Origin of the sequence: Nodosilinea sp. LEGE 07088, assembly GCF_015207395.1 — a bacterium.
In the GTDB taxonomy this organism is placed as follows: Bacteria; Cyanobacteriota; Cyanobacteriia; order Phormidesmidales; family Phormidesmidaceae; genus Nodosilinea.
In genome coordinates this window covers 1-56,166 of the sequence record NZ_JADEWX010000005.1, presented here as the reverse complement: position 1 = coordinate 56,166, position 56,166 = coordinate 1, and the positions used below count along the sequence as shown (strand labels likewise).

The 56,166-nt window shown below is 57.0% G+C and carries 57 protein-coding genes, 2 tRNA genes and 1 pseudogene (1 of these 60 only partly in view); 34 read left to right on the top strand and 26 right to left on the bottom strand.

Features of this window, described 5'->3' with window-relative positions; genetic code table 11:
• Positions 1-263 carry the 5' portion of a sugar transferase gene (locus tag IQ254_RS02765; protein WP_193964104.1) on the bottom strand. 310 nt of this gene lie to the left of the window's left edge, so 263 of the gene's 573 nt are visible here — the first part of the coding sequence; its start codon is at positions 261-263; the stop codon falls past the left edge of the window.
• 1,064 nt (positions 264-1,327) lie between these two features.
• On the opposite strand from IQ254_RS02765, the pseudogene IQ254_RS33420 reads away from it, so the two are divergent.
• Both IQ254_RS33420 and IQ254_RS02755 read left to right on the top strand, forming a co-directional pair.
• Positions 1,328-1,572: pseudogene (locus tag IQ254_RS33420) on the top strand (phage integrase N-terminal SAM-like domain-containing protein); the annotation flags it as partial.
• A gap of 192 nt (positions 1,573-1,764) precedes the next feature.
• On the top strand, positions 1,765-1,929 hold the full coding sequence (locus tag IQ254_RS02755) for a hypothetical protein (RefSeq protein WP_193964102.1): 165 nt from the start codon (positions 1,765-1,767) through the stop codon (positions 1,927-1,929).
• Positions 1,930-2,291: 362 nt separating this feature from the next.
• Here IQ254_RS02755 and IQ254_RS02750 read toward each other — a convergent pair whose 3' ends face one another.
• From IQ254_RS02750 to murA, 3 genes are all read right to left on the bottom strand, one after another.
• A complete protein-coding gene (locus IQ254_RS02750) occupies positions 2,292-2,744 on the bottom strand; it encodes a hypothetical protein (RefSeq protein WP_193964100.1) in 453 nt (150 codons plus the stop codon).
• The gene (locus IQ254_RS02745) at positions 2,741-4,123 is read right to left on the bottom strand and encodes an FAD-binding oxidoreductase (RefSeq protein ID WP_193964098.1); all 1,383 of its coding nucleotides are present in this window, start codon (positions 4,121-4,123) and stop codon (positions 2,741-2,743) included. Before IQ254_RS02745 ends, IQ254_RS02750 begins: the two co-directional genes overlap by 4 nt.
• Before the next feature lie 153 nt (positions 4,124-4,276).
• On the bottom strand, positions 4,277-5,563 hold the full coding sequence (murA, locus tag IQ254_RS02740) for a UDP-N-acetylglucosamine 1-carboxyvinyltransferase (protein ID WP_228040022.1): 1,287 nt from the start codon (positions 5,561-5,563) through the stop codon (positions 4,277-4,279).
• A gap of 279 nt (positions 5,564-5,842) precedes the next feature.
• Between murA and IQ254_RS02735 the strand changes: the two genes are divergently transcribed.
• The 11 genes from IQ254_RS02735 (at position 5,843) to IQ254_RS02690 (ending at position 14,840) form a co-directional block, all read left to right on the top strand.
• Positions 5,843-5,926, top strand: a tRNA-Leu gene (locus IQ254_RS02735).
• Between the two features lie 33 nt (positions 5,927-5,959).
• Positions 5,960-6,772 (top strand): RNA methyltransferase, encoded by an 813-nt coding sequence (locus IQ254_RS02730; protein ID WP_193964094.1) that lies wholly within the window; start codon positions 5,960-5,962, stop codon positions 6,770-6,772.
• Positions 6,773-7,029: 257 nt separating this feature from the next.
• A complete protein-coding gene (gene lpdA / locus IQ254_RS02725) occupies positions 7,030-8,466 on the top strand; it encodes a dihydrolipoyl dehydrogenase (protein ID WP_193964092.1) in 1,437 nt (478 codons plus the stop codon).
• Positions 8,467-8,615: 149 nt separating this feature from the next.
• Complete coding sequence (gene trpC, locus IQ254_RS02720) at positions 8,616-9,509, top strand: indole-3-glycerol phosphate synthase TrpC (RefSeq protein WP_193964090.1); 894 nt, start codon at positions 8,616-8,618, stop codon at positions 9,507-9,509.
• A 58-nt stretch (positions 9,510-9,567) separates the two neighbouring features.
• Positions 9,568-9,837: a DUF5340 domain-containing protein gene (locus IQ254_RS02715; protein ID WP_193964088.1), complete on the top strand. Its 270-nt coding sequence runs from the start codon at positions 9,568-9,570 to the stop codon at positions 9,835-9,837.
• 182 nt (positions 9,838-10,019) lie between these two features.
• Positions 10,020-10,820, top strand: a complete 801-nt coding sequence (locus IQ254_RS33005) for a transporter substrate-binding domain-containing protein (RefSeq protein ID WP_228040020.1) — start codon at positions 10,020-10,022, stop codon at positions 10,818-10,820.
• Positions 10,821-10,829: 9 nt separating this feature from the next.
• Entirely contained in the window at positions 10,830-11,489 is a 660-nt protein-coding gene (locus IQ254_RS33000; protein WP_228040018.1) for an amino acid ABC transporter permease, read from the top strand.
• Positions 11,482-12,204, top strand: coding sequence for an amino acid ABC transporter ATP-binding protein (locus tag IQ254_RS02705; RefSeq protein ID WP_193964087.1), 723 nt, complete (start codon positions 11,482-11,484; stop codon positions 12,202-12,204). The genes IQ254_RS33000 and IQ254_RS02705 overlap by 8 nt, the downstream gene beginning before the upstream one ends.
• Before the next feature lie 69 nt (positions 12,205-12,273).
• The gene (gene folP / locus IQ254_RS02700; protein ID WP_193964085.1) at positions 12,274-13,155 is read left to right on the top strand and encodes a dihydropteroate synthase; all 882 of its coding nucleotides are present in this window, start codon (positions 12,274-12,276) and stop codon (positions 13,153-13,155) included.
• A 96-nt stretch (positions 13,156-13,251) separates the two neighbouring features.
• Positions 13,252-13,698, top strand: a complete 447-nt coding sequence (gene psbQ, locus IQ254_RS02695; RefSeq protein WP_228040015.1) for a photosystem II protein PsbQ — start codon at positions 13,252-13,254, stop codon at positions 13,696-13,698.
• A gap of 20 nt (positions 13,699-13,718) precedes the next feature.
• Positions 13,719-14,840, top strand: coding sequence for an FAD-binding oxidoreductase (locus IQ254_RS02690; protein WP_193964083.1), 1,122 nt, complete (start codon positions 13,719-13,721; stop codon positions 14,838-14,840).
• A 200-nt stretch (positions 14,841-15,040) separates the two neighbouring features.
• On the opposite strand, the gene IQ254_RS02685 is transcribed toward IQ254_RS02690, so the two are convergent.
• The 3 genes from IQ254_RS02685 to IQ254_RS02675 form a co-directional block, all read right to left on the bottom strand.
• Entirely contained in the window at positions 15,041-15,232 is a 192-nt protein-coding gene (locus IQ254_RS02685) for a DUF2949 domain-containing protein (RefSeq protein WP_193964081.1), read from the bottom strand.
• 474 nt (positions 15,233-15,706) lie between these two features.
• Entirely contained in the window at positions 15,707-16,552 is an 846-nt protein-coding gene (locus IQ254_RS02680; protein ID WP_193964079.1) for a glutamine amidotransferase, read from the bottom strand.
• 9 nt (positions 16,553-16,561) lie between these two features.
• The gene (locus IQ254_RS02675; RefSeq protein ID WP_193964077.1) at positions 16,562-17,335 is read right to left on the bottom strand and encodes an ABC transporter permease; all 774 of its coding nucleotides are present in this window, start codon (positions 17,333-17,335) and stop codon (positions 16,562-16,564) included.
• A 205-nt stretch (positions 17,336-17,540) separates the two neighbouring features.
• Between IQ254_RS02675 and IQ254_RS02670 the strand changes: the two genes are divergently transcribed.
• From IQ254_RS02670 to IQ254_RS02645, 6 genes are all read left to right on the top strand, one after another.
• Positions 17,541-19,496, top strand: coding sequence for an FAD-dependent oxidoreductase (locus IQ254_RS02670; RefSeq protein WP_193964075.1), 1,956 nt, complete (start codon positions 17,541-17,543; stop codon positions 19,494-19,496).
• Positions 19,497-19,622: 126 nt separating this feature from the next.
• Positions 19,623-20,693, top strand: coding sequence for an aromatic ring-hydroxylating dioxygenase subunit alpha (locus IQ254_RS02665; protein ID WP_228040010.1), 1,071 nt, complete (start codon positions 19,623-19,625; stop codon positions 20,691-20,693).
• A gap of 140 nt (positions 20,694-20,833) precedes the next feature.
• Complete coding sequence (locus tag IQ254_RS02660; RefSeq protein ID WP_193964073.1) at positions 20,834-21,619, top strand: HAD family hydrolase; 786 nt, start codon at positions 20,834-20,836, stop codon at positions 21,617-21,619.
• A gap of 235 nt (positions 21,620-21,854) precedes the next feature.
• The gene (locus IQ254_RS32335) at positions 21,855-22,790 is read left to right on the top strand and encodes a calcium-binding protein (RefSeq protein WP_193964071.1); all 936 of its coding nucleotides are present in this window, start codon (positions 21,855-21,857) and stop codon (positions 22,788-22,790) included.
• 198 nt (positions 22,791-22,988) lie between these two features.
• Positions 22,989-23,603 (top strand): chromophore lyase CpcT/CpeT, encoded by a 615-nt coding sequence (locus IQ254_RS02650; RefSeq protein ID WP_193964069.1) that lies wholly within the window; start codon positions 22,989-22,991, stop codon positions 23,601-23,603.
• A 157-nt stretch (positions 23,604-23,760) separates the two neighbouring features.
• Entirely contained in the window at positions 23,761-24,561 is an 801-nt protein-coding gene (locus IQ254_RS02645; protein WP_193964067.1) for a hypothetical protein, read from the top strand.
• A 10-nt stretch (positions 24,562-24,571) separates the two neighbouring features.
• Here IQ254_RS02645 and gyrB read toward each other — a convergent pair whose 3' ends face one another.
• On the bottom strand, positions 24,572-26,512 hold the full coding sequence (gene gyrB / locus IQ254_RS02640) for a DNA topoisomerase (ATP-hydrolyzing) subunit B (RefSeq protein WP_193964065.1): 1,941 nt from the start codon (positions 26,510-26,512) through the stop codon (positions 24,572-24,574).
• A 126-nt stretch (positions 26,513-26,638) separates the two neighbouring features.
• Here gyrB and miaA point away from each other — a divergent pair, with 126 nt between their 5' ends.
• On the top strand, positions 26,639-27,616 hold the full coding sequence (gene miaA, locus IQ254_RS02635; protein WP_193964063.1) for a tRNA (adenosine(37)-N6)-dimethylallyltransferase MiaA: 978 nt from the start codon (positions 26,639-26,641) through the stop codon (positions 27,614-27,616).
• Between the two features lie 276 nt (positions 27,617-27,892).
• On the opposite strand, the gene IQ254_RS02630 is transcribed toward miaA, so the two are convergent.
• Together IQ254_RS02630 and ureE are read right to left on the bottom strand one after the other, a co-directional pair.
• Positions 27,893-28,603 (bottom strand): urease accessory protein UreF, encoded by a 711-nt coding sequence (locus tag IQ254_RS02630; RefSeq protein ID WP_193964062.1) that lies wholly within the window; start codon positions 28,601-28,603, stop codon positions 27,893-27,895.
• Positions 28,590-29,063: an urease accessory protein UreE gene (gene ureE / locus IQ254_RS02625; protein WP_193964060.1), complete on the bottom strand. Its 474-nt coding sequence runs from the start codon at positions 29,061-29,063 to the stop codon at positions 28,590-28,592. Before ureE ends, IQ254_RS02630 begins: the two co-directional genes overlap by 14 nt.
• Before the next feature lie 150 nt (positions 29,064-29,213).
• Here ureE and IQ254_RS02620 point away from each other — a divergent pair, with 150 nt between their 5' ends.
• A complete protein-coding gene (locus tag IQ254_RS02620) occupies positions 29,214-30,548 on the top strand; it encodes a hemolysin family protein (RefSeq protein ID WP_193964058.1) in 1,335 nt (444 codons plus the stop codon).
• Positions 30,549-30,571: 23 nt separating this feature from the next.
• Here the strand turns inward: IQ254_RS02620 and IQ254_RS02615 are convergent, their stop codons facing one another.
• The 9 genes from IQ254_RS02615 to petB form a co-directional block, all read right to left on the bottom strand.
• Positions 30,572-31,363 (bottom strand): peroxiredoxin-like family protein, encoded by a 792-nt coding sequence (locus IQ254_RS02615; protein WP_193964187.1) that lies wholly within the window; start codon positions 31,361-31,363, stop codon positions 30,572-30,574.
• A 38-nt stretch (positions 31,364-31,401) separates the two neighbouring features.
• Positions 31,402-32,292: a M23 family metallopeptidase gene (locus tag IQ254_RS02610; protein WP_193964056.1), complete on the bottom strand. Its 891-nt coding sequence runs from the start codon at positions 32,290-32,292 to the stop codon at positions 31,402-31,404.
• A gap of 92 nt (positions 32,293-32,384) precedes the next feature.
• Positions 32,385-32,582 carry a hypothetical protein gene (locus IQ254_RS02605; protein WP_313887348.1) on the bottom strand — a complete coding sequence of 66 codons (198 nt, stop codon included), beginning with the start codon at positions 32,580-32,582 and terminating at the stop codon, positions 32,385-32,387.
• Positions 32,583-32,645: 63 nt separating this feature from the next.
• The gene (def, locus tag IQ254_RS02600) at positions 32,646-33,212 is read right to left on the bottom strand and encodes a peptide deformylase (protein ID WP_193964053.1); all 567 of its coding nucleotides are present in this window, start codon (positions 33,210-33,212) and stop codon (positions 32,646-32,648) included.
• An 88-nt stretch (positions 33,213-33,300) separates the two neighbouring features.
• Positions 33,301-33,696: a hypothetical protein gene (locus IQ254_RS02595; protein WP_193964052.1), complete on the bottom strand. Its 396-nt coding sequence runs from the start codon at positions 33,694-33,696 to the stop codon at positions 33,301-33,303.
• A gap of 143 nt (positions 33,697-33,839) precedes the next feature.
• A complete protein-coding gene (locus tag IQ254_RS02590; protein WP_193964185.1) occupies positions 33,840-34,976 on the bottom strand; it encodes a glycosyltransferase family 4 protein in 1,137 nt (378 codons plus the stop codon).
• Positions 34,977-35,157: 181 nt separating this feature from the next.
• Positions 35,158-35,592: an anti-sigma regulatory factor gene (locus tag IQ254_RS02585; protein WP_313887347.1), complete on the bottom strand. Its 435-nt coding sequence runs from the start codon at positions 35,590-35,592 to the stop codon at positions 35,158-35,160.
• Positions 35,593-35,749: 157 nt separating this feature from the next.
• Positions 35,750-36,232, bottom strand: a complete 483-nt coding sequence (gene petD, locus IQ254_RS02580; RefSeq protein ID WP_193964051.1) for a cytochrome b6-f complex subunit IV — start codon at positions 36,230-36,232, stop codon at positions 35,750-35,752.
• A gap of 125 nt (positions 36,233-36,357) precedes the next feature.
• Complete coding sequence (gene petB / locus IQ254_RS02575) at positions 36,358-37,026, bottom strand: cytochrome b6 (protein ID WP_193964050.1); 669 nt, start codon at positions 37,024-37,026, stop codon at positions 36,358-36,360.
• A gap of 533 nt (positions 37,027-37,559) precedes the next feature.
• On the opposite strand from petB, the gene ctpA reads away from it, so the two are divergent.
• The gene (gene ctpA / locus IQ254_RS02570; RefSeq protein ID WP_193964049.1) at positions 37,560-38,801 is read left to right on the top strand and encodes a carboxyl-terminal processing protease CtpA; all 1,242 of its coding nucleotides are present in this window, start codon (positions 37,560-37,562) and stop codon (positions 38,799-38,801) included.
• A 24-nt stretch (positions 38,802-38,825) separates the two neighbouring features.
• Entirely contained in the window at positions 38,826-40,112 is a 1,287-nt protein-coding gene (locus IQ254_RS02565; RefSeq protein ID WP_193964048.1) for an HD domain-containing protein, read from the top strand.
• 33 nt (positions 40,113-40,145) lie between these two features.
• Here IQ254_RS02565 and IQ254_RS02560 read toward each other — a convergent pair whose 3' ends face one another.
• The gene (locus tag IQ254_RS02560; RefSeq protein WP_193964047.1) at positions 40,146-40,859 is read right to left on the bottom strand and encodes an MBL fold metallo-hydrolase; all 714 of its coding nucleotides are present in this window, start codon (positions 40,857-40,859) and stop codon (positions 40,146-40,148) included.
• A gap of 141 nt (positions 40,860-41,000) precedes the next feature.
• Here IQ254_RS02560 and IQ254_RS02555 point away from each other — a divergent pair, with 141 nt between their 5' ends.
• Together IQ254_RS02555 and IQ254_RS02550 are read left to right on the top strand one after the other, a co-directional pair.
• Positions 41,001-42,467, top strand: a complete 1,467-nt coding sequence (locus tag IQ254_RS02555; RefSeq protein WP_193964045.1) for a site-2 protease family protein — start codon at positions 41,001-41,003, stop codon at positions 42,465-42,467.
• 37 nt (positions 42,468-42,504) lie between these two features.
• On the top strand, positions 42,505-42,897 hold the full coding sequence (locus IQ254_RS02550; RefSeq protein ID WP_193964043.1) for a hypothetical protein: 393 nt from the start codon (positions 42,505-42,507) through the stop codon (positions 42,895-42,897).
• 58 nt (positions 42,898-42,955) lie between these two features.
• Here IQ254_RS02550 and IQ254_RS02545 read toward each other — a convergent pair whose 3' ends face one another.
• Together IQ254_RS02545 and IQ254_RS02540 are read right to left on the bottom strand one after the other, a co-directional pair.
• The gene (locus IQ254_RS02545) at positions 42,956-44,341 is read right to left on the bottom strand and encodes an NCS2 family permease (protein ID WP_313887343.1); all 1,386 of its coding nucleotides are present in this window, start codon (positions 44,339-44,341) and stop codon (positions 42,956-42,958) included.
• Between the two features lie 358 nt (positions 44,342-44,699).
• Positions 44,700-44,782: transfer RNA gene (locus IQ254_RS02540), tRNA-Ser, on the bottom strand.
• 270 nt (positions 44,783-45,052) lie between these two features.
• Here IQ254_RS02540 and IQ254_RS02535 point away from each other — a divergent pair.
• Together IQ254_RS02535 and IQ254_RS02530 are read left to right on the top strand one after the other, a co-directional pair.
• Positions 45,053-45,706 carry a sigma-70 family RNA polymerase sigma factor gene (locus IQ254_RS02535; RefSeq protein WP_193964039.1) on the top strand — a complete coding sequence of 218 codons (654 nt, stop codon included), beginning with the start codon at positions 45,053-45,055 and terminating at the stop codon, positions 45,704-45,706.
• Positions 45,707-45,973: 267 nt separating this feature from the next.
• The gene (locus IQ254_RS02530) at positions 45,974-46,543 is read left to right on the top strand and encodes an anti-sigma factor (protein ID WP_193964037.1); all 570 of its coding nucleotides are present in this window, start codon (positions 45,974-45,976) and stop codon (positions 46,541-46,543) included.
• 126 nt (positions 46,544-46,669) lie between these two features.
• On the opposite strand, the gene IQ254_RS02525 is transcribed toward IQ254_RS02530, so the two are convergent.
• From IQ254_RS02525 to IQ254_RS02515, 3 genes are all read right to left on the bottom strand, one after another.
• Positions 46,670-46,888, bottom strand: a complete 219-nt coding sequence (locus IQ254_RS02525) for an NAD(P)H-quinone oxidoreductase subunit O (protein ID WP_193964035.1) — start codon at positions 46,886-46,888, stop codon at positions 46,670-46,672.
• A 63-nt stretch (positions 46,889-46,951) separates the two neighbouring features.
• Entirely contained in the window at positions 46,952-47,800 is an 849-nt protein-coding gene (locus tag IQ254_RS02520; protein ID WP_193964033.1) for a DNA-formamidopyrimidine glycosylase, read from the bottom strand.
• A gap of 207 nt (positions 47,801-48,007) precedes the next feature.
• A complete protein-coding gene (locus IQ254_RS02515; protein ID WP_193964031.1) occupies positions 48,008-48,223 on the bottom strand; it encodes a photosystem I reaction center subunit IV in 216 nt (71 codons plus the stop codon).
• Positions 48,224-48,564: 341 nt separating this feature from the next.
• Here IQ254_RS02515 and IQ254_RS02510 point away from each other — a divergent pair, with 341 nt between their 5' ends.
• From IQ254_RS02510 to IQ254_RS02480, 7 genes are all read left to right on the top strand, one after another.
• Positions 48,565-49,041 carry a phycobilisome protein gene (locus IQ254_RS02510; protein WP_193964029.1) on the top strand — a complete coding sequence of 159 codons (477 nt, stop codon included), beginning with the start codon at positions 48,565-48,567 and terminating at the stop codon, positions 49,039-49,041.
• A 313-nt stretch (positions 49,042-49,354) separates the two neighbouring features.
• Positions 49,355-50,038, top strand: coding sequence for a V4R domain-containing protein (locus IQ254_RS02505; RefSeq protein ID WP_193964027.1), 684 nt, complete (start codon positions 49,355-49,357; stop codon positions 50,036-50,038).
• Positions 50,035-50,343: a hypothetical protein gene (locus tag IQ254_RS02500; RefSeq protein WP_193964025.1), complete on the top strand. Its 309-nt coding sequence runs from the start codon at positions 50,035-50,037 to the stop codon at positions 50,341-50,343. Before IQ254_RS02505 ends, IQ254_RS02500 begins: the two co-directional genes overlap by 4 nt.
• A 59-nt stretch (positions 50,344-50,402) precedes the next feature.
• Positions 50,403-50,897 (top strand): hypothetical protein, encoded by a 495-nt coding sequence (locus tag IQ254_RS02495; RefSeq protein WP_193964023.1) that lies wholly within the window; start codon positions 50,403-50,405, stop codon positions 50,895-50,897.
• A gap of 90 nt (positions 50,898-50,987) precedes the next feature.
• Positions 50,988-51,650, top strand: coding sequence for a V4R domain-containing protein (locus IQ254_RS02490; protein ID WP_193964021.1), 663 nt, complete (start codon positions 50,988-50,990; stop codon positions 51,648-51,650).
• 7 nt (positions 51,651-51,657) lie between these two features.
• Entirely contained in the window at positions 51,658-53,457 is a 1,800-nt protein-coding gene (locus IQ254_RS02485; RefSeq protein WP_193964019.1) for a serine/threonine-protein kinase, read from the top strand.
• A 104-nt stretch (positions 53,458-53,561) separates the two neighbouring features.
• Entirely contained in the window at positions 53,562-53,951 is a 390-nt protein-coding gene (locus IQ254_RS02480) for a RidA family protein (protein WP_193964017.1), read from the top strand.
• A gap of 226 nt (positions 53,952-54,177) precedes the next feature.
• Here the strand turns inward: IQ254_RS02480 and IQ254_RS02475 are convergent, their stop codons facing one another.
• Positions 54,178-55,380, bottom strand: a complete 1,203-nt coding sequence (locus IQ254_RS02475) for an argininosuccinate synthase (protein WP_193964015.1) — start codon at positions 55,378-55,380, stop codon at positions 54,178-54,180.
• Positions 55,381-56,166 lie beyond the last annotated feature (786 nt).

Sequence of the window (56,166 nt, the reverse complement as noted above, 5' to 3'; positions counted from 1 at the left end):
ATATCATCGATCGAGTAATTTCGGATAATCGCGCCGATGCGAGTTAATTGACGTTCAGTCGTCTCTTGGGGATCGTAGTATCGATCCATTGTGCGAAAGCGAATCAATCCAAACGGCTTACCCTTTTGACCGATGCAGGGATAGCGATATAGCACGACTCCAGGCGAGTCTAATTGAATCAACACAGCAACGAGCAAAAGCAGTGGCGCAGTTGTAGACAAGATCAACAAGGCAACCACAATATCAAAAGACCGTTTCAACATTGCCTCTCCAGAATCAAGAGTTGCTGTGAGGATTCGAGATAATCCGAGTACACACGATAACTACAGCCGTCGGGTAAAGGAGGAGGTTTTAGATATATATCCCCCTCCCTCCCCTCAGAACCGTGCATACGACTTTCACCGTACACGGCTCAAGCAACGTCTTGAGATTCAGTGTCTCCGATTCTTAACAACCCTTGCGAATTGTCCTGGCGGTTACGTTTACAAACCAAAGCCTGTACCTAACTTTTCCCGCCAGTTAAGTCTCATCTCACCTTCAGTCAAGACCATCACCTGTCCCACGTCTGCACCCTTTCGGGTTGGGTATTGCCCTATCCGTCGCGTTATGACTTTCGCTTGCCTTTCGGCGGACGGCATTCGCGTCTTGGGACATCCTGTGCCCGCTAGAGATGTCGGCATTGGTTGCCCTCTGCTTACCTGAAAATGACGGCATGTCCAGGACTCTATCGGGGTTTCCTCGTTCCGCACGGGGTGGAGATGCGGTTGCCTTAGGACTCCTCTATACTCCGGGGGCGGGGTGTTCTCAACCGACATTTAGCCGCTGCCGATTCCCATAGGCCCCAACATGCTCGTATCAGCCATTGCGAGCACCTAAATTAACGAAGCCTCATCAAGGATTCACTCACGTTATCCCTAGCAACCTTGCCCTAGCCTGCACCCTCAATTTGGCTCTGAAGGTGCTTCGACAGTTAACCTCGTCTGCTGATGCTACCCTCCCATTACTGGTTGAATATTCCGATGCGGACATCTGCCTGAACACTGGCAGGGAAGGACTTTCAGGAGTCCTTCCAACTCCCCCGAACGACTTCGAGTCGCGCAGCTAACAAGTTATTGGACTGATCTAATCTGCCTATATCCCCGCTGTGGGGTAGATATGCAGATTATCTGCTGCATAATCACCTTCAGAGGGTAGATAGGCGGCGAATAATCTGCATATTAGCCCTCTCAGGGGTAGATAGGCAGACAAGATCCGCATATCTTCCAATCTTCCTTAGAGTTCATGGGTACTATGGTGTTGCAATTGATACTCATGTACGGAGTCTGCCATGGAACCGCCTCGTCCCAAGAAACTGCTAGACCAGGTACAAGATGCCCTGAGGCTCAAACATTACTCCTACCGGACAAAGCAAACCTAATTTACTGGATTCGCCGCTACATCTTGTTCCACAACAAGCGTCACCCACAAGAGATGGGCACAGCAGAGGTCACTCAGTTTTTAACCCATCTGGCGGTGCAAGAGCAGGTGGCCGCATCCACTCAAAGCCAGGCATTGAGCGTCATTTTGTTTCTCTAAATGAGAGCCGAGTCCAAAGGTAGGGTGGGCAATGCCCACCACCTGACTCATTCACCCACCATCAAACCCTCCCTGTCAAATCCCCGATGGGAGCGGGAGGTGGAAGGTGGGCGGTGCCTACAGGTCTGTTTTGAATCAAGGTTTCTCAATGCGGATTGTGTATAACACCCTGAGGCCGCAATAAAGCCTATGGCCCCCGCGATGAAGCAGATCGTGGCCGCTGTGAAGTCGATCGACCCTGCGATCAGCCTTACTGGCACAGCTGTAAGGCAAAGTGGCATAGCTGTAAAGCAGATCGACCTCGCGATAAAGCTGATCGACCCCGCGATCCGCTTTACTGGCACAGCTGTGTAAAGAAGTGGCACAGCTGTGTAGCGTTGTCCTGCTGCACGGCACCTTTACTCAATCCCATGGGTTACCTGCGCCCGCATCGCCAGAGGTCTAAGCCATGTGACGCATATTTGCCAACCCGTTAACGCATTTGTCGCATTGGCCCTTAAGGCCGGTCTTTGACCATCGCAACCCCATTGGGCAATTCTAGCGACAGCAACGCAATACCTCGCTTAGCTCAGGGTCGCTCGTTCGGCTCTGATGCTGAGCGCCAAACCCATCTCCCACCGTTGCCAACCCGTCAAAACCGTTAATGTTGTTCTTTGCAGAGGTGTACTCTATGGCCATTGTCGTTCATCAAACGTTTTCACAGAAATATGGAAACGCTAATTTACAGCCTTAACCCAGCCCTGCCGCTGGGCTACCTCCAACACCACAGCGGCGGCGACAAACATCAGCAAGCTTTCGGCGATCGCCACCGTAAACGGCCAGCCCCGTAGACTCACTGCCGCCGCCACATTGACCAGCGCCAGTCCCCGCACCAGGCTAAAGGCTAAAACAACGCCTGCCTTGAGCTGCGAGTTGTTGTCCTGGCGCACGGCATAGCGGTAGGTAATGCCAAATAGCCCGCCAGAGATCCCTGCGATCGCCGCGCTGAGCCAAAATGTACTGCCGCTGAGGCCAGAAGTCAGCGATCGCAGCGCCGCCCCCCAACCCAGATTGGGAACCCGATGCAAGAGCAGCAGCACCGCCGCCGCGCATCCCGCCGCGACCCCGGCCATAACAGCGGCCTTCAGCGACTCAACCCGATCTACATCGGTAAATGAACGCTCCGTCATGGCCGTTGTTCAGCCGCTAGGGCATCCTCTCGCTCGAGCCAGCCGCGCATTTTGCCGGGGTTGAGCAGGCCATAGGGGTCAACCTCGGCCTTGAAGTTGACCTGCACAGCATCGACTTGTTTCATGCCGCCGTCTTCGAGCAAATAGGTGTGGGGGTTGGCGATCAGGGCCCCGTTGTCTTCGTGGTAGCGGATGATTTCGGCCAGGCGCTCAGGGGTCGAGTAGCGCACAATTTGCAGCGCCGCCGCAATCGTATTGCCGGCCATGCGCAGGTATTCTAGGTGCATGATCACCTCATCGCCGAAGTGTTCGTAGAAGTGCTGCACCCCTTTGAGTTCGGGGTCGTAGGGAAACAGGGTTTGTAGGTAGGTGAGCGACGGGTCAACGCTGCGGGCGTGGAGGGTGGTGTGGTTCCAGGTGAATTCGGCCAGGGGGGCACCCTTGCTAGCCTCCTGGGCCGACTTGCTGTAGGTGATAGTGCCGCCAAATTCCTGCACCAGTTCGCCAAACAATTCTAGAGAAGGCTCGGCCACCATCAGCAGGGCAGCGGCTTTGCCCGCAGGCAAATAGGGCTGTAGCGACGCAAAATAACTGGGAATAGGCCAGGCGTGGATGCTGATCAGCTTTTTGATCAGTCCATCGGCATCGCCCAGGGCCTGACCAAACCGGGCCGCTGTCATAAAGTCGTCGAACACGACAATCAGCTCGGCCCAGGGGTAGGCGGGGCCGAGGGGAATCTCTAACTCAGTGATAATGCCATTGGTGCCGTAGGCATGGTTGACCTTTTGCACAGCATCGCCGCGCAGCTCGATCACGCGGGGATAGTCGTCGCAGGTCACCACGCGCACGGCATTGAGATTGCCGCGATCGCGCAGTTGCCCATAGGTAATCGAGCCAATGCCGCCGCTGCCGCCGCCGATAAATCCGCCAATGGTCGCTGTGCGGTAGGTCGATGGATACATCCGCAGTTCCCAGCCCGTGGCCCGCGTCACCCGATCGATGACAGCGAGCTTGGCCCCCGGCTCAACCCAGGCGACCCCGGGTTCAACCCGCTTGACGGCATTCATTTTGCTCAAGTCCAGCACCACGCCGCCCGCTAGGGGAATGCACTGGCCGTAGTTGCCCGTCCCCGCCCCCCGAACCGTTACGGGTATCCGGGCATCAACGCAGACCTTCACCGCTGTCAGCACCTCCGCCTCGGTGGTCGGTCGCACGATTAAATCGGCCACTCGATCGGCCAGTTGCCCCTGCAATATCGGGCTGAAGTAGTAGTAGTCCTTCGAGAGCTTCTCCCGCTGGGTGGGCTCGCGCAGGGTTTCGATGACCCCAAACGATTGGGCCAGAGCATCCCAGTCAGTAGCAGCAGGGGCCAAAGTCATGGGTCAACCAAAAACGTGAGACTACGCTTGCTAGTTTAAAGCCCATTCAGACTTCAGGTCTGTTCAACCCCGCCGGGGAATCAACACCAATCGCCAGAGTCCTGAGAGACCCTGGCCGTTGGCGAGTAGAGATCAGCAGCATTGAGGTGAGCGTTAGGCCGTAGTGGTTGCCGCCGCCGCATCCGTATAACGGCGCAGGTTGGCACCCAGCCGCCGCAGCTTACCCTCCAGGTCATCGTAGCCGCGATCGAGATGGTGCAACCCTTGGATCGTGGTCGTACCCTTGGCCGCTAGACCAGCCAGCACCAGCGCTGCCGAAGCCCGCAGGTCGGTCGCGAGCACTGGTGCACCGGAGAGCTGGTGCACGCCTTTGATAATGGCGCAGTTGCCGTTGAGGCGAATGTCGGCCCCCATGCGGTTGAGCTCAGCCACGTGACGCAGGCGGTTTTCAAACACCGTTTCAGTGATTAGGCTGCTGCCCTCGCAGACGGCCATCAGGGCCATAAACTGAGCCTGCATATCGGTCGGAAAGCCGGGAAACGGCCCGGTTTGAATATCCGTAGACGAAATCGTGTGGGCAGGGAGGTAGCGCACCCGGCTATGGCCTTCAACGACAACCTGGCCCCCCATTTCGTGCAGCTTAGCAATCACAGCGGTGAGGTGCTCGGGAATCACCGGATACAAGCTCAGCTCAGAGCGGGTAATGGCACCAGCTACCAGCAGCGTACCGGCCTCAATGCGATCGGGAATGATGCCGTAGTCGGTGCTGTGCAGGCTGGGCACGCCAACGATGGTGATCGTGTTGGTGCCCGCGCCGCGAATTCGCGCCCCCATCGCCCGGCAGAAGTTGGCCAGGTCGGCGACCTCTGGCTCTTGGGCAGCATTTTCAATGATGGTTTCGCCGTCGGCCAGGGTGGCGGCCATCATCAGGGTTTCAGTCGCCCCGACGCTGGGGTAGTCGAGATAGATCTTGGCTCCCTTCAACCGCCCCCCGCTGCCAGGCACATAGGCGTGAACGGTGCCATGCTCAATATGAACATCGGCTCCCATCGCCTGGAGTCCACGGACGTGCAGCTCTACCGGGCGAGCCCCAATGGCGCAGCCGCCGGGAAGGGGAATACGGGCCACCCCCATACGGGCCAGCAGCGGGCCAATCACAAAGAAGCTAGCCCGTAGACGACTCACAACGTCGTAGGGCGCCTTAGTGTGGGCAATGGTGCTGGCGTCAACCACCAAAGCGTCGTCTTCGCGTTTGAGGCCAACTCCCAGGGCCGTCAACACCTCGCCCATACGTTCAATATCCATCAGGTGAGGAATATTGCGAATGCGGCAGGGCTGTGAGCAGAGCAGAGTGCCGGCCATCACCACCAGGGCCGAGTTTTTGGCCCCACTAATAGTGGCTTGGCCGGAGAGAGGAGTCCCGCCAACAACTTCGAGCATGGCACCATCCGACTCATCGGTGGTTATAGGGTTTGGCAATCCAATGGACGTAACGATAGCGGTGTCCTCCACAACTGATAACTCCACTTTTCCCCAGATTTTCGTCTAGATTCTATCCGAAACCATCATTTCGCCATAGTAATTCTGGGTTTCTTTGGCGCATTCGGCCACATCAGAATAGCCGATTCATTCAGAATCACGAAATCTTTTTTCAAATGCTTGACTGCGGTTACTTCTCAGTGCATGATTACAAATCGCGGCGTTTATAGCGCTCAGCCAGCGGAACTGGCGGAATTGGTAGACGCGCTAGGTTCAGGTCCTAGTGTTAGCAATAACATCCGGGTTCAAGTCCCGGGTTCCGCATCTATAGCAACGGTTCGACCAGGGGATAATGTCTTGCTTACGAGCCTACAAAATCCTCTGGTTAAGTCCATTCGCAAGCTGCATCAGAGCAAAGGGCGGCGATCGCAGCAGCAGTTTCTCCTCGAAGGCACTCACCTCATCCAAGAGGCCCTGGCCACCGACTATCCCCTCACCACCGTCTGCTATACCCCTAGCTGGGCCCAAACTCACGGCGATATAGCGTCTGCCTTAGAGCAGCGGGCTGACCGAGTAGAGCCAGTCTCCGAGACTGTTTTAGAGGCCATGGCGACGACTCAGCACCCCGATGGGGTATTGGCCGTAGCCCCTCAGATTTTGCTAGCCCCAGACCCATCAGAGCCGGAACTGGGGCTAGCCGTGGAGGCCCTGCAAGACCCCGGCAACCTGGGCACCATTATTCGCACGGCGGTCGCCACCGGGGTCGATGGGCTCTGGCTCAGCGCCGACAGCGTCGCCCCCGACCACCCCAAGGTACTGCGAGCCTCGGCAGGGCAGTGGTTTCGACTACCGATGGCGGTGGATCATGATCTCGGTGCGCAGCTTGCCAGCTGGCAGCGAGCCGGGGTGCAGCTGGTCGCCACCAGCTCCTATGCAACCCTGGATTATTGGGCCATAGATTTCACTCAACCGACCATCCTGGTGCTGGGCAACGAGGGGGCGGGCCTTTCTGAGCGCCTCCAGGGCCAGGCCACGCTCAAGGTACGCATCCCCATGATGGGAGGCGTTGAGTCGCTCAATGTGGGCATTTCAGCCGCGCTGTTGCTCTATGAAGCACAGCGGCAGCGATGGGAGAAAGAAAAAATGAGCGGTGGGGGGCCCAGCGGCTAGCCCCAGCTTGGAATACAGACGCGCAGAGGCTTCCTGCCGCATAGTGAGGCAGCGGCAGCAGTGTTGATCTGGGAATGGAGCCTAGGATTTTAGGAGTTGTCTGATTGCCCCGCTGTAGTCAAGAATGGAAAGAAACTTTGTCCCGCTTAACTAATGTCGGGGGTTGAAAAGTTGATTAGATTGTCTGGGGTAGGTTCTGCGCCCTGGCCTGTCTGGAATCAACCCTATTTTTTGGATCACCTGTTCAGGAGCCTGCTGTGAGCGACGCATTTGATTACGACCTGCTGATTATTGGTGCCGGGGTAGGGGGCCACGGAGCTGCCCTGCATGGGGTCAAGCGGGGGCTAAAAACCGCCATTGTCGAGGCCGATGTGATGGGGGGTACCTGTGTAAATCGGGGCTGTATTCCCTCTAAGGCGCTGCTGGCGGCGTCAGGCCGGGTGCGGGAGCTACGCAACGAGCACCACCTCAAATCCCTGGGCATCTCGGTGGGGGGGGTGAGCTACGATCGCGAGGCTATTGCCGACCATGCCAAAAACCTGGTCAGCAAAATTCAGGGCGATATGACCAATAGCCTCACCCGCCTGGGGGTGGACATTATTAAGGGCTGGGGCCGGCTGGCGGGGGAGCAGAAAGTGGCGATCGCCACCGCCGAGGGCGAACAGCTGCTCACCGCTCAGGATATTATTCTTTCGCCTGGGTCGATCCCCTTTGTGCCCCCCGGCATTGAAACCGACGGCAAAACCGTCTTCACCAGTGATGAAGCCCTCAAGCTCGACTGGCTACCCGACTGGGTGGCGATCATTGGCAGCGGCTACATTGGTCTAGAGTTTTCTGACGTGTATACCGCCCTGGGCTGCGAAGTCACCATCATCGAAGCGCTGGATCAGCTGATGCCCACCTTCGACCCCGACATCGCCAAGATCGCCCAACGGGTGCTGATTGCCCCCCGCGACATCGAGACCCGGGCCGGGGTGATTGCCCAGAAGGTGACCCCCGGTTCCCCGGTGGTGATCGAGCTGGCCGATCGCGAAACCCGCGAAGTCGTTGAAACCCTGGAGGTAGATGCCTGTCTCGTGGCCACCGGCCGCATTCCCGCCACCAAGGATATGGGGTTAGAAAAAGTTGGTGTGGAGACCGACCGCCGGGGCTTTATTCCGGTCAATGATCACCTGCAGGTGCTGCGGGATGGCCAGCCGGTACCCCACCTGTGGTCTATTGGCGACGCCACCGGCAAAATGATGCTGGCCCACGCCGCCTCGGCCCAGGGCATTCTGACGGTGGAAGCCATCTGCGGCGAACCGCGCCCGGTCAATTACATGAGCATTCCGGCGGCGGCCTTTACCCATCCTGAGGTTAGCTTCGTCGGCCTGACCGAGCCCGCCGCTAAGGCCAAAGCCGAGGCCGAGGGCTATGCCATCGACACAGTGCGCACCTACTTTAAAGGCAACTCTAAAGCCCTGGCCGAGGGTGAGTCCGACGGGCTAGCGAAGGTGATCTACCGCAAAGACAGTGGTGAAATCCTGGGGGTCCACATCATTGGGCTACATGCCGCCGATCTAATTCAGGAGGCGGCCAATGCGATCGCCCAGGGCCAAACCGTCACCGACCTCTCCTTCTGCGTTCACACCCACCCCACCCTGTCAGAGGTGCTTGACGAAGCCTTTAAGCGAGCCGTCGTGGTACCTGCGTAGGATGGGCACGCTGTGCTGTGCCCATCGCGCCAAGCATCCAATAACTCCGATGGGCACGGGCGAGGCCCTTTGCCCATCCTACGAATCTCAAACTAATAGTGGGCCGTGCCTACCCTACTCCAATCCAAAATTAAGATTTTTATATTCAAATGAAAATTCGCCGCCGCCCTCCCAACCCCGCCGTTGCGGTAAAAAGCTTGCAATATCAAATTAAAGCTGACGACGCTGAACCCAGGCACATTTTAGAAAAAATCGTCTGGCACAAAGAAACCGAAGTGGCTCAGCTGCGGGAAAAATTATCGCTGGCCGACCTCCAGCGTCAGATTCTCGACGCGCCGCCCCCCCGCGACTTTATCGGTGCCCTGCGCGCTAGCGAAACCGCCCCCGCCCTCATTGCTGAGGTCAAAAAAGCCTCTCCCAGCAAAGGGGTGATCCGGCCCGACTTTGACCCAGTGGCGATCGCCCAAACCTATGCCGCCCACGGCGCTACCTGCCTATCGGTACTCACCGACAAAGCCTTCTTTCAGGGCGACTTCGAGTACCTGGCCCAGATTCGTCAGGCCGTAGACCTACCGCTGCTGTGCAAAGAATTCATCATCTACCCTTACCAGATGTACCTGGCCCGCCTGAAGGGGGCCGATGCTGCCCTGCTCATTGCCGCCATTCTGTCTGACCAGGACTTAAAGTACTTCGTGCAAATTGCCAAGGCGCTGGGCATGGCAGTGCTAGTTGAAGTGCACACCCTAGAAGAACTGGATCGAGTGCTGGCGGTGCCGGGGCTAGCCTTAATTGGCATCAACAACCGCAACCTAGAAACGTTTACCACCCATCTGGAAACTACGGCAGAGTTGATGACAGCCCGACGCGATGCCCTGGTCGCCAGTGGGGCGCTCATTGTCAGCGAGTCGGGCATTCATACCCCGACAGATTTACAAACCGTTGCCGCAGCTGGGGCCAAAGCAGTGTTAGTGGGTGAGTCGCTCATTCGTCAGCCCGACCCAGGGCTTGCCATTGACCAGCTTTACGAAAAAAACATCGGATGAGCACCGAATTCAATTGAAGTTCCTGGTTTAATCAACAGATCGCTCCCCGGGCACCACAATGGCAGACATGGGCAAACCGCTTCCGCTCCCCTCTCACATTCACTACGAACTACTGCTCCGCCTGCTAGAGCAGCAGACGATGGCGGTGGCCTACCAAAATCCTCAGATTCGCCACCAGGTGCAGGAGGTGATCGTTGCCCTGCGTAAGGCATTGTCGCAACAGCGGCAGCTCGAAGAAACCTGCAAACAGGCTAAGATCGATGTCGAATACCAGTGGTCGACCAATCAACGGGGCGATCGCTTGGTACCTGAAGATGTGGCCCCCTAGGGGCAAGATCTTGTCAAACGGTAGTGTTCGCTACTTCCAGGCAGATTTTTTCTCTGCAAGCTATAGCCAGCTTCTGGGCTGAACCCGGAGTCTGGTGGCAGTTGGCCAAAGCACATGCTCCTGGCGCACAGTTTGGTTTCTAGCTGACCTACTCGAGCTTGATACGTTTGTGAGGACAAACCATGAAACGACGTTGGTTTTTAGCGTCTACCGTAGCCGTTGCTGTGACCACTGTGGGGCTAACCGCAGCCTGTGGCGGTGGCCAGTCTGTCGGCGATGATGCCGCCGCCGGGGGCAGCGTTTTAACCATGGCGACGTCCGCCGACTACCCCCCCTACGAGTTTGTGGAAACCGCTGGCGGTACCGAAGAGATTGTCGGCTTTGATGTCGATATTGCCCGCCACATTGCTACCGAACTGGGCTATGAGCTAGAGATCAATAACATCGACTTCAACGGGTTGATTCCGGCGCTACAGGCCGGACGGGCCGACTTTGTGATGGCGGGTATGACCCCCACCGAAGAGCGCAAGCAAAATGTCGATTTCTCGTCGGTTTACTACGACGCCAAGCAGACCATTGTATTTCCGTCGGGCAGCGGCATCACCGGCCCCGCCGACCTGGGCGGTAAAACCGTAGGGGTGCAGCTGGGCTCAATTCAAGAAGAGCTGGGCAAAGAACTGGCCGAATCGACTGCTGGCCTGGAACTGTCGCCTCTTAATCGCATCAACGAGATTGTGCAGGAGCTAAAGTCGGGCCGCATTGACGCCGCCATTATTGAAGACACGGTAGCGGCTGGCTTTTTGGCCAACAACCCCGATCTGGAATCGGTGGTGATTCCAGAGGAAGGCCCGGTGGGGTCAGCGGTGGCCTTTCCCAAAGACTCAGAACTAGTGGCCGACTTTGACCGCATACTGGCCGAGATGGAGTCGAGCGGGCTGATGGAAGAGCTAATCGTCAAATGGTTTGGCGACGGGGCTGAGTAATCGAAGCCCATGAATTTAGATTTTGGCCAGATTCTGCCGTCGCTGCCGTTTATTCTCAAGGGGGTGCTGGTCACCCTTCAGTTCACCCTGCTATCGGCTCTGTTTGGGTTTACCCTGGGCACCCTGCTGTCGCTGCTGAAGATCTCCAGCATTAAGCCGCTGCGATGGTTTGCAGAGTTTTACACGTCGATTTTTCGCGGTACGCCGCTGATTTTGCAGCTGGCCCTGGTGTACTTTGCCACCCCCCAGATCATTGGCTACAAGATTTCGCCCATTGAGGCGGGGGTGTTTACCTTTGCCCTCAACTCGGCGGCCTACAGCTCTGAGACGATTCGGGCGGGCATTATGGCCGTTGACAAGGGGCAGCGAGAAGCCTCGATGTCGCTGGGGGTGGCCTACCGACCTATGATGCTCGACATCATTTTGCCCCAGGCGTTTAAGAACATCTTGCCCGCCCTGGTCAACGAGAGCATTGCGCTCCTAAAAGATTCGGCTTTGGTGTCTACCATTGGGGTGTTAGACCTGATGCGGCGAGCCCAGGTGGTGGCGGGGCAGACCTTTCTCTACTTTGAGCCGCTGATCGTGGTGGGGGTGATTTACTACGTCATGGTGATGGGGCTGACTCAGGCCGCCCAAGTTCTTGAGCGGAGGATGCGCCGCAGTGATTAGAATTGAACATTTAGTTAAATCGTTTGGGCCGTTGGAGGTGTTGAAGGACATCTCGACGGAGGTGGCGACGGGGGAAGTCGTGGCGATCATCGGCCCGTCGGGGTCGGGCAAGTCAACCCTGCTACGGTGCATTAACCTGCTGGAGATTCCCACGGCGGGGCACATCTTTGTGGATGGGGTAGATATTACTTCCTCGAAGTGCGACATTCTCAAGGTGCGCCAGAACGTGGGTATGGTGTTTCAGCATTTCAATCTGTTCCCGCATAAAACAGTGATGGGAAACCTCACCTACGCACCGATGACGGTGAAGGGGTTGTCGAAGGCCGACGCAGGCAAAATTGCGATCGACCTGCTGGCCAAGGTGGGGTTGTCAGAGAAGGTCGACCAGTATCCGTCGCGACTGTCGGGGGGACAAAAGCAGCGGGTGGCGATCGCCCGCGCCCTGGCCATGGAACCCGACATTATGCTGTTTGACGAACCCACTAGCGCCCTCGACCCCGAGATGGTCAAAGAGGTGCTGGACGTGATGAAGGGGCTCGCGGACACGGGCATTACTATGTGCATCGTCACCCACGAGATGGGCTTTGCCCGCGAGGTGGCCGATCGCGTCCTATTCTTAGATGGCGGCTACCTGGTAGAAGACGCACCGCCGGATATTTTCTTTACCAGCCCCAAGAGCGATCGCGCCCAGCAGTTCTTAGAAAAGGTGCTGTAAAAGGTCTGGGGAACCCGACGCTGCGCGAATTCGTTTAAGCTAGCAGAGGTTCTAGCTGGGGCAACGGCCATGTCAGTAATCACAGCTCCATCCCCCTGGAAAATTCGCGATCGCACCTTGAGCTGGGGCAGCCGCACCTATCTGATGGGGGTGCTCAATGTTACCCCCGATAGCTTTAGCGATGGGGGCCAGTTTGACACCGTAGAGCGGGCGGTGGCCCAGGCCCGGCACCTGGTACACCACGGCACCGATATGCTTGACATTGGTGGCCAGTCCACCCGACCGGGGGCAGGGTCAATCTCCCGCGAAGAAGAACTCAATCGGGTGATTCCGGTGATCAACGCGATTCGGGGCGATGACGATGACACCCTGGCCCAGGCGATGATATCGGTCGATACCACCCGCTCGTCGGTAGCGCGGGCGGCGGTCAGGTCTGGGGCCGATATTATCAACGATATTTCGGCGGGTACCTACGACAAGGGTATGCTCTCGACCGTGGCCGACCTGGGCGTGCCAATTGTGATTATGCACCTGCGTGGCACCCCGGCCACTATGCAGCAGTTCACCGAGTACCACGACCTGCTGGGCGAAATTTACGAGGTTTTGCAGCACCAGATCGAGGATGCGATCGCTGTGGGCGTTAAACCCAGCAAAATTGCCGTGGACCCCGGCCTGGGCTTCGCCAAGACCTACGATCAGAATCTAGAGCTGCTGCGCAATTTGGATCACTTTCGCACCCTGGGCTGCCCCTTGCTGGTAGGCCCATCGCGCAAGAGCTTTATCGGCCACATCCTGGATCAGCCCGACCCTCAGCAGCGGGCATGGGGTACGGCGGCGGCCTGCTGCGCCGCGATCGCGGGCGGGGCCGATATTCTTCGGGTTCACGACGGGGCCGAGATGCACGATGTCTGTCGCGTAGCCGATGCGGTGTGGCGGCAACAGAGGGAGTAGGGGAACGCCATCGCGCCATATCCCTTCCTATGCTTCATAACGCCCCCATCCCAACGTAAGATAAGGACGACGGGAAAGAACGCGTAAAAGGTAACTATGGGACGCTTTAGACCTCTTTTGGGAATTGTGCTGGCAATCGTGGCAACTTGCCTGGTGGCCTGCGGTAGTCCGGCGGCTAAGATCCCAACCACCTATACTCCAGAGATTTTGCAGCAGGTAGAGCTCTATAGCCCTGCGGTGGCCAGTCTGCGCGATCGCTTCCCAGAGTTGGAGGGCTCCATTCAGCAAAAAGACTGGGTCGATGTGCAAAGCTTTATCCACGGCCCCATGGGCGAACTGCGCACCCGGGTGAACCGCCTAGCTGCCACCCTGCTCACCAAAGATCAGCCCCAGGCTAAGGCCCTGGCCCAAGATCTCTATGCTCACCTGGAGCGCCTCGATGAAGCCGCTGCCAACAATCAGCAGGTGGTAGCGGGCCAGGAGTACCGCAATGCTCTGGATGATTTTGATTCCTTTTTGAGCCTGGTTCCCACCTTCCAATAGACGGCCTTAATCCCTTCACCTTGAAACGAATCACGATTATCGGCTGCGGCGTGGTGGGGGCGGCGATCGCCTACGAGCTCAGCCTCAACCCCGAGTTTCAGGTCACGGTCATCGATCGCGCTGAACCAGCCCAGGGATCTACCACCGCCGCCCTGGGGGTAGCCATGGCAGTCATTAGCCATAAGGTAAAGGGCCGTAACTGGTGGCTACGCGAGCGCAGCCTGCAGCGCTATCAAACCTTAATTCCCGAGCTAGAAGCGCTGATAGGGCAGCCTATTCAGCACAATACCCAGGGTATTGTGAGCCTCTGTTTTGAGGCTAGCGAGCTGCCTCGATGGCAGTCTCTTCAGGCAATTCGCCAGCGCCAGGGGTATCGGCTAGAGATTTGGTCGCCTGAGCAATTGCGCGATCGCGCCCCCCACCTCAACACCGATGCCATTGCCGCTGGCATCTACTCCCCCCAAGACTTTCAGGTCAGCCCCACCGAGCTAACCCACGCCCTGGTGGCTGGGGCCAGAGCCAAGGGAGTGACATTTTACTGCGGGGAAGCCGTGGTCGGGTTTGATGTAGCCAGACCGACCGGGGCCGCAGCAGATAGCCTCTGTACTGCGGTACAGACTACCGCCCAAACCCACCCCACCGATGTTGTCATCATGGCTACGGGGTTAGGCACGCTGCCCCTGACCCAAGACCTGGGCCAACCCATCGCCATTGGCCCGGTGCTCGGTCAGGCCCTGCGCCTGCATAGGGATGCACCCCTCGGGCAGCCAGGCTTTCAGCCCGTAGTCAACGGCAACGATATTCACCTCGTGCCCCTGGGCAATGGCGACTACTGGGTGGGCGCTACGGTCGAATTTCCCCCCGGCACTACTCTAGAGGAGGCGCTGGCGATGCAGCCCAAAATCGCCCGGCTAGATCAGGTTCTGAGGGCTGCCGTGGCTTACTGCCCAGGTCTGGCAGAGGCTGAGATCGGCGATCGCTGGTTTGGCCTCCGCCCCCGCCCCCAGGGCCAAGCGGCCCCCATTATTCAACCCCTTACCGGCTACAGCAATCTCTGGTTAGCCACCGGCCACTACCGCAACGGTGTCCTGCTGGCACCGGCCACCGCCCTAGCTATTCGTGACGCTTTGGCCAATTTATAGCGTTGTGCAGCGGAAATAACCCACCTATTTGCCAACGCGGAAACCCTGGTGAGACTTGGAATTCCCGTTCTGCCTTTTGCCTTCTTACTTCTGCCTTTCGGTACTAGGGTTTGAGTAATGCCAAAAACGTCCCTAAAACGAACAAGAGGCGCAGCCGGTGCTACGCCTCTTAGGGGAGTTCAAGCCAAATTGCTTTGGGCCTAGGCCGCTTCCATCCAGTCATAGATCTGTTCTAGTTGCTCAAGGGTGACTAAACCATACTGCCAGAGAATCATCGGCAACGGGCCGGGGTCTTGCTCGCTATGCTTAAGCGCAACCTGGATTGAGGCCGTAGAAATTGCCAGGTCGTCTTGCAAAAAGCGAATTAAATTAGGATGCATGCTTACCGCCATAGAGTCTCACCTCCTTAAAGGTCGCTAGGGTTGACAGGATGTTGCCCACGATTCTACACAAGGATGCCTCAGTGGCAACATGAATTTTGAATTGGGTTAACCGAACTTTGATCACACCCTGCCGCAGGGCACTGCCTCAAGCTAGGGCTAGACTACATCCCCTTATTTTCTAGAAGAGGATTGACTATTGTGGCCAATACCAGGAGCCTCAGCTCAGTATTAGCCGCCTATCGATGTAATAAAAGATGCCCAAACGTGACCCATAATCTCAGGCCATCCGTTACGGAAATTTGAAACCCTTAACATTTAGTTGAAATCATGGGGCGATCGCAAGCGGCCTCCACCGAGGGGGCGTTGCTGAATGGTGGCATGAATTGGGTAAAGGCAAACGGCCGTTTGCCCCTAAGTACAGACGTGGAATTCTTGGGGCATACCTGTATCCAACAATCCCACCGATGACATCCTGTCACAGCTTTAGCCTGCGGGCGGCGGGCCTGGCTCAGCCAAGGGGTTGATCAGATTGAATAGAGCGGCGGCGGCGGCGGCGTCAGCAAAACCGGCCTCTACCGCACCGACAGCAAAGGGGTCAGATAGCTCCTGCCCCTGAGTTCCCGGTATCTGAGCAGTCACTCCAAGCCAATCGGCCAAAAACTGCCCCAGCCAGCTCTCTATCGCGGGGCCATAGAGCCGGTGCTGGCTTAAATGATGGCCCCGCCCTTGGGCCCCAGGGCAGGTTAATTGATCGGCACCTTCGGTGGTCCAGTGATTAACCATCGCCGTGGTGATCTCAGGATGAAACTGGAGCCCGTAGGCCCGCTGCCCGTAGCGAAACACCTGATGAGGAAAAGTCTGGCCCGTCGCCAACAGCTGGCTGCCCCAAGGCAGATCAAAGCCCTCTTGGTGCCACTGGTAAACCATCAGTGGAGTCGGCAGCAGTTCCTGTCCAAGGGTGGTCGGCACGATGGGGTAGTAGCCAATTTCTCGCTGACCAGCGGGGTGAGGGGCGACCCTTGCCCCCAGGGCACGGGCTAACAACTGGGCTCCTAAACAGATGCCCAGATAGGGTTTGCCGGCAGCCAGCACCGTCGGTATCCAGTCGAGCTCCTGGCGAATGAACGCTATGTGGTCGTCGTTAGCGCTCATGGGGCCACCAAAAATTACGACACCGCTGTGGTGGTCTAGGGTATCGGGCAGGGGGTGGGCCATGGCCGGGCAGCGAAGATCGAGGGTAAACCCGAGGGCGCACAGCAAGTCTCCGACCAGGCCGGGGGTAGAGGTTTTTTGATGGACAATGACTAAGACAGGGAGATGAGCACTCATAGTTAGACCTCAAAGCTGGCGTTCGACCCGCACCATGCGGCGATAAGACAGCCACCCAGCCACCACCATAGCAACGGCAAAAATAGCCAAGAATCTGACATGATTGCCTACATCGTTGAGGGTGTCACCCTGCACCACGACTCCGGCCAGGGCCTCAATCATGTGGTAGATAGGGTTGAACCGAGTCAGCCGCGCCAGGGAATCGGGAAAAAAGGCCGTCGGCAAAAAGGTGCCGCCCAAAATCATCAGGGGAATGCCAAAGGCCGCAATCAGCGCATTGACATCTTCGGTGCGGCGGGCCAGCTGGGTGCCGAGCACAAATCCCACGCCGACATAGGCGGCAATGCTGAGCCCCACAATCAGCAGGTTGGCCAGGGGGTTGCCGTTGAGGGTGGCTCCCTGGAACAGGGCGATCGCATAGACCAGCCCCGCCTGCACCAAGCCAATCACCCCGTAGGCCAAGCAAATGCCTAAGAAATACGACACCCCGCTCAGGGGCGACAAAAACAGGCGTTTGAGCGTCTGTTGCTCGCGTTCAGACACCACCGTTGCCACACTGCCCCCCAGCCCGCTAAAAAACAGCGCCGCCCCCACCAGGGTGGCCGGTGCCGCCTGGGTATAGGCGTCAGCCAGGGAAATCTGCAGGCGCTCCTGCAAAATCAGGCTGTTGAGCACCAGCAGCACCACCGGGAATATGGCCCAAAATACCAGACTCCGCCGCCGTCGCCCCAGCTCCACCAGAATGCGTTGGGCAACGGCTAGGGTCTCTCGTACGTATTTCATTGAGGATGAGTAGACTGTAAAGGCAACTTAATATTACAGTCAATAAACGTGTTTCACGTGGGCATCCTCCCTCTTTGGCCGGGGGCTGCGGATGCTCCCTCTCTTGGCCGAGAGGCTGTGTTACCGTAATGCCGAAGTCGCTCTCCACACAGGTTTCTGGGAAAATCCCAGAAACTGAGTCTGACCTAAGCAAAGACCGAAACTGATGAGTCAATCTTTAGAGGGGCTGTTTGCCCAAACCCTGGCTCGCCGTCATGTACTCAAACTCTTTGGAGTGGGGGGTATTGCGGCGTTGCTGAGCTATTCACGGCTGAGCAAGCCTCAGCCTACGGTGTTTCAGCAAGATCGGCTGGCGCTACCGACCCAGGTGGGGCAGCCCAAAACGGCAGTCGTCATCGGCGGCGGCCTGGCGGGCCTGGCGGCGGCCTACGAACTGAGCCAGCGGGGCGTAGCGGTGACGCTGCTAGAGCGATCGCCCCAGCTGGGCGGCAAAATTGCCAGCTGGCCAATTCAGGTGGGCGACGAGTCCTTCATGATGGAACACGGCTTCCACGGCTTTTTTCCGCAGTACTACAACCTGTTTGGCCTAGTCAACGAGCTCAATATTCGACAGAACTTTAAGTCTCTCGACTACTACTCGTTGGTCTACAAAGAGGGCTATAGCCCCGAAGTCTTTCGCCCCAGCAGCTCGGCATTTCCGTGGAATGTAATCGATCTGGCCATCTCGTCATCGAATCGGCTGAAGTGGGGCATCAACCTGACCCACCTGAAGCACCTCCAGGTGTTTCGAGAAATTACCGGTTTTCGCAACCCCCAGACCTACGACCGCCTCGATCAGCTGTCGGTGGCCGAATGGGTGGCTGACGACTTCCCCCAGGGGCTTTACGACCTCTACTTTTTGCCCTTTGCTAAGTCGAGCCTCAACGCCCCCGATCGGCTCAGCGCCGGGGAACTGATGCAGTTCTTCCACTTCTACTTCTTTGGCAACCCTGAGGGGCTAGCTTTCAATGGCACCCGTCAGGATATGGGGCGATCGCTGGTTGACCCCATGGTTGAGGCGATCGCGGCCAACGGTGGCCAGGTGCTCACTGGCATGACCGTCAGCCAGGTGGCCTGGCAATCGGGTCAGGTAGCCGGGGTTACCTATCAGGCGGGTAGTGTCGCCACCAATCCAGTGCCCTTTTGGGTCGAGCGCAATCCGCTGCTCAGCTCAGAAACCCTGGAATACTTCGGGGCTGGCGATAACCTCTACTCGGTGGCACCGGGGGCCACTACGGCCCTGTCGCTCACCTGCACTCACCAGGGCTGTAGCGTGCAGCGCCAGGTCGAGTTGGGCACCAATGGGGGCTATCTCTGTCCCTGCCACGGAGCGGCCTATGCCAACAACGGAGAGGTATTAGCGGGCCCCGCGCGGGAAAATCTGAGCGCATTTACCCTGCTTCAGCGGGAGGGCGATCGCGTGCAGTTAATCGCCGCCAACGCCGACTCAGGAGCCAGCGCCCAGCACCTAACCGCCGACTACTACATTATGGCCGCCGATATTCCTGGCATTAAGGCGCTGTTTGCCCTCTCCGAGGGCGAGGTGGAGCCCACCCTGGTCTCCCAGGTCGATCAACTTCAGGTCGCTGACCCCTTCGCCGTAGCTCGTTTTTGGCTCGATCGCGACTTCGACTGGGAGCACAGCTGGTTTACCTCCCTCTCGGGCTACCGCCTGACCGACAGCATCACCCTCTACCACCGCATTCAGGATGACTACATTGCCTGGGGCGAGCGCACCGGAGGTAGCGTAGTCGAGCTGCATGCCTACTGCTATAAAGAAAAAGACTTCCCGACCCAGGCCGATATTCTCAATACCTTTGAGGCCGAGCTGTACGAAATCGTCCCCGAACTAAAAGCGGCCACGGTGCTGCATCGGCAGTTGGTCAACCAAAAAAACTTTGCGGGTTTCCCCCCGGGCAGCTTTGCCAATCGGCCCCAGACCACAACCGCCGCCGCCAACCTGTTATTTGCGGGCGACTGGGTGCGCATGCCCTTCCCCTGCGGGCTGATGGAGCGGGCCGTCAGCAGCGGTTTACTGGCCGCCAACGCTATCTTAGAGCGCGAGGGGGTGCAGCGGCGCACTATTCTCTCGGTTGACCCGGAGGGGGTACTCAAAATTTAAGCGCTGGCTCCAGGAGCCAGCGACTCGTCTTGAGACAATAGGGCAGGTCTGAGCATGGATGGATTAAACCAACAAACAACAGCAGCGACATCGAACACCACTGATTTAGCCAACTCTGCTATCCCTATGACAGCTATCCATATGACAGCAGCGGCAGCGGCGCAGAGTCTCCCCCTACGGCGACTGAGCCCCAACCTTGACCACTGGTATGTGGTGGCCCAGAGCAGAGAGTTGGGCGCTGCCCCCCTAGCGGCAACGCTGTGGCATCAGTCGATTGTGCTCTACCGCGATCGCGCGGGCCACCCCATCGCCGTAGAAGACCGCTGCCCCCACCGCCAGGTCAAGCTGAGCGAAGGCACCGTTGCGGGGGATAACCTCATGTGCGCTTACCACGGCTGGCAGTTTGCCCCCGACGGCACCTGTGCCCATGTACCCTATCTCGAGCCTCAGCAGAAGCTGCCCACCTGTACCCTCCGGCGATATCCAGTGAAGGAGCAGGATGGCTTCATCTGGCTGTTTCCCGGCCAGGCCGAGCGGGCGGAGCAGGTCGCGCCCATGGGCGTGCCAGAGTGGGCACACCTCAACTTCATCGGTTCGCTGGCCACCATCGACGTAGGAGCCCACTACTCGTTTTTAATTGAAAACCTGATGGACATGTACCATGGCCACCTGCACGGTGGTGCCCAGGTCTGGGCCAATCCGGTGCTGGCCGACTTAGAGGCCGACGATACCCGCGTCCATGCCCACTACGACGCCGAGAGCTACTACCGGATTGATAAAATTTGGTCAGCCAGTCAGCTCTTGATTCCGGCCCTGCGGCAGCTGCACCCCGAGCCGCTAGATGTCTACTACTACTACCCCCACTGGATGTCGACCCTGGGGGATGATTTTAAGATCTACTGTCTGTTTTGCCCCGTGAGCGAAACCCACACCCGCGCCTATCTGCTGCACTTTACGTCACTGGAACGGTTTCCCAACCTACACAAATCTCCCCTGGCGGTGCGGCGGTTCTTTAAGCGATCGTTTACCAACTCCGCCAGCTTCGTGCTGCGGCGGCTGGTGCGCGAAGACGTGCTCATGCTCGAACAAGAGCAGCAGGCCTTTGAGCAAAACCCCGCCTATCGAGGCCCCGAGCTCAACCGCACGCTGACGGCAGTCCAGCAGCTCATTCGGCAACAGGCGGGGGGAGGAGAGTGAGGAGTCGGGGACGTTAGGGCAATCCGCATCGGGCTGAGGTGAGTGCTTTGGGGAAAAGCGATTGGGGTTAAGGGTGTGGGTTCAGGATTAGGCCTAAAACCTTGTACCTTGTAGCTTGAACCCCTATCCCTCGTTTGCCGATGCTTTCTCCCGATATTCTGGCGCTCGATTTTGACGGTGTGGTCTGCGATGGGCTGCTGGAGTATTTTCAGTCGGCGTGGAAGGCCTATATCGAGGTGTTTCAGCCCGCTAGCTCCACGCCGCCAGCGGGGCTAGCTGAGCGGTTTTATCCCCTGCGTCCGGTGGTTGAGACGGGTTGGGAGATGCCGCTGGTACTTTACGCGCTAGTGAATGGAACCCTCGATGAGGAAATTCTCGCCCGGTGGTCAGATCTAGTGCCAGCACTGCTGGCCCAGGCCCAGGTGGAACCCAGTACCCTGGCCCTGGCCGTGGATGCAGTGCGCGATCGCTGGATTGGCAGCGACATTGACGGCTGGCTCAGCTACCAGCAATTTTACCCCGGCGTCATCGATCGCCTCCAGCAGGCCCAGGCCGCCGGGGTTGAGTTGGTGATTATTTCCACCAAAGAGGGGCGGTTCATTCAGCAATTGCTGGCCCAGGGCGGCATGGCGCTCCCCCAGGAGCGCATTCTCGGCAAAGAGGTCAAGCAACCTAAGTACGAGACCCTGCGCCAGATTACCGCCCATCAGCCCGAGGCAACACTGTGGTTTGTCGAAGACCGGGTAAAAGCGCTCCAGGCGGTTCAGCACCAGCCAGATCTAGGCGATGTGGTGCTGTTTTTAGCCGACTGGGGCTATAACACCGCCGCCGATCGCACCCTAGCTGAGCTCGACAGCGGCCTCCATAGCCTGACGCTGCCGCAGTTTTGTGGATCCTTTGCAGGCTGGCTAGGCCAGGATACCTAAGGGTGCGAGGCGATCGCACCGCCGTTACAATTGATTCCAGGCTTTACCGTAAAATTACGGAATCTTGTGAACTGACGCGATCGCTTAAATTGTTCGTGACGATTCTAGGCAGAACCTTCCGGATTTTCGCCTCAGCTTCAGAATTGGGAATAGACTCCAACGCCCATCGATAAAGCTCAGGTAAACGTCGCTGGGTTGTTCCAGCGTTGTACTTGCTATCTCTTAGGTGTTCCCCATGACCGACCTGTCTTCGCCGCTGTCAGAGGTTGCTGTGTCTGCGGAACCCGCAGGCACAGAAGAGCCGACACTGGCAGCAGATCTAGCTACAGCCGATAGTGCCCCACCCCTAGCACCTTCGTTAGCCACCGTATTTTTCTACGGCGGCAGTGCCGATGCCTCAGTACTCTATCGGGTTGACGCTGCGACGGGGACGCGAACGGCGATCGCCGATGCCCCCGAGTTGTTTCCTTCGGTGCTCAGCGGACTGTCTGTGGCCGAGCCAACGACGGTGGACTCAGCTACCAGTGAGCGGATGCCTCCTATATTTGCCCTAGTCGATGGCACCGAAGGCAAAAATTTTCTCATTGGTACCGGGTTTAGCGCCTTGTTTGGCTTAGGCGGCGATGACCTACTGTTAGGCGGTGCTGCCCCCAGCCTGGTCTTTGGCGGCCTCGGCAACGATACGCTGCGGGGCGGCATCGGGGATGATGGGTTGTTTGGCGGTGCCGACAACGACACCATCGACGGCGGCGCCGGTAACGATCTGCTCGCGGGGGGCGACGGCGACGACATTCTCTACGGCGGGGCGGGCACCAACACCCTCACGGGTGGCGCTGGGGCCGACATTTTTCGCATCGGGCCGCTCAAGCCCCCGGCAGCACCGCTGGTGGGCGAGGCCGAGCCCATCGCCGCCGCCCCCGACACCATTACCGACTTTAGCCCTGAGGATAAACTCAACTTCAGCCTGCTAGCTGGCGACCCCGCCTTCGCTGGTGTGAATCTAGCCTCGTTCTTGAGCTTTGTGCAGGTGGGCGCCGATACCCATCTCCAGGTGACAACGCCCCTCGGCCAAGTGACCACCGAGGCGGTTCTACTCAATGTCGCGGCAGACACCATTACTGCTGACCAACTGACCTTTACGACGCCTGCTGGGCTGCCCATGCTGAAGTAAGCACCGTGCGCAGTAGACAAATAGTCAGCCCCCGGCTCCCCTCAAGGAGTCCATCCCAGGTTCAGTGTCTCGCTTTCCGGTAGCATCGAGACAGAGGAACTTGGGATTATCTCTGGCGGGCCACGGTGGCCTTAGCCCGAGCCCGGGTATGCCTCTGGCTCAAGTGGCCTATCCACCTATCAGACCGGGTATGACACTATGCTTGAGGCCCAGCTAGAGCAGTTGGCCACCTATTTGGCCGGGGAGTTTGACAATCGCCAGCAATCTCTCGCTGAACCCATCTGGTACCTGCATTTGCGGCTGTGGCATCGGCCTTTACCCAGGGCTCTATTTGGCCAGGGCTATAGCTTTTTTATCGAGCAGGTGAGCGTGGCGTCGGGGTCAGCCCCCTACCGCCAGCGCATTTTGCACCTGAGCGATCGCAACTATCAGCTCTGGGGCCAGTACTATGGCCTGGTAGACCCCGTCGCCTACAGCGGCGGGGCCACAGATCCCGCTCGCCTGGCCAGCCTCACCCGTGCCGACCTGGTGGATCTGCCCACCTGCGGAGTGAGCATTGAGTACCAGCCCGATCGCGAGACCTTCAGCGCCCGTCTGCCCGACGATAGCCTCTGCAGCTTTACCATTGACGGCACCACTACCTACGTGCGGCTGAGATTCGAGGTTGGCCCTGGGACATCTACCCCTGGTAGCCCGGTGGTCTTTCAAATGAGCGATCGCGGCGTTGACCCCGCCACCGGCAAAGCCACCTGGGGGCCGCAGATGGGGCCGTTTCGTTTGCTTAAGCAAGTCGCCTTTGACCTGCCCGGGTGATGGGACGTCAAGGGTAAGCTGACTGCGCCGGGGCAATTATTCGGTGTTACCCTGGAGCGACGCCCGCCGCTGAGACCCCTACATTAGGGAGGCCAGCGGGGCGAGCCTGGTTATCACTACCCCGTTCTTTTTTCGACTGTCTTCCCGTTGAGCCCCCATGGAGCGCGACTTTCTCATTCTGACGGTTTACTTCATCTGCATGGGCTACGTCATCTATCAGATGGCGCTAAGCCTTGAGCAAGACCTGGAAGACCAGGTAGTACTGGTAGCCGACGGGGAGACCCTAGAGAGCACTGTGCGATCGCAGCTGGTGCGTCAGGGCTTTGCCGAAACCACCGCCACGGTGCTGAAACCCGGCTCAGGGCCATTACCTAAGGGAGTTTCCCTACGGCTGGCGGTGCCCGAGCCCAGAAGTCTGGCTCCGGTTGAAGGCACCGCCAAACCCCAAGGTGACGGCGAGATCGTCATCCAGGTGCTGCCCCAGGGGCCCCACCCGCTCCAGCCCCTGGTCGGGCTGACGGTGCAGGTGGTCAACCAGAGCCGCGCCATTCAGGTCACCGTCGACTGGGATCGCAGCTCCATTACCCGCACGACCAACGAAATTCGCCGGGTAATTCGCCATACGCCAGGCATGCGCCTCGACCTGGCCTTGCCCCAGGTCACCAGCGTCGTCAACCCCAATCAGTTTCTCAGCACCCAGATAGCCAGCGAAGACTGCTTTGGCCGCAACCCCGATACCCAGGTGCTGCAAATTGCAGCTCCGGTGGTGGATATCCCTAAGATAGCCAAGCTCAAAGCCCCCCTGCGCAACTATTCCCTAGACCTAGTCGTGCAACTCATGCCCTTTGGCGGGCGCGGTGGGCGATCGGTGGTGCTACTGCTGCCCTTTCGCTTTACCGTAGAGCTGCTGCCCGATCGAGCCGCCATTCCCATCTTCAATTGGATTTTGAAGCGATAGGGGCAGGGGGCTAAATATCGAGGTCTTCCATCTTCATGCGGGGGCCGTAGGTCTCGATAAACTCGCGGCGGGGGGCGACGCGATCGCCCATTAAGATCGTAAAAATGCGATCGGCCTCGGCGGCGTCTTCGATCTCGACCCGCTTCATGGTGCGGGTGGCCGGGTCCATGGTGGTTTCCCACAGCTGCTGGGGCATCATTTCGCCCAGACCCTTAAACCGCTGCACCGTGTAGTTGGCATTGGCCGGAAACTCATTGGTGATCAGGTTTTGCAGCTCGCGCTCGTTGTAGCAGTACCAGTGGTTGCGGCCCCGCTCTACCTTATAGAGGGGCGGGCAGGCAATGTACACATAGCCCTGATCGACCAGATCGCGCTGGTAGCGGTAGAAGAAGGTCAGCAGCAGGGTGCGAATGTGGGCCCCATCTACGTCGGCGTCGGTCATCAGGCAGATGCGGTGGTAGCGCAACTGCGACGCGTTAAACTCTTCGCCGCGAATGCCCATGCCCAGGGCGGTGATCAACGCCTGAATCTCGGTGTTTTTGTAAATCTTAGAGTCTTCGGTTTTCTCAATATTGAGAATTTTGCCCCGCAGCGGCAAAATGGCCTGAAAACGGCGATCGCGCCCCTGCTTGGCGCTGCCGCCCGCCGAGTCACCCTCAACGATAAAGATCTCCGACTCGCTGGGGTCGCGGCTGCTGCAGTCGGCCAGCTTGCCGGGCAGGGTAGACGACTCCAGCACCGACTTACGACGCACCAGATCGCGAGCTCGTCGGGCCGCCTCAGCGGCGTTAAACGATTGAATCGCCTTCTCTAGAATGGCGTCGGCCACGTTGGGGTGGAAATCGAGGTACTCGGTCAGGGCTTCGCCCACCAGCGAATCAACAATGCCGCGCACCTCGGTGTTGCCCAGCTTGGTTTTGGTCTGGCCCTCAAACTCGGGGTCGGGCACCTTGACCGAAATAATCGCCGTCAGCCCCTCGCGAATGTTCTCCCCGGCCAGGTTGGAGTCGCCGTCTTTGCGCTTGTTGCGCTTGCGGCTGAAGTTGTTGAGGGTGCGGGTCAGCACCGCCTTGAGCCCCTCTAGGTGGGTACCGCCGTCGATAGTGCGAATGTTGTTGGCAAAGCCCAGCAGGTTGTCGGAGTAGGCGTCGATACACCACTGCAGCGCCGCCTCCACCTGTACCCCATCGCGCTCAGAGGAAATGTGGATAATCTCGTCGTGGATGGGCTGCTTGTCGTGGTTGATGTACTGTACGTACTCAATGATGCCGCCCGCGTAGTGGTAGGTCGACACCTTGGGGGTATCAGACTTGAGTAACTCTAGGCGGTAGTCGGTGAAGATCACCTGAATGCCTGCATTCAGATAGGCCAGCTCCCGCAGTCGCCCGCACAGGGTGTCGTAGTCAAATTCAGTGCCGTTGTGAAAAATCTGAGTGTCGGGCAAAAACGACACCGAGGTGCCCTGGCGTTTTTCAGCGATTTTTTCTACCGCCAGTTCGCCGATGGGCACGCCCCGCTCAAAGCGCTGCCGGTGCACCTTGCCCTCGCGCCACACCGTAGCCTCGACCCACTCCGACAGGGCATTCACCACCGAAATGCCCACACCGTGGAGGCCACCGGACACCTTATAGCCGCCGCCGCCAAACTTACCCCCGGCGTGGAGCACCGTCATCACCGTTTCGAGGGCCGACTTGCCGGTGCGGGGGTGAACATCGGTGGGAATGCCGCGCCCGTTGTCGGTGACGGTGACCGAACCGTCGGCGTTGAGAGAAATGTCGATGCGATCGCAGTGACCGGCCAACGCTTCGTCTACGGAGTTATCGACAACCTCGTACACTAGGTGATGGAGTCCACGGGGCCCAGTGCTGCCAATGTACATGCCTGGACGTTTACGAACAGGTTCAAGCCCTTCTAAAACCTGAATCTGCTCAGCACCGTAGTTGGTTGTCATGTTGTACGCTCCAAAAATGGGCCTTAGGCCACCCGACTACCCAATCAGACTAAAACGCTAGAAGATTATAGCACAAAGCGGCCACAGCGGATTCTAGGGCAGCTTCAGGCGAAGAATGAACCAGGGATGCAACTACCAAAATTTTCTCAGTTAAAACCACAGCTTCAAAACCAGGCAGACTATAGTTCAATTGTACCGCTCTTATTGGTCATTGGCGGGGCGACGGCCACCGGTAAGTCAGCCCTGGCGATCGCCCTAGCCCAGCGCCTTGGCGGCGTCATTCTCAGTGCCGATTCCCGACAAGTATATCGAGAGTTTGATATCGGCACCGCCAAACCGTCCCAGTTTGATCAGGCCCAGGTACCCCATTATCTAATAGATATCTGCGATCCGACGGCAACGCTAACATTGGCCCAGTATCAAGGACAGGCCCAAGCCATCATCGATCGACTGCATCGGGATGGCATTCCTCCTCTACTGGTGGGCGGTACGGGTCTCTATATAGATGCGATCGTCAAAGGGTTGCGAATTCCACCCGTGGCCCCGCAACCTGACCTCAGGCAGCAGTTTGAGGCCCTAGGCCAACCCCACTGCTACGCCTTGCTCCAGAAACTCGATGGATGCGCTGCCCAGCGCATTCACCCCAACGACCCCGTCCGCACCGTCCGCGCCCTGGAGGTCTACTACGTCACCGGCCAGCCGATGTCTGCCCTCCAGGGAGAGTCACCCCCCAGCTATCCGGTGCTGTACCTGGGCCTCGACGCCGACATCACCGCCCTCGATCGCCGCATTGCCCAGCGCACCCAGGCCATGGTTGAAGCGGGGTTAGTCGAGGAAGTCACCGCCCTGGCCCAGCGGTATGGGGCTGACCTACCGCTGCTGCAAACCCTGGGCTACGGCGAGATGCTGCCATACCTCCAGGGCGACTGTTCGCTCGCGGCGGCAGTAGACCATATCGTGCTCCACACTCGGCAGTTTGCCAAGCGCCAGCGCACCTGGTTCCGCAATCGTGCCACAGTGCAATGGTTTGATGCCGATGCGGGGGATTTAGTCGAGCGGGTATGGCAGGAAGTCCAAGACTGGTGTCAGGTCAACCTGCCGTAAGTCCACTGCTGAAGGAAAGTAGGAGGATCGGGCTACTTTGAGGTGTTTTTAGCTGTAGATAACACCGGCTTGCCCAAACCATCTAAAGCTCAGGTGCAGCAAATCCGCACCGCTCCACAAACCCTAAAATTAAAGCGTGACGCTGCGCCTAGAGCATCGGTACAGTATGGCTAAAAACCCGGTTTCTTGGTCACTGCCCCAACGGCGTGACTGGCATTCTGGCCGAGAAACCGGGGTTCTGTACCGGCGTTCTAGTCAGAGTAGTCGCCGAGCTAATCAGCTGCGAAACAAGCGTGTATAAAGGGTTTCATGCTGCATGGTGGCCAGACTGGTACCCCAGCTGCTGAGGCCAAGGGTAGCGAGGTCTTGGGTGGCGATCGCGCGATCGCACACCTCCTCCAGCTGTGGGTATAGCCCCAGCAACATCTGCTGACCGACCGTCTGCCCCAGGGGAATCAGCTTTACAGCGCCGGTAATCAAGTTGGCGGCCCAGCTGTGCAGATAGCCCAGCACCGTCGATCGCCCGTCAATCTCCCACCTGGCCGCCACCAGGGCAAAGGCCACCGCAAAGTTGCAGGGGTTACCCACCGCCTGAAACCAGGGCTCAAGGTCGGGGTGTAGCTGGGTTGCCATGCGCACCAGAGCGCGGCCCATCGCCCAGCTTTGCTGACGGGTTTCTTCGCTGTCCCGCAGGGCCGAGAGCTGGTAGTTGAGGGCGACAACGGCTGCGGCGCTGGTGGCACCATCCAGGGCCTCTAAATCAGGTAGAAAGGCTTTGTGTACCAGGCCCACAGCGGCGGCGTCAATGGCCACCATGCCGTAGGCAAGCTCTTGCTCTAGCCAGTGGGTCATGGCCTCAGCGGTGACAACTGTGCCCTGTTCCACCAAGGTTTCTAGCCCTTCAGAATAGCTGTAGGCCCCCACGGGCAGAGTGGGGCTGGTGAGCTGTAACAGCCGCAGCAGGGCCTGGGCGTTAGTTGTGGTCATGGGCGTGGTCATGGGCGTGGTCATGGCCGCTAGAACGATAGGCTCCGGTTTCGGGCTCAAAGGGTAGGGTCGCGGTGGTCAAAACCAACCCACCCAGCTGACTCAGCATGGCTTCGAGCACCGGGTCAGGCTCCAGCATGAGGCGATCGGCGGCTAGCGCCAACGAAACGTGACGATTGCCCAGGTGATAGGCAGCCCGTACCAGATCAAAGCTCGACTGGGCCGTCACCACCACCACCGGCTCGGGCTTGGCAATAACTCGGATCCAGCTATCGGCATCGCTGCCCAACAGATCGCCCCCGCGCAGCACCGTGCCCCGGGGTAGGTTGAGATAAATTGGGGTGCCGTCGTCGGCAGTAAAACGATGGCGCGACTTGGCGCGATCGCAGGCCACGAGCGACAGGGTTGCTACCACTGGGATATCGGCATTGGGGGGCAGCAGACGGGTTACAGTCAGCACAGGGGCGCAAAGACAAGGCATTGGAGTAGCAAGCCTTTCTGTTTTACCACGGCAGGCGGACAGGTCAGCCATGATAGCGTTCAATAATAAAAGCAAACTGCAGCCGCGTTTGGCCGCTGTCCTTAATCTCGATACCTGCTGCCCCCACCTATGTCCACCATTGTCGTTGAAAGTCTGTTGATTGTGCTGCTGATCGTGGTCAACGGGGCGTTTTCGGGCTCAGAAATTGCCCTGGTGTCGGCTCGTAAAGCCCGTCTAGAGCAACGGGCTCGGCAGGGCAGCGCCAAAGCAAGGCTGGCTCTCAAGCTAGCCAATAACCCCAATGATTTTCTGTCAACCGTGCAGATTGGTATCACCCTGATTGGCATTCTCAGCGGTGCCCTGGGGGGAGCCAGAGTAGCCGCCCATCTGCGTCAGGCCCTCGACCAGGTGCCAACGTTACAGCCCTACAGCGAGGTGCTCAGTCTGTCGCTGGTGGTGGGGCTGATTACCTATCTGTCGCTGGTGGTGGGCGAGCTGGTGCCGAAGCGCATTGCCCTCAGCTATCCCGAGGCGATCGCCTGTCAGGTGGCCAGCCCCATGCAGCGCCTGGCCTGGCTGGCGGCCCCGCTGGTTACCCTGCTGGGGGTTTCAACCAGTGGCTTAGTCAACCTGATGGGGCTCAAAGAACGGCCCGAAGCTGCCATCACCGAAGAAGAACTGCGCCTGCTCATCGACCAGGGTACCGAGGCCGGCACCTTTGACGTGGCAGAGCAGGAAATGATGGGGCGAGTGCTACAACTAGGCGATCGCCCCGTTCGCGCCATCATGACCCCGCGCACCGATATTGAATGGCTGAATGTCGAGGCCTCCTTTAGCGAACATCGGCAGTTGGTTATGCAGAGCGCCCACTCTCACTTTCCGGTCTGCCACAGCAACATCGACAATTGCGTAGGGGTGGTGTCACTCAAGGCACTGCTGCCCAACTACCTCGGCCAAGAGAGCCAGCCCACTGCTCTACTCAACCTGCTGAAGCCGCCCCTGTTTATAGCCGAAAGCACCTATGTGCTCAAAGCATTGGAATTGTTTAAGGCATCGAGCACCCACTTTGCCATGGTGCTCGACGAGTATGGTGGCGTCGAGGGATTGGTCACCGTCAACGACGTGGTCGAGGCGATCGTCGGCGATCTGCCATCCTTAGGAGATGATGACGAGCCTATGCTGGTAAAGCGAGAGGACGGCTCTTGGCTGCTAGATGGGCTACTCCCGATCGACGACCTCAAAGCCCTACTCAATCGTGAACAGCTTGCGGAGGATGACGACAGCTACCAAACCCTGGCTGGATTTATGATTCACCAAATGGGGCGCATTCCCACCGCCGGAGACTTTATCGAGTGGGAAGGGCTGCGCTTTGAAGTCGTGGATATGGACGGACGACGGGTAGATAAAGTGTTGCTCAATAATCTTCCCGAACCGGGGCAAGCGACAGGGGTACCCCCCCGATAAAGGGCTACTGTCTAGCCGCAGTTTCAAGCAGCGTTGGCCATGGGAGCTTGATGGTCTAAAAAGTCTAGAGGATTGGCCATATTAGCCGCAAATCCGAGAATGCCGCGATCGCGATACTCGTACAGCAACTCGCCATCGGCATCCAACAAAAATGTGCCGCCCCGCTGGGTCAGGTAGGCGGCATTGGGCACGTAGGTGCTCCAGTGACTCAGCACTTCGGTCATATTCCGCAGGCGCAGGGTAGCCAGCTCAAAGGGGCGCTGAAACCCGCTCCCCCCAGCCCACCTAAAGGTTTTACCGGTCAGGGGCGGCAATGGCCCCGCCTGGACTGTTTCGTTGTCGCCGATTAGCTGGGGCGCACTGCGATCGCCCGTATAGCCCCGCAGCACCTCCCGCAGAGTGCCCGGGCTGGCCATGCCCGCGCACATCAACATCAGGTTGAGCCAGGCGGTCTGGCCTGGTTTCAGACCGGGGAAATCCAGCGTCAGCCCTGCGTAGAGCCCCAACTCCCGGTGCAGCTCAGCGGTTTCATCGACAAAAAGACAGTCAGCCGGGAAGCCACTGTAGACACAGAACTGCTGACCCGAGGCGCGATCGCCAATGCCCACCGCCCGCACTGCAATATGGCGCTGGGCCAAGGTGTCGGCGGCCCGCTGTAGCCACCAGGCAGATTCCAGACTGTCAAAGTCGCCCAGCTGTGGCCAGACCAACACCAGAATTTGGCTCGCCCCGTCACAGCCACCCAATAAAGAAGCCTCAACGCCATCGCTCACCCGCTGCCGCCGGGTCTGCAAAAAGATCTCGTAGCTATCCATCATCTCTCTCTGCCATCATTACCAGCACGAGCGCTGGGCTATTCAAAGCCACGACTGCCCCAGAGAGCTGGATCCACAGCGACCCCATGCACATACAGCCCCCAGTGAAGATGTGGCCCCGTCGACGCCCCGGTGTTGCCGACCGCCCCAATCACCTGCCCTGGTCGCACCCGATCGCCTTCATTCACATCAATGCGGCTGAGGTGAATCATGATACTCAACACGCCCTGGCCATGGTCGATGCCAATCGTATTGCCGTGGAGCTCAAACCCATCAGCGACCCGTCCCACCAGGCCGATCTGCCCAGCCGCTGGAGCCACGACTGGAGATCCTGTGGGCGCCGCAAAGTCGATACCCCGGTGATAGTAGTCCTGGGCAAACACGCCATTGTAGTAGCGGCGTACGCCATAGCCTGTACTGCGTCGGCCCTGGTTAGGCCGCACCATTGCGCCCTGCCACAACCGCTCAGGGCTAACGGTGGCCTTAAAGGCGGCGACCCGAGCAAACTCATGGTCAGTGCCCAAATTGCGACGATTAGGCGCTAGGGTAATGCGCTGGGTAGGGAAGTGGCGATTTTTTAGCCCCACAGCCAGGTTGCGCGTGGTTTCGGTGCCAATCACCCGAATCACCATGCGCCCAGGCGGATCGAGGGGGCTGGTGGGAATCAGGGCTCGAAACTGATTATTACCAAGCGGAAAGGCCGGATACTCAGTGGTGTCGTTGACGGTAACCTTGGGTGGGGTCGTCGTGTCGGCTATCTCCGGTAGCACAATGACAGAAATGGTATCTCCTAACTCAGGAGCTGAGGGGTCAATTACCACGTCATAGGCTCGCGCCGACCGCCCCAAGACCACCGTGATGGTGCCCATGGCAACAGCAGATAAAAGCGATCGGCGAGTGAACAGGGGGTTAGCTGGGGTGGGCTGCATAGGTCTTTGGGAGCTCGCTGACCTCTATACTAAGCGCTAGCTTTGGCCGCGGTATGCCCAGAGGGTGATCCCAGGGAATGCTGACTCACGGATTATTCTTCGTTGGCCTTGGCATCTTTCACCGCCGCGTAGAAGAAAATACCCACCAGCGGTACACAAAGCCCAAGAATTACCGTTGTCGGTAGCGTCCCCCAGTCAGGGCTACCCGACGACAGCTCAAAGATAGAGCCTACTGCCGCGATCGCAGCAATGCAGGAACCAGCCAATAACAGGCCACTCTTGGGGGTCACAGGGGTTTCTCCTAAATCATTGCGCGAGCCTAAAGCCCACCGGGGCAGCATAGCACGACGACTCTAGGCCTTCACTGGCTGCACATCTTTGGCGTAAAAGCCATTCTTTTGCAGTTCTTGGTTGAGGGCCAGAGCATTCTCGACCCGGTCAACAAACAGTACCCCGGTGAGGTGGTCCATTTCGTGGAGAATACAACGGGCCAGCAGCTCACTCGCCTGGAGTTTTTGGGGCCGCCCATTCTCATCTTTGTAGGCCACCTCGATGGCTGCCGGGCGAACCACATCGAGATAAACCCCAGGAATGCTCAAACATCCCTCTTGCCCCATGGCCAGATCCTTGGAGACTTTAATAACTTTGGGATTAATCAACGCCAGCGGCGGTGCCGCCGCATTTTCAGGGTCGATATCCACCACCAAAAGCTGTTTGTTGACGGCCACCTGGGGTGCTGCCAGGCCAATACCATCAGCGCTGTACATAGTTTGCAGCATTTCTCGCACCAGCGCCCGCATCTCATCGTCAACCTTGGCCACCCGCTTAGCTGGCTGACGCAGCGCGCGATCGCCCAGAGTATGGATTTCTAAGGGCGGCTGCTTAAGTTTGGTTTTCTCGACATAAATAGCGGCGGGCATAGCGATGAGTTCCAGTTTGACTTGGCGATAGATCTATAACTTATCCTAACAACGCAGACTCACTTCGACATAGCGGTTAATGCTGGCGTTAGTCCCCATCGGGCAAAATCGGCTTAGTGTCCACCGTCACATCGACGGCGGTGATGTCAATGGTGCCGTCTTCGGTGGCCCGCGCAAACCCTTCCGCCTGGGTCTGGAGCACGGTGCCACAGTTAAGGCAGCTAGTTGCGGCTCCTTTGATACCAGTTAGGCCTGCACCACAGACAGGGCACTGGCTCTGAACCAGATTGCGCTGTAGCCAAAACCTCAGGCCGATAAACCCCAGCACTGGAGCAGCCACCATCAGCACGACTAACACCACCAGCGACTTAACCAGCCAGCCCAGGCCCACGGCACCCAGGAGCCAGACTACTGCAATCAGGGTCAGCCAACAGCCTAGCCCAGGTATATTCACCCGCATTTGGTTGAAGTTATTTTGGTTCATAGGAGGTGCTCTCCACATTTTCCCCGGATAGATAGCCAGTCTCAGTCTTGGCCATCAGTAGGGCGACAGCCCTAGTCCAGCGCCCTGGCCAAAAGCTATCGCCTTAGCTCTGTATTGTAGCGCTGAGGTCTCCCCCTACTAAACTACCCCTCAAGCGCCCGTTGCAACTGCCCAGCCATGGCCTGAAAGTCAAAGGCGGCCAGGGTCTCCTGCCGCAGCCACGCTCCCTGACAGCGCGGGTCGTGCCCGGCCAGCATTGCCACACAGGCGGCGGCAACGGCCTCGGGGTCGCGGTGGGGTACTCGCCAGCCCAGTCGCCCATCCTGCAAAGGATCGGCAGATCCATCCCGATCCCCCGAGAGCACCGGCACACCACAGGCCAGGGCTTCTAGATAGACAATCCCAAAGCCCTCTTGGGAGGGCATCACGTAGGCGTCGGCCAGGCGATAGTGGGCCGCCAGGTCAGCAGTAGGCACAAACCCTGCAAATACAACGCGATCGCGCACCCCCAGCGCTTCCGCCAGGGCTTCTAGGCGGGGCTGGTCATCCCCTCGCCCAATCACCAGATACTTGACTTCGGGTACAACCGCCGCGATCGCAGGGAGTGCCCGCAGGGTAACATCCACACCCTTGTAGATATCCCCAGACCACAGCCTGGCCACCGTCATCAGCACTTTGCGACCCGCCAGACCGTAGGCATCAAGCAGCTGGGGGGCAGCAGGGCCAGGGCTGTAGATATCCCCATCTACCGCACAGGGAACCATTCGCACCCGGCCTGGGTCAAGCTGGTTAGCCGTGCAGGCACGATCGCGGCTATAGCGACTGTTGGCCCAAACCCAGTTAGCCCGGCGCAGGGCCTGCTGCTGCCGGAGGGGTAACGGATCCCACACCTCTTTGCCGTAGATCACCACAGCATAGGGAATTCGAAGCCAGCGACAGAGCGCCGCCACCAGAGGCAGCAATAGCACATGACCACAGATCACCTGACTCGGTCGCCGCCGCACCAGATAGGCCGCCAGGGCGACTCCGAGCCTGACTCGCCCCAGCGCCGCATTGGCAGTAGCCAGATAGTGAAACCGCAGCGATGACTGGGCATAGGGGTGATCGGCTATGGGCCCATCGCGCAGCAAAAACACATCGGCTGGAGCCGGATGTTGCTGCTGTAAATAGGCCCTCAGCACGTCTTTGATGTAGGACTGAATGCCCCCCTCACAGGAGAAAATCTCGAGAAACACAAACGCGATCGCCCCTTGGGTTGCCGGGGTAGTCGCTGCCGTCATACCGTCAATAATGATTTTAGAATCTGCATCTCCAGCAGCGCGCTGAGGTCGAAGGGAACCCATACCGTTAGTTGTTCTCAAGCAGCAACCTGCTTAGATTGCCCAAAAGCTTTCGCCCATTGCGGTAGCGACCCAACTCAACCCCTCGTCAATGGGCTCAAAGGGGGCAGGCTCAGATAGTTCACGTGCCGTACTTCACAATCGAGAGACAATTGCGACCGTCCTGGGCCCGATGGTAGGTCACCTTATCGGCCAAACGACGCAGCAAAAACCATCCATACCCGCTATCTAATAGCTCTCCCGGCTGAGGTTCCGGCAGCAGCTCAGGGTTAAACGGGGCACCGTGATCCCAAATCCGAATCTCTACTTGGTCACCATCCAGTGACAGATCAATATCGATGCCGGTTTCAGGCGGCAGGTGGGCGTGGGCATGGCGTACTGCGTTAGTAAACCCCTCGGTCAACGCCAGCGCCAAGCGATCGCAGTGACTCCCCACCCAAGCTGACTCACCCTCTAGGGAACAGCAGGCCTCTCGAAACCAACGCTGCACCTGAGCCACTACATCTAACCTGCTGACCACCTTCAAATGCTCTTTCCTGCTGTCAATCTCTGCCACGGCCCATTCCTTATCAACGCCAATCAAAATCAACGCCAACTAGAGACACCCTCGAATTAGCTTAGCGGAACAGCTGATCTCCGCTAAAAAACCTGCGCAAAACGATACAGTTTCGCGCAGGTCCTCTAAACTAATAAGCAAGTCCAGAATCGAAATTCTAAAACAAGCCCAGGGTCAGCGATTCTTGAATCGGCAAAGTGGCACCAATACCCAGCCATAGCGTTACCGCTGTACCGAACAAAAACATTGTGGTAGCAACAGGTCGACGGAAAGGATTCTGAAACTTATTGATATTCTCAATAAAGGGCACCAGCATCAGCCCGAGGGGAATAGCCGTCATCGCACCAATACCCAGCAGCTTGTTGGGCACAATGCGCAGAATCTGGAAGGTAGGGTACAGATACCACTCCGGCAAAATTTCTAGAGGGGTGGCAAAGGGATCCGCAGGCTCACCTACCAAGGCAGGGTCTAGCACCGCTAGGGCCACACAGCAGGCAATTGAGCCCAAAATCACCACGGGAAAGATGTAGAGCAAATCGTTGGGCCAAGCAGGCTCACCATAGTAGTTATGCCCCATGCCCTGCTTGAGCATTTCTCTCAACTTAGGATCGCTCAGATCCGGTTTCTTAATAGTCGCCATTGAAAAACTTCTCCTGTTACAGCCGATTGGGCCATGCCCAAAGTCTAAACCATAGAGCTAGAGCAATCGGTATAGCCCAAACCAAACGTCATGCCCAAAAACACAATTTCAGCAGAAACCCAGGCCTAGAGAGGGCCAGAGATACCCTGCTTACGAATCATCAAAAAGTGCAGCAGCATAAACACCGCGATCGCCCAGGGCAACACAAAGGTATGCAGACTGTAAAAGCGAGTCAGCGTAGCTTGGCCAACGGCCTCACCACCCCGCATCAGCTCTACCACCGTCGCTCCTACAACAGGAATAGCGCCGGGAACGCCAGACACAATCTTGACGGCCCAGTAACCGACCTGATCCCAGGGGAGGGAATAGCCGGTGACGCCAAAGGTAACGGTGATGACAGCCAAAACGACACCCGTCACCCAGGTCAGCTCACGGGGTTTCTTAAAACCACCCGTCAGATAAACCCGGAACACGTGGAGAATCATCATCAGCACCATCATGCTGGCCGACCAGCGGTGAATAGACCGAATCAGCCAGCCAAAGTTGACCTCGGTCATCAGGTATTGCACAGAACTAAATGCTTCGGTGACCGTGGGCTTGTAGTAAAAGGTCATGGCAAACCCAGTGGCGAACTGGATCAGGAAGCAGGTCAGGGTAATACCGCCCAGGCAATAAAAGATGTTGACGTGGGGCGGCACGTATTTGCTGGAAATATCGTCAGCCAGAGCCTGGATTTCCAGCCGCTCATTAAACCATTGGTAGGCCTTAGAGTCGGTAACTTGCTTGGTAAACATGAAGCGGGTAACTCTATATATCTATAATTGCCGTCAAAGAAAATGTAACATAGCCGTAATGGCAACGCTCATAGTCCTCTGAGTAGATTCTAAGCTTTTGCTGTCCCCTCACCTAACTCAAAGCCTGAAATCAAACTCAAAGGCTTATCTGACAGGCCATTTCTACTCTCTCCAAAAGACTATAGCCTCTTGCGCGAGTCGTAACATTTCGTTACACAACATGGTGGTCATTTTAATCTAAGGGTCTCGCGGTCAAAACTGGCACTATTCTAGATTCGGTCTTTAGGAAGATGCCTCCGGCTGCTACGACGGTTCATGTTCTAGGTGCCCGTGACGTCAAGGATTGCGCAGTAAACTAATTTAAAGTGCTCACCGCACTCCTGGGGCGATCGTGGATGCTTAGAACCAGGGCTCACCGCTGGGCTGAATTTAAGCATCCGGACTGTACTGGATCTGGACTGCACCAACCATGATTGCCGACTAACCTAGTGACCACGCCTTACACCTGTCGCCTGCTAACGTTTTAAGTGTTTATGATCAAACCCCTGTTCCGCTTCAGTATTCTTTGCCTGTGCCTAGTTGGGCTAGTCATAGGAGGAGTGTCGGCAGGGCCAGCGCTAGCACTAACAGCGGAGCAGAGCCTGGTGGCAGAAGTCTGGCGCATTGTTAACCGAGCCTATGTCGACGAGACCTTTAACCACCAAAACTGGTGGTTCACTCGTCAACGGGCTTTAGATCGGCCCCTACGCGATCGGGAAGACACCTACAGGGTGATTCAAGAGATGCTGTCAGGCCTCAATGACCCCTACACTCGGCTGTTGCCGCCTAGTCAATATCGCAGCCTGCAAACCAGTACCTCTGGCGAACTCACCGGAGTAGGGCTGCAGATTTCGAAGGATGAACAGCCTGGCTGGCTCCGGGTGATAGCGCCAATTGAGGGTTCTCCCGCTGAAGATGCGGGGGTTCAACCCCAAGATCTGGTACTGGCCATTGACGGGGTCGCGACAACCGAATTAACCCTAGATGAAGCCGCTGCCCGCATGCGGGGTAAACAGGGCACAACGGTCACGCTAGATATCAGTCACTCTGACAACGATCCCCCTCGTCAGGTATCTCTGACTCGCGATGTGATTACGCTTAACCCAGTCGTGGCAGCCCTAAAGACCACGACCGAGGGTCAGCGGGTGGGCTATCTGCGCTTGAGCCAGTTCAATGGCAACGCCGTTGAAAAACTGGCCGAGGCCATTGACGACTTGGCTAGTCGCGGGGCCCAGGGCTACCTCTTAGATTTGCGCAACAACCCCGGTGGCTTACTTCAAGCCGGGATCGAAATTGCTCGGCTGTGGCTGCCCAAGGGCACAATTGTTTACACTGTCAACCGTCAGGGCATTTTGGATAGTTTCGAGGCCTTTGGCCAGGCGATTACCGCTGCGCCGCTGGTGGTGTTGGTGAATGAGGGCACCGCCAGCGCCAGCGAGATTTTGGCGGGGGCCTTGCAAGACAACGGGCGCGCTACGCTGGTGGGCAGCACCACCTTTGGCAAGGGGCTGATTCAGTCGCTGTTTGACCTGTCAGATGGTTCTGGGCTGGCCGTTACGGTCGCCAAGTATGAAACCCCGGCCCACCACGACATCAACAAGCTGGGCATTCAACCCGATCGCCTGGTGGCTACCGTTCCTCTCACCCGTGACACCGTGGCCACTGACGCCGACCCCCAGTACCAGGCGGCTCTAGATCTGCTCAGTCAAGCCACCGTAGTAGCCAGCGCATCTTAAGATCAAGATCCTCACATAAACGCCGTGCATATCAAGGCCAGCCGCTCTTACCACGACCCCCTTCACGGCGCAATTACGCTCCATGCCAGCGATCCTGACGAGGCGTTGCTAACACAGCTAATCGATACGCCAGCGTTTCAGCGGCTGCGGCGGATTCGTCAACTCGGCCCCGCCAGCCTGACCTTTCACGGGGCCGAGAGCTCTCGTTTTACCCATTCGTTGGGGGTGATGGCGATCGCTCGCCGCGCGTTTGATCAGCTTCAGCGTCGCTACCCCGAACTGGCTCCCCATCGGGCCACGGTCTTGGTGGCTGCGTTGCTCCACGATATTGGCCATGGGCCCTTCAGCCACACTGCTGAGGAAGTCTTTGGCTTGCAGCACGAGCAATGGACTCGCCGCATCATCCAGGACTTGCCAGCAATTTACGATGCCCTAGAAAGTCGGGCCCGGGGTCTGGCCACCGCCGTCGATCAGGTCTATACCCACGAGCACCCCATTGCCTTAGTGTGGCAACTGGTGTCGAGCCAGCTCGACTGCGATCGCCTCGACTATCTGCTGCGCGACAGCTACTTTACTGGAGCCAGCTACGGCCAACTCGATCTCGATCGCATTCTGATGGCCCTGCGGTTTGAGCCCCACAGCGGTCGCCTGGTGGTGGCCCACAAAGGGCTGGCGGCCATTGAGCACTATCTGGTGGTGCGCCATTTTATGTATGCCCAGGTGTACAATCACGCCAAAAATATCTCTGTCACCTGGTTATTAGAGCGGGCTTTTGAGCGCGCCCGCTCAGACCTGCTCCTCGGCAAGCTCGAGGCCGATCCTACGGTCACCGCCTGGTTGCTGGCCCCAGACCGTCCTTTGTCGCTGGAGACCTACCTGGCGGGCGACGACATTATCTTTACCTACCATCTCCAGCGGTGGCGACACAGCCCTGACCCGCTACTGGCCGATCTGTGTCGTCGCTTCCTCGATCGCGATCTACTGAAGACCCTAGAAGTCACCCGGCTCACGCCAGACCTCCAGCAGGCGTTACTCACCACCGTTCAACACCATCTGGCTAGCCAGGGATATAGCAGTGAGCAGTACAGCGGCCTGCGGCGCACCTGGAGTCGAGGCTATACCACCTACAACCAGGGCATCGATCTACATATCGACAACGCCTTTGTGGATATTAAAGACCTGTCGCCACTGGTGCAGACCCTGAGCCAACCCTACGAGCGCACCTGGCTACTCTATCCCCGCGAAATTTACCCGTGGCTACAGCAGACCTGGGCCACCTATGGTGCTCAAGTGGAGCCCCAGCCCGGCTAAGTCTCGTTGTTTCTATGGTTAGCCAGCCCACCGCTACAGGAGCGGTTGCGTATCTCGACAGGTCTCTAGATTTAGCTGCTGGAGGCGATCGTAAGCCCGGTCAATGGTGCGCTGCCCCCGCAAAAATCCTGTACTGGCCCCAGGGCAAACATGGGCCAGGGTATCTACAGAAAACCGAGTTTTGAGCGCCGCTACCTGCTGAAGCTGACGCGGCCAGTGAAAGGTCTTAGACAGCCGTAGGGGTTCTAGATCGCCCGATTTGTTGGGCAGCAGGTGCCGCCCGGTAAAGAGCACTCCCCCATAGGCGCTGTAGTAGAGACAAGCCGACCCTGGCGAATGACCAGGGGTCCAAAAAGCTTCTAGGTGAGGGGCAAACCTAAAGTTATGGTGAAAGGTAGTTGTCGGGGTATCGGGCAGTAGGTAAGCTTCTTGCTCTTGAATCACGACCTCACAGCCCAACGCTTTCTGAATAGCGGCAGCCCGCCCTAGGGCTCCCCGGTGAGTAATAAATAGCGATCGCACGCCGCCCTGGGCGATCAGCCATTGGTGATTGTCCTCATCCCATCGCGGCGCATCAATCAGGAGGTTAGCGGCATCACCCTCTGGACTGTTGTTTACAATGAGATAAGCAGTTCCACCCTGGGTGTCGCGGTTGGGGGCAAACGCGTATACCGTGTCAAACACTGCTCGCGGTGCCTTAAAACCCGAAGACTGCACAGGTGGAACTGGGGCTGAAGTGGCGACCATAAGCTCAGTAAAAGGGTGAGAAACACCAGTGAAACGCCTATACTAACTGAACTGCGTCCCCGCTGCCCGAGTCATGTTCATAGAGGTTTGATCAGACTGCGTCTGCGCTGGCTTCGACCGTTGCAATCCAATGGCTATTTGATGGTGTTTTTCTGGCTTCTGGTTTTGGGTCTTTTGACCTATGTACTGCTCCAGCGCAGTGTCAGCCGCATTACGCGCACCCCCGTGTGGCTGCTATGGCTGGTCATGATGCTGCCGGCCATCATTCTGACGGGTTGGTTTGTGGTCAACGGCAGCGAAGCCTCTCCGCCCAATGCCCTGCTGCTGGGGCTGTTTATTGTGTGCCCAATTCTCTACTGGGTCTTGATTCAACGGGGTCGGATAGCGGTGCCCCAGACAACCAAAACCGAGGACAATAGTCCCGAACCGGCCCTGCCCGTCCCCGCCAAACCGGCCCTTCGCCCCATCGATAAAGATGAAGAAGCTATGCTCCAGGGCTGCTTCCCCTGGTCGGTGTACTTCCTGCAAAACATTGAATATCGCCCCCAGGCCATGATCTGCCGAGGTCAGCTGAGGGCCTCACCAACGGTCGCCTACGACACGGTAAAAGAAAATATTCGCCGCCATTTTGGCGATCGCTTTTTGGTGCTGTTTCAAGAGGGGGGGCAGGGTAAGCCCGTATTCGCGCTGGTGCCCAACCCCCAAAACCAGACCGACAGTGGTCAGGCTCACACCCTTACCCGTCCAGGGCTAGCCCTGGGGCTCTTGTTAGTCACCTTATTTACGACCACCGCCGTAGGCACCTACCTGGCAGGCGTGACTGAAGCTCAGCTCCAAGATGCACCTGGGCTAATTTTGCAGGGCTTACCCTACGCCGTATCCCTCTTGGTTATTTTGGGCTGCCATGAGATGGGTCACTATCTGATGGCACAACGCTACAACATGCGCGTGACACTGCCTTACTTTATTCCGGTGCCGTTTTTCCTCGGCACGCTGGGGGCCTTCATTCAAATGAAATCGCCGGTGCCCAACCGGCGGGCCCTGTTCGATGTCGGCATTGCCGGCCCCCTCTCGGGACTGGTGGTGGCAATCCCCTTGCTGCTGTGGGGGTTGACTCAATCAACCGTAGTCCCAATCCCAGAGGAAGGGTCTAGCTTACTCAACTTTGAAGCCCTAGACCCCAAGGCTTCGCTGATGTTGACCCTATTGTCGAAGTTAATACTGGGGTCAGCAGTGGCCGCCGATCAGGCGATTCATCTGCACCCGGTTGCGATCGCAGGTTGCCTGGGCCTAGTCGTCACGGCGCTCAACCTGATGCCCGTGGGTCAACTTGACGGTGGCCATATCGTCCACGCTATGTACGGTCAGCGAATCGGCAGCATTGTGGGCCAAGTAGCCCGACTGCTCGTCTTTGGTCTGGCCCTGGTGCATCCTGAACTCATGATTTGGGCCATTCTGCTCTTTTTCATTCCGGCCGCAGACCAACCCGCCCTCAATGACGTCAGCGAACTCGACGATCGCCGCGACTTTTTAGGCCTCTTGGCCTTGACACTGTTAGTTATGATTGTGCTGCCAGCACCGGGCATTCTCACTCGGCTGCTGTACTAGCCCCCAGGCCGGGATACTCCTTCTTCTAGTAATCGCCATGTCCCCAGACCTGACTCAATGGATTGCGGAGGTGCGTACCCTCCAACAGCAGTTGGCCAATACCCAGGCCGATCGCGACCAGGCCTACAATAGTGCTGCCAACTGGCGTCGCCTCTACGAAACCGAAGCCCGCCAGCGCCGCGAAGAAGCTGCTGAGTTTCAGGCCCAGGTTGAAGCATTCCAGCAGCAGCTCGCAGCCACCCCAAGCCGAGTCATTGAACAAGCTCTGGTGAACGCTGACTCGCTCCAGGGGTTGCAGCAGCAACTCGACGGACTCGTGCAGCGCTGTCAGGAGTTGACCCAGCGTCTTCAGGCCGAGCAGCAAGCCCATAACCAAACGCGCCAAACCCTAACCTCTGCCCTGGGCGATACCTTTGACGCCCTTACATAGACAGTGGCGCGGCTAGAGTCTAGCCGCGCCACTATTGGCCAAGTCATTAGCCCTGACCTCAGGAAATAAAGATATAGCGCAGTAAGAAGATGCTAGCCAAAATCCACATGCCGATGGTGGTTTCGCTGGTTTTACCCTGAAAGGCTTTGACCAAGGGGTAGGCGATCAGCCCCATGGCCAGACCTTCGGCGATCGAAAAGGCTAAGGGCATCATGATGATTGTAAGAAAGCCGGCGATCGCATCCGCCGGCTCATCCCAGTTGATCTGACTGGCCCCAGACATCATCAGCACCCCAACAATGATCAGCGCCGGAGCGGTGGCAAAGGTGGGAATGGCCTGAAGCAGGGGAATAAACAGCACCGACGCAAAGAATAACGCTGAGGCCACTAGAGCGGTAAAGCCACTGCGGCCCCCCTCTAAAATTCCTGAGGCCGACTCGATATAGGTCGTTACCGTTGAGGTGCCCAGCACTGATCCAGCAGTGGTTCCGACCGCATCGGCCATAAACGCTTTTTCGACCCCAGGAAATTTACCGTTTTCGTCAATATAGCCAGCCTTAGCGCCCAGGCCAGTGAGCGTGCCGATGGTGTCAAACAAGTCCACAAACAAAAACACAAAGATGATGCTAATCATCTCCCAAAAGTTGATGCGGAAGATCTCGCCTAGCCCTACAAAGGCCTGACCAAACAGATCGGTAGGAGGCTGGGGAATAGCCATAAAACCGCTGGGCCAGGGGGATACGCCAAAAACCCAGGCCAGTAGCGCGGTACCCAAAATGCCCCAGAGCAGAGCGCCGGTTACCCGACGGGAAAACAGAGCAGCAGTAATTGCCAAGCCCAGCAGCGCCATGGCGGGCTGGGGCGATCGCAGGTTGCCCAGCGTCGTAAAGGTCGCCTCCGACGCCACAATGATACCTGCCCCCTTGAGCGCAATGTAGGAAATGAATATGCCAATGCCTGCCGTGGTCGCATGCTTCACCGCATCGGGGATAGCCTCCACGATTTTGCTACGTACATTGGTCACCGTCATCAGGATGAAGATAATTCCTTCGATGAAGACGGCGGCCAGGGCAACTCGCCAGTCAATCCCCAGCCCCAGCACTACAGTGAAGGCAAAGTAAGCATTAATGCCCATGCCGGGGGCTAGCAAGAAAGGCAGTTTGGCGTAGAGGGCCATAATCAGCGTCGCCAGAGCCGCTGATAGCCCCGTAGCGACTACCAGTTCGCCAAACAAGTCGCCAGACTCATTGAGAAATATCGCATTCGACAAAATGCCTGGGTTAACAATGAGAATATAGGCCATCGTTACAAAAGAGGTAAACCCAGCTAACACCTCAGTGCGAAAGTCAGTATTCAGGGCTGAGAAATTAAAAAATTCCGCGATTTTATTCTCTGGCTCCGGGCTCAAGGGCGACTGGGGCAGATTTTCGGTGGGCTGAGTCACGTTAGCACTCCTTTTTCCACATATCAGTAACTGGCCAATGGGTACACCAAGGGCATTAGACTCTGCCTCAGTCCACGACATCTGTTAGCTGCAATCTGTTAGGAGCGATACAAATATGCTTTTTTGATGCACACTGTAACGTCCGGGGTTCGGGGGAAAGTTCCGCTGCAAAACTTAACTCATGGCTTTGTGACAAGCTACAGATTTTCTCCACATAGGCGAAGCATCCGTAGTTTAAAGAGATGAGAGCCCTGATCGGGCCGTGAATGAGCGCAAATTGGCAATTTTGCGCTGAAAAACTGTGGTCATAGAGGCTTAGCCCATGACTCCAAAAACAGCATCACAATAAAAAACAGTACGGAGAGGGTGGGATTCGAACCCACGGTCCTTGCGGACACCCGATTTCAAGTCGGGCGCATTCGACCACTCTGCCACCTCTCCTGGAGCAGCGACCTGTCAAGATAACCGGCCTATGCATCTGTTATATCACTCAGTTGTCCAGACATCGAACAGCTATTGAGTTGCCGATCAGGTTGGACGCAGGCAGTGTGCCAGACAATTCACAGGCACAAGGGTGAGTTAAGACATCAAATCTCTTCGTCACAATGTTTCACAATAATCACGCACTGCTTTGGAGCTACAGTGCCACCCCAGTTCAATCCCTTCGGGGTTTGTTGGTGGCCATGAGATGTCGGCCCTTTAATAGATATTATGAGCCAATCCATGTTCTCGACCTGGCCTGTTTCCCTCAGCGCCCCTAAAACCACAGTCAAGCCTGAACAATTGACCAGCACAGAACTGGTAGCCCTTTGTCAGCAACGGCTACGGCCCGAAAGATTGATCTTTGCTGAGCTGTTACACCGCTACCAAAGTCATGTTGATAAACTGCTCTACCACCTAGCTCCCGACTGGCCCGATCGCGCCGATCTAGCCCAGGAAGTTTGGATTCGGGTATATCGAAACATCCGTCGCCTCAACGACCCAGCTAAATTTAAGGGTTGGTTGGGTCGGATCACCACTAACCTCTTCTACGACGAGTTGCGGCGACGCAAGCGCAACCGCGCAACCCTATCTCTCGATGCCCCGCTCAATTTGGAAGATGGTTCCATCGAGTGGGATGTCCCCGCTAATGCGCCTGGCCCGGTGGATGCCATGATGACCCGAGAGTTTTATGACCAGCTGCACCGAGCGATTGCTGACTTGCCGGAGGTTTTTCGCACCACTATCGTGCTGCGCGAGATTCAGGGTCTATCCTACGAAGAGATCGCGGATATGACCGGGGTATCCTTGGGCACAGTCAAATCTCGCATTGCTCGGGCTCGACAACGGCTCCAGGCCGATCTCCAGCCTTATCTAGGGCATTGAGTCCTACGCCGCTGGCCCTTCTCAGTGGGTGGCGATGATGAGATAATCAGGGTGCTTCTTCCCCTTATAGCCACATAATCTTGGTTTTCCTTAGGCAAAAATTAATTTGGCCATATAAATTGCCCCCAGGGGATTACCGATTTGGGGAAGTTGGCATTATGATCAGTAGCGACAGCTAAAGCGCTTGATCTGTATTTATCCGATCGGGTCAGGTTATGTGGTTGCTCTGGTCGTTGTTTTGTTGCTCACTCAGGTGTTGTTTTTGGTATGACTACCTTTCCTTACACGCCTGGCCAGGTTCAGCGATTATCGTCTGGACAGGTCAATAAAAACGGCGAAGCGTTATCGCCCGCAACGTGTTGCGATCGCGAGCTAGATGTCACTAAGCGCGATCGCTTCGAACTCTTGAGTGCCTACCTAGATGGCGAGGTGACTCCTGATGAACGTCAGCAGGTTCTGTGCTGGTTGCAAAACAGCGACGATACTCGCTGCTTATACAACCGTTTGCTCAGCCTAAGACAGGGCATGCGCACTCAGTCTTGCCCTCCGGTTTGCGATGCGGAAGATACTTTGGTGGGCGTATTTCGATCGCTCAACCACCGCCTTAAGCTAGTGACCATGGCTGGTGCTGGGGTATTAGCCATAGGCGCTATCAATTTGCTCTCTGGCGGCACCGTGCCTAGCTACGGCGCGTGGCGCGTGGCCACGGTGGCACCGCCCGAAACCCTTCAAATTGCCCTCGATCAGCCCGCATTTCCCATTCCTGAAGCAGCGGCGGTTGTCGATACCGACCAGGCTCTAGAACAGGGCGTGTTACCGATCGATTCAGAGCTTTAGCTCGACTGGCTTAGCCAGAGGGTCTCAAGTTCAAGCAATCACATCAAAAGCCCACTACCTCCGTTCATACGGGCAGAGGCAGTGGGCTTTTGATGCTTGCCCGAGCTCAACCGGGCAACAAAATGGCTAAACCTTTTCTAGCTGGTCGAGACGCAGCCAGATATTTGGGGTAGGCACTTCCCCAAACTTAACCAGGGCGTAGTCATCGTTGGTCTCTAAAATCTCGCCTTGAGTCTCAAATAAATAGGGTGGAAACCGGGTATCACTGGCCGTTGCTTCTACGCTGTTTTCAAGCTTCTCACGTACGGCTCGCACCAAAGCGCCCCGTTTTAAAGTTGCTGCCATAAGATCTTTTCTCTATCAACCTTAGCCCTACTGTACACGAAATTTCTTGGGCGATCACCGCTCCTAGCGCTGACACCGGGGACAGTAGTGGGCAGAGCGTCCGGCCAGTTTGAGGCGCACAATGGGCATGGCACAGGCCCGACAGGGCAGGCCCTCGCGATCGTAGACCCAGGCAACTCCACCATAGTTGCCGTTAATGCCATAGATATCGCGGTAGTCGCTAAAGGTTGTACCCCCTGACTCAATGCTAGTGGTGAGCACGTCACCAATGGCACCGTGGAGTTTTTGTATGCGCTTGGGACCAATGCGATCGCAGCGGGTCAAGGGGCGTATACCACTGAGGAACAGCGCCTCATCGGCATAGATGTTGCCGATACCTGCCACTAACCTCTGATCGAGGAGAGCATTTTTGATCGGTCGGCGGCTCCGGCCTAACCGTTGGCGTAGATAAGCCACCGAGAAACTATCGTCAAAGGGTTCTGGCCCCAAACCCTTGAGCCCGGTCATGATCATATCTGGTTTCGTCCCCGGCGGTACCCACCAGAGACGGCCAAAGGTGCGCTGATCGACATAGCGCAGTTCGTGGTTATCGCTTAACCACAGCCGCACCCGGCAGTGGGACTGCACCGGGGTCTTAGGATCGAGCCACAACAACTGGCCAGTCATGCGCAGATGGACGCCCAAATAGCCGCCAGGGCTACCGTCAGGCTGGCTCAACTGTCCCAACAGGTATTTACCTCGACGACGCCAGGCGCTCAGCATAGACCCCGTTAGTCCGGCTAAAAATTCATAGTCATGGGCAGGGTGGGCGATCACACGAGCCAGCAGCACCTCCCCGCCCTCCAAACGATGACCGGGTGTTACCCGCTCTAGCCCTCGCCGCACAGTCTCAACTTCCGGTAGTTCTGGCAAAACGTTTTCCTGGGTTTAGTGCCCCCGTTACGGCGTATCCCTGCACTTATAGCAACCGGCCCCTATGGCCCCATACAAGAAGGCCTGCACCAAAGCACAGGCCTTAAAGAAACTGCTTGATATGCCCTTGCCAGATTATCTCAAGCTATAAACCACAAGCTTAGGCTTGCCGCCATACTTGAACCCCTGACAGCAGGTCGTGACCACCTACTTCTTAGCGGCCTTAGCTTTAGGAGCTTCGACCTCTTGCAGCTCAGATATCGCGAAGTTATTAGTGTTGATACCAGAGTAATTGACCTTGTCAAAGCGTACTACCGCAGGGTACTTGATACCGCTTTGGTCAATGGTGGCAACGGTGCCCACTTCACGGTACCAATAAGACTCCTGACGGAGGATACGAACCTTAGAACCACGTTGAACCATGAACAATGCCCTCTATGAAATTCACTTTTAATGGCAGCTTGCCCAGGCCAAACCCCAGCCCAGACTTATCGCAAAAGCCTACGGCCAGGCTTGGATAGGGGTTTATTCCATGTCCACCAGAGTACTACGAGACATTGAGTCTCATGGCGATAGGATATTTAAGTTTTATTGCACACCAGGAAACCAGCTCCATTCGCCGACACGTCATGCCGACGCGCTATCCTAGTCCCAGTTAGCACTTACCAAGTAACAGAGGGGTTATTCTCTGGTAATATATCTGTTCATATTTCTTAACGAAAGGGCAACGTAAGCCTACCCTTCCTGTAAAAAATCAAGCCCCCATGCTCACTAACGTTCAATCTCTCATCCACAACTCGGATGGTCGCTATGCCTCCGACCAAGAGCTAATGTTCTTTCAGACGTACCTATCGTCTGTCGGTACCCGTCTCCGGGCTTACCAAAAAATTCAGCGGGCTGAGCAACAAATCATCGCCCAGGTTATGGCCCAACTCAAGGCCCAGCGGCCCAGCACTTTTCAAGTTGGCGGGCAAGATCTAACCGCTAAGTGGCAGCGAGATACTGTACGCGTGCTCCGCTACAGCGCTACGGCCCTGTTACTCGACGATACTGAACGCTTTAAGGAAACGCTGCTCACGTGGTTTCAATCCATTATGCGAGCTTTTAAGACCCAGGAGAGTTGCCACCTCACCTATACCGCAATGCAAGCGGTCATGCCTAACCATCTCAATGCAGAAGAACTAAAATTGTATATACCTATACTAGAACTTTGCCGCGTCGTCCTGGGAGCGGCAACTTAATCGCCCTCCAGACGGTCGATCAAACCCGATCAATTGACTTGTCTAACTTGTCAAATGCGATAAAATTCCATAGAAGCGTATCGCCCGGAATACCCATGATGGTTTCTTGGGCCAGTTGTGTTGGGCAAGTAATTACTACGTTTTGTATCGCCTAGAGCTCAGGCTAGGCCAGCTAAAAGGCAGAGATCATAGCCTGTTGACAACCGTGACAAAATTGCTCACGCCTGCGATCGCAGCTAGGGCTGTTAATTTTGCTCTGCCCTGGGCACATTACAGCTATCACTGAAAACAGTCTTACAAGGCTCGTTCGACCATGGTTATGACCACAGAGACCGCCCACCGTCTGCACCAAAAATATCCCCATAAGCATAACCACTATGCCATGCGGGATTTCTTTCAATTCAATAGCGAATACGGCACCATTACCGACTGGAATGACACTCGCAATGTGCTCACCAGTGAAGACTTCATCATCGGCCTGCTGGAAGGGCTGCAAGAAGAAGTCGGCGATGCCTCTGCAGCCATCATGTACACGATTGGGCTGGAATGGGGCAAGTACGACTCCCTTACCTTTGAGACTTGGTTTGAGCGGGAGTTTGCCATGAGCCCTCGCCGGGCCAACCTGATGTTTTTGCTCGAAACCTGGTGGTGGCCCTACGTTTCTCAGGGCTGGGGCCGCTGGGAGGTAGATATGAGCGATCGCAAACAGGGCTTCATGTTCATTAACCTGTTTGACTCCGCCGTCGCCCGTACCCTAGGCGACGTCGGCAAGCCGGTATGTCACCTCTATGCCGGGCTGTTTGCAGGATTTTTCACCGAAATGGTGCGCAAGCAGCTGAGCTGTATTGAGATTCAGTGCTACTCCATGGGCGAGACCTACTGCAAGTTCTTGCTCGGGGGGCGCGAGCGGATTGATGCGGCTTCCTTCTGGATGAATGAAGGAGCCAACGCCCGCGATATCGAGAAGCGGCTGCGGGCTGGGGAAGGTGGAGAATGACCACATTCTCATCCCATGGGAATAGCGAGTCTCAGTCGGCTCAACCCTGGCTAAGAGAGACAGTGCAGGCATTCTTTGAAGCCGTTACTTGGGACGGACGGCTGGCAACCGCAGCGCCAGCGCTAGGGGATCTAGACCGAGCAGAGTCAACGATGACCATGACCGTCAACGACTTTTTCCAGACCATTGCCTGGGAGGGTCAGCCCCTCATTGGGGTACCGATTACCCCCCTAGCAGCGGCTCCAACCAGCAATGACGTCGATCTCGACTTGACCCTAGATGGGTTTTCTGACCTGTTTGGTTAGGTAGTTGGCCGCTATCTCAGCTATCTACTCATCGTCCCAAATACTCGGAGAATTTTGCCATGGCCTTTAAGCTTGACACCCTGTTTGATGCCCCCGATAAGAAGTATCTCAACGCTAGCGATCTCAGCATTTTGAGCCAGTACGTCAGTTCAATTCCTGAGCGTATGGCCGTATACCGGACGCTGCGGGACCAAGAAGTTGCCATCATGCAGCCTATTGCCGATGTCTTACAACAGCAGGGCGGTCATCCAGAACCGATGGTCGAGCGCAGCGTGCGCAACGGGCTGATGGTACTACGCTACGTTGCTATGGCCATGCTGCTCGACGACGACAGCTTTGTGGAAGAGCGACTCCAGGGTTGGCTACCAGAAATGATCAAGGCCTATGACACCCAGGCTATCGATCAACAACTGTTTCAGCTGTTAGAAAAGCAGTTGAGCAAGGTATTTTCGCCGGCCCAGCTTAATTTGCTCAAGCCCAGCCTGGAAAAGGCCCAAGGGCTGATGCTTAACACTCGCGAAACCGTAACCCCTACTCTGGCCGGGTTGTTTTAATTGATGACTTTCCCTGGGGCTTGCCCCCTACTCCGCTGGCGACCTGCAGCGGTCACTACTGCTATTTTTATCCTGTGAGGGACGTTACCCATGGTTTCTGTTGCCGATTTACTCACCGATGGCCGGCTGCCCAGCAACTACTTTGCCCAAGATCTCTACGTGCGGGGATTGACTGAAATGGGGCTGCTGGAAAATCGCCGGGGCGATCGCCTGCTGGCTATTCCAGATCCGCTGCTGCAGGCTATTTATTCTGGTTTAGAAAAAGAGACTGGCCAAGCCTCACACATGGTGCTTTACAACTGTGGCCGTTGGTGGGGCAAAAATTTCTATGCTCGCTTCTGCGAAGAATTAGCAGACTATTACAAACAGCCCATGGCTAGTCTGGCGATGGCCGAGTTTTTGCAGTCGCTACAACAGTGCTGGAAAACCCACGGCTGGGGACAGATTCATCTCGATATTACCTATCGCGATCGCGGCTTTTTGGGGGTCGAGATTTGGCATTCACCGTTTACAGCCGCAGCTCCCCAGGCCCAAAAGCCTTCGGGAGACCTCGAACGCGGCATTCTTGAAATCTTCTTTACCCAGCTGACCGGACGCGAACTCAGCTGCATTCAAACGAGCTGTACGGCTAAAGGTGACGACTGTAATCGCTTTGTGCTGGGGCTAGAAAAGCGCCTTCAATCGGTCGAAACCATGGTCGCCAATGGTCAGGCTCATCAGGCCATTATGCAAACCCTCATGCAACAGGGGTAATCAAACGGTGGCCCTCACCCAGCAAATTCGACGTTCGCGATACTATACCCTAGGCTTTGTAGGGCACGGGCAGTTTGGCCGCGTCTATTGCGCTATTCATCGCAGAACTGGGGAACTGGTCGCCATTAAAGACCTGAATAAAGATCGCTTTCCCACCCATAAGTTTTTGCGGGAGCTGCGGTTTTTAATTAGCCTAGAGCACCCCAGCATTGTCACCTGCCATGCCCTAGAGCACTCTACTAGCGGCAGGCAGCTCGTGCTCGATTACTGCGAGGGGGGCACGCTGCGATCGCTGCTTGAAAGCGATACCCCCCTAACTGTGCAGGAAGTATTGGGATTCATCCTCGATATTCTAGCGGCCCTAGATTGTGCCCATCGCCAAGGCATTGTGCACTGCGACATCAAGCCCGAAAACATTCTCATGGAGCTGACCCCTGGTGGCTGGGTAGCCCGCGTCTCTGATTTGGGCATCGCCCGTCTCAGTCAAGAGGCCAAACAGGCAGACATGGGCCACACTGGCTCCCCCGCTTACATGGCCCCGGAGCGGTTCTATAATCAACACCCCCCGGCCGCAGACCTTTATGCCGTAGGCGTTATTCTGTACGAATTGCTGCTGGGGCAGCGCCCCTTCTCAGGCACGCCCATGGAGCTGATGGTGGCTCACCTAAACCGCTCGCCGGTTATGCCCAACCAACTCCCCGAACCCTTCAACCAGGTTATTCGCAAGGCTCTACAAAAGCTGCTGCCCAAGCGCTACGATAGCGCCCAGGCCATGCGAACCGATCTCATGGCCGTATATCAGACCTATCAGGCCCAGGGCCATCTTGCTGAGCCGGTCTACCCAAAAGTGTTGCCCGATATCGACCTGGCCTCTGATTTATCCTTTGTGTGCTTGCCTCACCCCACGACAGCCCTGGGGTTAGTGCCGATGCCCCAGGGGCACCTACTGGTTACCTGTAACCAACAGCAGGTGTGGTTTTATCACTGGCCAGAGGAAGGGATGGTAGCCGCCCCCATCAATAGCCAAGGGTTCACGCTTCCCTATGCGGTGCACAATTTTTTGTCGATCCCCCAGGGGGGATTACTGGTCACTGAGCAGTCATTGCATCTGCTGTCAATGACTCACGGGCTGGGCTGTATTGCCCAAGGTGTGAATCCAAATGGCACAGCCATTGCCCCCAATGGGCGCTGGTTTGCCACCGTCAATGAACAGACTAGCCAGGCGCTAGACCTGTCTATATACCAGCTGACTACCCCCCGTGACGAAGGGGTCAAAATATCGGCACCATTAACCGTGACGATGCCGACCGAGCCAGGCGACCAACTGATCACGCTGCTCGCTGTCGATAATGGCCACAGTGTAGTCGTCGTGCGCCGGGGCAATCGGACTCTGTTTCACGGTGTGACCCGCCGGGGCAATTACTTAGGGACCATCTCAGCTTCGGTGCCGCTCTATAGCCTAACACCGGCTCAACGTCCTTATCGTTATCTAGCGCTGGAGGAAAACTGCCCTAATGCCGTACTGATCGTTGATTTGCGACCTTTTAGAATGCTTCGGCATCGGGTAGATATTACCCCTTGTTGGCTGTTTGAAACGGCGGTGGGTTACGGGCTACTCAGCCCAACGGGAGAATTTTCACTGATCAACTATGACGGCCAGATTATCAACCGCATCGCCAATCTGCCCCACCCTCAGGCTATGGTACAACAGTCGCCTACCCGGTATCTGTGGAGCGTTAACCAAGGCACAAACAGCCGTATCTATACAGTGGAGTTGACCAACCTGGCCACTGACATTGTGGTGTAACCCAGCTGAGTTTAACCCCCTGAAGATAGCCTCTGGTTTTAAGAGACCAGATCACAAGCAAGATTACTCTAACCGTTAGGGCCACTGCTATAAGGACTAAGTCAATGCTCGAATTTATGACTCTGCCCGATAATGTGCTGCCGCCGGTAGCCCCCTACTCCCATGCCGTGCGGGCGGGGGATTTTTTGTTTGTCACCGGGCAGCTGGCCGAAGACCCAGCCACCGGCAAAGTCGTCAAAGGCCCCATTGATGAGCAAACTAAACGGGTTATGGAGAACCTGGCCCTGGTGCTCAAACACGCTGGCAGTGGCTTTAATAAAGTCGTGATGGCTCGCATTTTTGTCACTGACTTTCGCTACTACGACACGGTAAACACCATCTACCAGGCGTATTTCGGCAATGCCCCTCAGCCCAGCCGCACGACTGTCGGCGTTACGGCTTTAGCCGGTTATGGGGATGTGGAAATTGATTTGATTGCCTACTGCGGCGAGTAATACTATAGCCATAGGCACAAGACCTAATCCGGAAATACCCTGTATCGAGGTGGGTAAGGCAGAATCCATCTGAATTGCCCAATGTTTGGTTTTGCTAGCGCGCCACCCAACCGACACCTCGTACTCAGGAAAATTGTGGCAACAACACCTATCCCTCGGACTCCTCCCAAAGGGCATAGGCCCAGGGATCCTACCCCTGGGTCTTGTTGTATTTCCCGAAAATCGGCTAGCCGCGCAGCTTCTCAGACCAAACGCGGGTGGGCAGACCCCACACGTAGATAAAGCCCTCGGCAGCCTTATGGTCAAAGGCATCGTCGGAGCTGTAGGTGGCCAGGGCATCGCTGTAGAGGGCCAGGTCAGACTGGCGGCCCACCACTCGGTTGGTGCCCTTAAACAGCTTTACCCGCACGGTGCCGCTGACCCGCTCCTGGGTCTGCTGAATGAAGGCATCGAGGGCCAGCTTGAGGGGGCTGTACCAGAGGCCGTTGTAGACCAGACGGCTGTAGGTTTCTTCGATGCCGCGCTTGTACTGGGTGACATCTGCCGTCAGGGTGAGGCTCTCCAGGTCGCGGTGGGCGTCGATCAGCACCAGCAGGGCTGGGGCTTCGTAGATTTCGCGCGATTTGATGCCCACCAGGCGGTTTTCGATCATGTCGATGCGGCCCACGCCGTGGCGACCGGCGATCGCATTTAGCTGGGTAATCAGCGCTACCGGGCCGAGGGTCTCGCCGTTGAGGCTGGTGGGCAGGCCCTTGGTAAAGCCAATGTCGATGTATTCGGGCTCGTTGGGGGTGTTTTCGATGCCCTCGGTCATCAAGAACACTTCTTCTAGGGGCTCGCTCATGGGGTCTTCCAGCGGGCCAGCCTCAATGCTGCGGCCCAGCAGGTTGCGATCGATGGAGTAGGGGCTAGACTTCTTCACCTGAAAGGTGAGACCCTGCTTTTCACCGTAGGCTATGGCTTCTTCACGGCCCATGCCCCACTCGCGGGCGGGGGCCAGCACCTTGAGGCTGGGATTGAGGGCGGCGATCGCCACGTCAAAGCGCACCTGATCGTTGCCCTTGCCGGTGCAGCCGTGAGCCACCGCATCGGCTCCGTAGCGATCGGCGGCCTCGACTAAAGCCTTAGCAATCAGCGGGCGGGCCAGGGCCGTAGACAGCGGGTAGCGGTTTTCGTAGAGGGCGTTGGCCTGAATGGCCGGAAAAGCATAGTCGGTAATAAATTCTGCAGTCAGGTCGGCCACCAGAGACTCGGCCACCCCGGCATTCAGCGCCTTGAGGCGAATTGGCTCTAGCTCGTCGCCCTGGCCCAGGTCTACTGCCAGGGTAATCACTTCTTTTACGCCCCATTCGTTCATCAGGTAGGGGATACACACGGTGGTATCGACGCCACCGGAATAGGCTAAGACAACTTTTTCTGCGCGACCCATGGGCAACTTCCTGCTTTCCGCTAAGGGGGTTAGTCAACACTCGTCCTGGCAGGACGACCCGCCAAACTTACCACAGCCCACTTCTTTTGTAGGTATCGTGAGGCTCTGGCAATCTGGCCAAGGATATATTATCGGCTGTTGTCTGCCCGATACCACCGCGATTTAGCAAGATCTGATGACATAGAGATTGAGTTATGGCAGCAGCGATCGCTGGAAGGTTTTAACGGCATCAACATGGCTCGCCGTATTGAAGCAGCGCAACAACAGCCACTGTAGGATGCGTTAGCGGCAGCGTAACGCATCAACTTTTCCAATACTCATGCTGCATGGATTACGCTTCGCTAATCCATCCTACGGAGTGCTAGGGGGTGCCGCCTGTGGGGATATCGGCAACGGGTATTGTGCCCCAGTTTTGGCTATAGGTGCCTTTTGCTACATGGCGATGAAAGCTAGAAAAAGGCCAATCGCTAGGTTTGCTACATAGACCGTGCTTAACCGGATTGTAGTGGATGTAATCGCAGTGGTGCGCGTAATCTGCCTCATTGCGAATAGTGTGTTCCCAAAAGCGACGTTGCCATAGGTTGCCCTCCCTGCGCTGTTCCCGTGTGGAGTTAACACTGGCGTTAAGTAGGCAGTTGAGATTAAATGTAAGATAGCAGGGTAGCCAGAGTGCCCTCAAATGCCCGCCCCATTACGCATCATTTTGACCGAGGAAGAAGACCGCACGTTAAGTGAACTTCGGGAGGCTCAGACAGTTCCCTATCGGACGCGTGACCGAGCGCATAT

What these genes read in the sequence shown, in the direction of transcription:
- IQ254_RS02665 (WP_228040010.1), top strand. Translation starts at nt 19,623, where the DNA reads ATGACAGCTATCCATATGACAGCAGCGGCAGCGGCGCAGAGTCTCCCC.
- IQ254_RS02515 (WP_193964031.1), bottom strand. Translation starts at nt 48,223, where the DNA reads ATGGTTCAACGTGGTTCTAAGGTTCGTATCCTCCGTCAGGAGTCTTAT.
- IQ254_RS33000 (WP_228040018.1), top strand. Translation starts at nt 10,830, where the DNA reads ATGAATTTAGATTTTGGCCAGATTCTGCCGTCGCTGCCGTTTATTCTC.
- miaA (WP_193964063.1), top strand. Translation starts at nt 26,639, where the DNA reads ATGCAACTACCAAAATTTTCTCAGTTAAAACCACAGCTTCAAAACCAG.
- IQ254_RS02535 (WP_193964039.1), top strand. Translation starts at nt 45,053, where the DNA reads ATGAGCCAATCCATGTTCTCGACCTGGCCTGTTTCCCTCAGCGCCCCT.
- IQ254_RS02590 (WP_193964185.1), bottom strand. Translation starts at nt 34,976, where the DNA reads ATGACGGCAGCGACTACCCCGGCAACCCAAGGGGCGATCGCGTTTGTG.
- ctpA (WP_193964049.1), top strand. Translation starts at nt 37,560, where the DNA reads ATGATCAAACCCCTGTTCCGCTTCAGTATTCTTTGCCTGTGCCTAGTT.
- IQ254_RS02505 (WP_193964027.1), top strand. Translation starts at nt 49,355, where the DNA reads ATGGTTATGACCACAGAGACCGCCCACCGTCTGCACCAAAAATATCCC.
- IQ254_RS02645 (WP_193964067.1), top strand. Translation starts at nt 23,761, where the DNA reads ATGGAGCGCGACTTTCTCATTCTGACGGTTTACTTCATCTGCATGGGC.
- IQ254_RS02620 (WP_193964058.1), top strand. Translation starts at nt 29,214, where the DNA reads ATGTCCACCATTGTCGTTGAAAGTCTGTTGATTGTGCTGCTGATCGTG.
- petB (WP_193964050.1), bottom strand. Translation starts at nt 37,026, where the DNA reads ATGTTTACCAAGCAAGTTACCGACTCTAAGGCCTACCAATGGTTTAAT.
- IQ254_RS02500 (WP_193964025.1), top strand. Translation starts at nt 50,035, where the DNA reads ATGACCACATTCTCATCCCATGGGAATAGCGAGTCTCAGTCGGCTCAA.
- IQ254_RS02560 (WP_193964047.1), bottom strand. Translation starts at nt 40,859, where the DNA reads ATGGTCGCCACTTCAGCCCCAGTTCCACCTGTGCAGTCTTCGGGTTTT.
- IQ254_RS02480 (WP_193964017.1), top strand. Translation starts at nt 53,562, where the DNA reads ATGCTCGAATTTATGACTCTGCCCGATAATGTGCTGCCGCCGGTAGCC.
- folP (WP_193964085.1), top strand. Translation starts at nt 12,274, where the DNA reads ATGTCAGTAATCACAGCTCCATCCCCCTGGAAAATTCGCGATCGCACC.
- IQ254_RS02530 (WP_193964037.1), top strand. Translation starts at nt 45,974, where the DNA reads ATGACTACCTTTCCTTACACGCCTGGCCAGGTTCAGCGATTATCGTCT.
- IQ254_RS02555 (WP_193964045.1), top strand. Translation starts at nt 41,001, where the DNA reads ATGGTGTTTTTCTGGCTTCTGGTTTTGGGTCTTTTGACCTATGTACTG.
- murA (WP_228040022.1), bottom strand. Translation starts at nt 5,563, where the DNA reads ATGCTCGAAGTTGTTGGCGGGACTCCTCTCTCCGGCCAAGCCACTATT.
- IQ254_RS02745 (WP_193964098.1), bottom strand. Translation starts at nt 4,123, where the DNA reads ATGACTTTGGCCCCTGCTGCTACTGACTGGGATGCTCTGGCCCAATCG.
- IQ254_RS02595 (WP_193964052.1), bottom strand. Translation starts at nt 33,696, where the DNA reads ATGAACCAAAATAACTTCAACCAAATGCGGGTGAATATACCTGGGCTA.
- psbQ (WP_228040015.1), top strand. Translation starts at nt 13,252, where the DNA reads ATGGGACGCTTTAGACCTCTTTTGGGAATTGTGCTGGCAATCGTGGCA.
- IQ254_RS02750 (WP_193964100.1), bottom strand. Translation starts at nt 2,744, where the DNA reads ATGACGGAGCGTTCATTTACCGATGTAGATCGGGTTGAGTCGCTGAAG.
- petD (WP_193964051.1), bottom strand. Translation starts at nt 36,232, where the DNA reads ATGGCGACTATTAAGAAACCGGATCTGAGCGATCCTAAGTTGAGAGAA.
- IQ254_RS02525 (WP_193964035.1), bottom strand. Translation starts at nt 46,888, where the DNA reads ATGGCAGCAACTTTAAAACGGGGCGCTTTGGTGCGAGCCGTACGTGAG.
- IQ254_RS02685 (WP_193964081.1), bottom strand. Translation starts at nt 15,232, where the DNA reads ATGGCGGTAAGCATGCATCCTAATTTAATTCGCTTTTTGCAAGACGAC.
- IQ254_RS02630 (WP_193964062.1), bottom strand. Translation starts at nt 28,603, where the DNA reads ATGACCACAACTAACGCCCAGGCCCTGCTGCGGCTGTTACAGCTCACC.
- gyrB (WP_193964065.1), bottom strand. Translation starts at nt 26,512, where the DNA reads ATGACAACCAACTACGGTGCTGAGCAGATTCAGGTTTTAGAAGGGCTT.
- IQ254_RS02680 (WP_193964079.1), bottom strand. Translation starts at nt 16,552, where the DNA reads ATGAGTGCTCATCTCCCTGTCTTAGTCATTGTCCATCAAAAAACCTCT.
- IQ254_RS02660 (WP_193964073.1), top strand. Translation starts at nt 20,834, where the DNA reads ATGCTTTCTCCCGATATTCTGGCGCTCGATTTTGACGGTGTGGTCTGC.
- IQ254_RS02675 (WP_193964077.1), bottom strand. Translation starts at nt 17,335, where the DNA reads ATGAAATACGTACGAGAGACCCTAGCCGTTGCCCAACGCATTCTGGTG.
- IQ254_RS02610 (WP_193964056.1), bottom strand. Translation starts at nt 32,292, where the DNA reads ATGCAGCCCACCCCAGCTAACCCCCTGTTCACTCGCCGATCGCTTTTA.
- IQ254_RS02755 (WP_193964102.1), top strand. Translation starts at nt 1,765, where the DNA reads ATGGCCCCCGCGATGAAGCAGATCGTGGCCGCTGTGAAGTCGATCGAC.
- IQ254_RS02650 (WP_193964069.1), top strand. Translation starts at nt 22,989, where the DNA reads ATGCTTGAGGCCCAGCTAGAGCAGTTGGCCACCTATTTGGCCGGGGAG.
- IQ254_RS02670 (WP_193964075.1), top strand. Translation starts at nt 17,541, where the DNA reads ATGAGTCAATCTTTAGAGGGGCTGTTTGCCCAAACCCTGGCTCGCCGT.
- IQ254_RS02510 (WP_193964029.1), top strand. Translation starts at nt 48,565, where the DNA reads ATGCTCACTAACGTTCAATCTCTCATCCACAACTCGGATGGTCGCTAT.
- IQ254_RS02615 (WP_193964187.1), bottom strand. Translation starts at nt 31,363, where the DNA reads ATGGATAGCTACGAGATCTTTTTGCAGACCCGGCGGCAGCGGGTGAGC.
- IQ254_RS32335 (WP_193964071.1), top strand. Translation starts at nt 21,855, where the DNA reads ATGACCGACCTGTCTTCGCCGCTGTCAGAGGTTGCTGTGTCTGCGGAA.
- IQ254_RS33005 (WP_228040020.1), top strand. Translation starts at nt 10,020, where the DNA reads ATGAAACGACGTTGGTTTTTAGCGTCTACCGTAGCCGTTGCTGTGACC.
- IQ254_RS02490 (WP_193964021.1), top strand. Translation starts at nt 50,988, where the DNA reads ATGGTTTCTGTTGCCGATTTACTCACCGATGGCCGGCTGCCCAGCAAC.
- IQ254_RS02715 (WP_193964088.1), top strand. Translation starts at nt 9,568, where the DNA reads ATGGCAGACATGGGCAAACCGCTTCCGCTCCCCTCTCACATTCACTAC.
- def (WP_193964053.1), bottom strand. Translation starts at nt 33,212, where the DNA reads ATGCCCGCCGCTATTTATGTCGAGAAAACCAAACTTAAGCAGCCGCCC.
- IQ254_RS02495 (WP_193964023.1), top strand. Translation starts at nt 50,403, where the DNA reads ATGGCCTTTAAGCTTGACACCCTGTTTGATGCCCCCGATAAGAAGTAT.
- IQ254_RS02475 (WP_193964015.1), bottom strand. Translation starts at nt 55,380, where the DNA reads ATGGGTCGCGCAGAAAAAGTTGTCTTAGCCTATTCCGGTGGCGTCGAT.
- IQ254_RS02550 (WP_193964043.1), top strand. Translation starts at nt 42,505, where the DNA reads ATGTCCCCAGACCTGACTCAATGGATTGCGGAGGTGCGTACCCTCCAA.
- trpC (WP_193964090.1), top strand. Translation starts at nt 8,616, where the DNA reads ATGAAAATTCGCCGCCGCCCTCCCAACCCCGCCGTTGCGGTAAAAAGC.